This window comes from Terrabacter sp. NPDC080008, from assembly GCF_040702505.1.
Classification (GTDB): domain Bacteria; phylum Actinomycetota; class Actinomycetes; order Actinomycetales; family Dermatophilaceae; genus Terrabacter.
In genome coordinates this window covers 285,912-341,450 of record NZ_JBFBLC010000003.1, presented here as the reverse complement: position 1 = coordinate 341,450, position 55,539 = coordinate 285,912, and the positions used below count along the sequence as shown (strand labels likewise).

The window sequence follows — 55,539 nt, the reverse complement described above, 5'->3', positions numbered from 1 at the left end:
CCTCCCGCACGCGCCCGGCACCCGACTGGCACGTCGTCGTCCCCGTCAAGGAGACGGCGCACGGCAAGTCCCGCCTCGCGCGCGCGGTCGGTTCGGACCGTGCCCACCTCAGCGCCGCTATCGCGACGGACACGCTGACGGCCGTCGTCGAGGCGGTGGGCGCCGAACGCCTCGTGCTCGTCACGGGCGACGCGGGCCTGCGCTCGAGCTGGAGCGGCCGGGGGGTGCGCGTGGTGCCCGACCCCGGGAGCGGCCTCAACGACGCCGTGAGCGTGGGTATGCGGCATGCCGGCACGGGTGCCCCGGTGGCGGCCCTGCTCGGCGACCTTCCCGCCCTCGACGCCCCCTCCCTGCGCAGCGCGCTGGAGGTCGCTGCCGGGCTCGACCAGTCCTTCGTGCCCGACGCCGACGGCACGGGAACGGTGCTGCGCTGCGGCCGGGACTTCGAGCCGCGCTTCGGTGCCGACAGCGCCGCGCGGCACGAGGCCGACGGAGCGGTGCGTCTCGAGCTGCCGCTCCCGCGCCTGCGCACCGACGTCGACGACGCCCGCAGCCTCTCCCGGGCGCGACGGGTCGGTCTCGGGCCTGCGACGCGAGCGGTGCTGGAGCACCGGGCGTCTGGTTGGATCAAGAGCATGCAGGCGACGGTGCACCGCTTCGACCCCGAGACGCACACGGGCAGCGTGCTGCGCGACGACGGGGTGGAGCTGAGCTTCGAGGCGCCTGCCTTCGACGGCAGCGGGCTGCGCCTGCTGCGCGTGGGCCAGCGGCTCACCGTCGACGTCGTGGACGACCTCGTCGTGGCGCTGCGGATCGTGGGCATCGGCCCGGGACAGACCATCGGCTGAGCCGATCCGACACAGGGCTGGGCCCGGCCGTCGCCGGCCGGGCCCACCTCCGTGAAGCTCTGATCGTGTCGTCCTGATCGAGTGGTCTCGAGCTCGTCGCGCGAGGTCCGCCGTCCCCTGGGTGGAGGGTGTGCGGGTCAGCGGGTCGCGCTCTTGCTCGCCGTCTTCCGTGCCGTCGTCTTCTTGCCGGCCGTGCCCGTGGCCGTCTTGGCGGCGGACTTCGAGGCCGGTGCCGCCTTCGCCGTGGTGGTCCGCTTGGTGGCGGTCCTGCTCGGCGCCGTGGCGGCGGCCTTGGTCGCGGTCCGGCCCGCGGACTTGGTTGCCGCGGTCTTCGTGGTGGCGGCCTTCGTCGTGGCCCTTCCGGCCGTCTTGGTCGCGCTCTTGCTGGTGGCCCTGCTCGTGGCCTTGGTCGCGGCCTTGCTCGTGCCGGCGCGCTTGGCCGGAGCGGCCTGGGTGGCGGTCGTGCGGGCGGCGGCGCTCCTGCCCGTGGACCGCGTTGCCGGAGCGGTCTTGGACGCAGCGCTCTTCGTGGCGGCCGTCTTCGACGCAGCCGTCTTGCCCGCGCCCCGGGCGCTACCGGTCTTGGCCGTGGTGGCCTTGGCGGCGCCGCGCGTGGCACTCTTCGTCGCCGTCTTGGCGGCCCCCGTCCGGCCTGCCGCAGAGCTGCCGGCGGAAGCGCGCGAGGCGGCCGACTCGGTCTTGGACAGCTTCTTGGCCCCGGACACGATCTCCTTGAAGTTCGTGCCGGAGCGGAACTTCGGGACCCGGGTCTTCTTGATCCTGACGGTGTCCCCCGTCTTGGGGTTGCGGCCCGTGCGTGCGGCGCGGTCGGCCCTCTCGAAGGTGCCGAAACCGGTGATGCCCACCTTCCCGCCCTTGGCGACCTCGCGGATGACGACGTCGAGGAAGGCCTCCAGTGCGTCGGAGGCGACCTTCTTGCTGCCCAGCCTGGTCTCGAGCGCGTCGATCAGTTCTGCCTTGTTCACGTCTACCCCTCCAGAGGACTGTCGGCGTCAGGCGACCCGACGGTGTGGGTCCGGAACCCGTCCGGCTACCTCCTGACGGTAGGCCGACTCGCCGGGCGCGTCCATCACCGTTTTCCGGGTCTTTCGTTGTGTCGCAACGTGTTTGAGCAGCCCGCGACCCCCTCCGGAGGGCGCCACCGGCCCGCGGCGCGATACCCGGGACGCGGACACGAAAGAGCGGATCCCATTGCCTGGCAACGAGATCCGCTCTTCAGCACGCTGGTGCGCGACCGCGCCCGCGCCGAGTCAGGCCGGCGTGGTCACCGGCTTGTGGCGGGGCCGGCGCCCCTCGAAATCGGTGACGAGGTCCTCGTGTCGGAGGGTCAGGCCGATGTCGTCGAGCCCCTCGAGCAGGCGCCACCGGGTGTAGTCGTCGATCTCGAAGGGGGCCACGATCTCACCGGCACGGACGGTGCGACCCACGAGGTCGACCGTGACCTCGGCGCCGGGGGTGTTCTCGAGGTGCTTCCAGATCAGCTCGACGTCGTCCTGGGCGACGATCGCCGTGAGCAGGCCCTGCTTGCCGCTGTTGCCCCGGAAGATGTCGGCGAAGCGCGAGCTGATGACGACCCGGAAGCCATAGTCCATCAGGGCCCAGACGGCATGCTCGCGGCTCGACCCCGTGCCGAAGTCCGGGCCGGCGACGAGCACCGAGCCGTGCGCGTACACGGGGTTGTTGAGGACGAACGACTCGTCCTTGCGCCAGGCGGCGAAGAGGCCGTCCTCGAAGCCGGTCCGAGTCACGCGCTTGAGGTACTCGGCCGGGATGATCTGGTCGGTGTCGACGTTGCTGCGGCGCAGCGGCACGCCGACGCCGGTGTGCGTCTCGAACTTCTCCATGGCTCAGGCCTCTCCGGTGGTGGCGGACGCGAGCTCGCCCGGCAGGTGCGCGGCGTCGAGGTCGGCCGGGCTGGACAGCGTGCCGCGGACGGCCGTCGCGGCGGCCACGAGCGGGCTGACGAGGTGGGTGCGCCCGCCCTTGCCCTGGCGGCCCTCGAAGTTGCGGTTGGAGGTCGACGCGCTGCGCTCGCCGGGGGCGAGGGTGTCGGGGTTCATCCCGAGGCACATCGAGCAACCGGGCAGGCGCCACTCGGCACCGGCGGCGGTGAACACCTTGTCGAGCCCCTCGGCCTCGGCCTGCAGGCGCACCCTCGCCGATCCGGGCACGACGAGCATGCGCACACCGTCGGCGACCCGGTGGCCCTGCACGACCGCGGCGGCAGCGCGCAGGTCCTCGATGCGGCCGTTGGTGCACGAGCCGACGAAGACGGTGTCCACCTTGATGTCGCGCAGCGGGGTGCCGGGCTCCAGACCCATGTACGCGAGGGCGTTGGCGGCAGCGAGACGCTCGCTCTCGTCGGCGAACTCGTCGGGGTCGGGCACCGACGCCGAGAGGGGCAGGCCCTGTCCGGGGTTGGTGCCCCACGTGACGAAGGGCGTCAGCGAGGAGGCGTCGATGTCGACCTCGGCGTCGAAGACCGCGTCGTCGTCGGTGCGCAGCGCCGTCCACTCGGCGACGGCGGCGTCCCAGTCCTCGCCCTGTGGGGCGTGCGGCCGACCCCGGAGGTAGTCGAAGGTGGTCTGGTCGGGGGCGATCATGCCGGCGCGGGCCCCGGCCTCGATCGACATGTTGCACACCGTCATCCGGGCCTCCATCGAGAGGGCCTCGATGGCCTCGCCGCGATACTCGATGACGTAGCCCTGGCCACCGCCCGTGCCGATCTTGGCGATGACGGCCAGGACGATGTCCTTGGCCGTGACCCCGTCGGCCAGCGTGCCGCGCACGTTGACGGCCAAGGTGCGGAAGGGCTTCAGCGGCAGGGTCTGGGTGGCGAGCACGTGCTCGACCTCGGAGGTGCCGATGCCGAACGCCAGGGCCCCGAAGGCACCGTGGGTCGAGGTGTGGCTGTCGCCGCAGACGACGGTCATACCGGGCTGCGTGAGGCCCAGCTGCGGGCCGACGACATGGACGATTCCCTGCTCGGCGTCGCCCATCGGATAGAGGCGCACGCCGAACTCCTCGCAGTTGCGGCGCAGTGTCTCGACCTGGATCTTGGAGACGGGGTCGGTGATCGGCCCCGGCGTGGTCGGGACGTTGTGGTCCTCGGTCGCGAGGGTGAGATCGGGCCGGCGCACGGGGCGAGCGGCGAGCCGGAGCCCGTCGAAGGCCTGCGGGCTCGTCACCTCGTGGAGGAGGTGGAGGTCGATGTAGAGCAGGTCCGGCTCCCCCTCGGCGCGGCGGACGACGTGTGCGTCCCAGACCTTCTCGGCCAGTGTCCCTGCCATGACGTTCCTCTGACTTCCCTCCGCGGCGGCGTTTCCCTGTCTCGAGCCGTGCACCATCGAGGACCCGGTGGCGACATCGCTCTTCCGTCAGCGTGGACCCTTTGTGGCCCAGGCGGCTTGACGTCTCAGACACTGAGACGTCAATATCAGTGCATGGACAATTCTTCTGGGGTCGGGGTTCTCGACAAGGCCGCCACGGTGCTCGGCGCCCTCGAGGCCGGACCGGCCACGCTCGCGCAGCTCGTCGGGGCGACCGGCCTCGCCCGCCCGACCGCCCACCGCCTCGCGGTGGCGCTCGAGCACCACCGTCTCGTGTCGCGCGACATGCAGGGGCGCTTCGTGCTCGGCCCCCGTCTCGGCGAGCTCGCCTCGGCCGCAGGCGAGGACCGCCTGCTCGCGGCCGCCGGCCCGGTGCTGGGTGCGCTGCGCGACCACACCAACGAGAGCGCCCAGCTCTTCCGGCGCCAGGGCGACCAGCGCATCTGCGTCGCCGCGGCCGAGCGCCCCGTCGGCCTGCGCGACTCCATCCCCGTCGGCGCGACCCTGTCGATGCTCGCCGGCTCCGCCGCGCAGGTCCTGCTCGCCTGGGAGGAGCCGGACCGTCTCCACCGCGGCCTGCAGGGCGCCTCGTTCACCGCCACCGCCCTGTCCGGCGTGCGTCGCCGCGGCTGGGCCCAAAGCGTCGCCGAGCGCGAGGCCGGCGTCGCCTCCGTCTCGGCGCCCGTCCGCGGTCCGTCCGGTCGGGTCGTCGCCGCCGTGTCCATCTCCGGACCGATCGAGCGCCTCTCGCGCCAGCCCGGCCGGCTGCACGCCGCGACGGTCGTCGCGGGCGCCAACAAGCTCACCGAGGTCCTGCGCCGCCACCACGCCATGCAGCAGCAGCAACAGCAGCAGCAGAACGCCTGAGGGCCGGGTCAGGCCTGGTGGCGGGCCAGGGCCTCGAAGTTCTCGTAGAGCGCAGGCTCTGAGAGCTTCTTCCGGAGCTTCAGCGCTGCCGGCCCCACTCGCGACCACAGCCCCGAGACCCACAGCCAGTCGAGCACCAGCGCGGTGTCGAGGAGTCCGTTCTTGGTGAGGGTGCCGATGGTCTCCCCCCAGGTCAGGACCCGGGTGACCAGCGGGTCCTCGACCGAGGCTGCCTCCGGGTCGAAGTCGTCGGCCCACACTGCGTGTTGGGCCTCCTCGAGCCCCATCGCGGATCCCCACTGCGCCAGCTGGACAAGCAGAACACCGTCTTCACGACTCGCCACAAGGTCCTCCTCGACACGAACACGACCCCTGCATCGACGGTACGCGCCGGCTCACCGTCGCGCAGCGCTTCGACGGCGAGGGTCTCCGCACCGGGAGACCCAACGGGCGGGCCGGCCCTCAGCCGACCTCGTCGGTCTCGCGGCTCTCGGCGACCCGGTGCGGCACCCGGAGCAGGCGGATCCCCGTGACGAGCACGAGCCCACCCACCAGGTTGCCGAAGACCGACCAGCCGAGCGCACCCAGCCAGTCGAGGTAGCCGTAGTCCGCGCGGCCGGTGAGGAGTCCGGCGAACATCAGGATCGAGTCGAGCACCGAGTGGAAGAGCTGGGCGCCGACCAGCACGAACGACATCAGCACCGCGGGCACCACCTGCACCCCGAGGCTCTCGGTCGCGTGCTGCATCCGCGTCAGGAGCGTGATCACCGCGCCGGCCAGCACGGCGAGGAAGAACGAGCGCCACGAGACGCCGAGGTGCGCATAGTGCGAGCCCGCCTTGACGGCCGCCTCGTGCACGTCGGGGAGCGCCACCACGATCATCCCCGCCATCGCGAAGCCGCCGACGAGGTTGGCCGCCAGCGTCACGGCCCACAGGCGGACGAGCTGCACGACGGTCCCCGACCTGGCGACCACCGAGATGACGGGCACGAGGAAGTTCTCGGTGAACAGCTCGCTCTTGGCCAGCAGCAGGGCCACGAAGCCGATCGTGAACGCCATCGAGGCGAGCAGGGAGCTGCCCGTCCTGGCCTCCACGACGAGGTAGATCAACACCCCCACCGCGACGTCCACTCCGCCGAGCAGCCCGGTCGACAGCAGGGGCAGCAGCGGCCGGTCCAACCGCTGGTGACCCTCGGTGACGAGGCGCTCGTACGCCTCCTCCACCTCCGGCTCGGATCGGGAGCCCTTGGGCGCGGCGACGTCACGGAATCCTCCGGACGGCCGGCTCATCGACGGTGACCGGGGCGGGATGCGAGCGGGCTCATGACGGCACGCTATCCGCCCGGGCGGGCATGGACGGCCGGGGCGATCGCACAACGGATCGGTCACGATCGGCCGACCGCGCCGTGCTCGGACAACCTTTGCGCCCCTCGTCGCGTCACCCTCATTGCAGTGCACCGACGCACGGCACGTCTCGTCTCAGACAAGGGGTCACGATGCAGGCAGCCACCACACCGCTTCCCACGGCAGGCGGCCGCCGCCGTGCCCTGCTCCTCGGGGCACTCCTGAGCAGCTCGGTCGCCCTCGTCGCCACGACGAGCGCCTGCGGCCCCGAGCAGGCTTCGGGCGTCGCAGCCACCCGGGTGGGCCAGACGGCGAGCACCGCACCGGCCCCGTCGACCCCGTCGACCACGGTCACCACCGCCGCTCCCAGCGCGCTCCCGACGGAGGCGGCGCCCGAGGCGAGCCCGACCCCCTCGCCGAGCACACCGCATACGCCCCCCTCGACGACAGCGACGCCGACGGCCGTCCCCGCGACGTCCCAGTCGCCCACTCCGACCGCGACGGCGACGCCGCCGAAGCCCGCGCCGGTCGTGCTGCTGCGGGCCGGTGACGCCGGACCCAAGGTGCGCGCGCTGCAGGCGCGGCTGCGCCAGATCGGCTGGTTCTCGGGCGACGTCGCCGACCGCTACGGCTCGCTGACCACCACGGCCGTCAGCGGCTTCCAGGCCAAGCGCGGCCTCGAGGCCACCGGCACGCTCGACGAGGTCACCTGGGCCCGGCTCGTCTCGATGACGCACGCCCCCACCGCCGACGAGCTGGCCAACGTCAAGCCGAAGCCGGTCGAGACCAAGCCGCAGAACGGCGCCTGGGACGTCGACCCGCGTTGCTTCAAGGGCCGCGTCATGTGCGTCAGCAAGACGACCCGGATGCTGACGTGGGTCGTCGACGGGGTGCCGCAGTACGGCTTCGACGTGCGGTTCGGCAGCGACGAGCTACCCACCAGGGAGGGCGTCTTCCCGGTCTACAAGAAGCAGGTCGACGTCATCTCGAACCTCTACCACACGCCCATGCCGTACTCGATGTTCTTCTCCGGCGGCCAAGCCGTGCACTACTCGTCGAACTTCGCGCGGCTCGGCTACGCCGGTGCCTCCCACGGCTGCATCAACGTGCGCGACAAGGCGCTGCTGGTCCGGCTCTACGACGAGGTGCGCATCGGCGACAAGGTCGTCGTCCACTGGTGAGCGGGCCTCCCGGCACCCGGACGTAGGCTGACGGGGTTCACTCCCCCGAGCGAAGGAGTCGGTGTGCTCAAGGTTGGTTGGAAGGCGTCCGCGGAGCAGTTCGGTCCGCGCGACCTCGTCACGTATGCCGCTCAGGCCGAGGAGCTCGGGCTCGACTCCGTCTTCATCTCGGACCACTTCCAGCCGTGGCGCCACCAGGAGGGGCACGCCCCCTTCGCGATGAGCTGGCTGGCGGCCGTGGGCGAGCGCACCGAGCGCATCCAGCTCGGCACGTCGGTCATGACGCCCACCTTCCGCTACAACCCCGCGGTCGTGGCCCAGGCCTTCGGCACGCTGGGTGCCCTCAACCCCGGACGCATCGTCCTCGGCATCGGCACGGGCGAGGCCCTCAACGAGGTGGCCGTCGGCGCGTCGGGATCCCCGTGGCCGGAGTTCAAGGAGCGGTTCGCGCGGCTGCGCGAGGCCGTGACCCTGATGCGCAGACTGTGGACCGAGGAGCGCGTCGACTTCGAGGGCGACTACTACCGCACCCACGCCGCCACCGTCTACGACCGCCCCGACCAGCCGATCCCCGTCTACGTCGCGGCCGGCGGGCCGCTCGTCGCGCGGTATGCCGGCCGGTCGGGTGACGGGTTCATCTGCACCTCCGGGAAGGGCCGGGAGCTCTACGAGGACAAGCTGCTCCCCGCCGTCGACGAGGGGCTCGAGAAGTCGGGCCGCACCCGAGACGACATCGACCGCATGATCGAGATCAAGCTGTCCTACGACCGCGACCCCGGGCAGGCGCTGCACAACGTCCGGTTCTGGGCTCCCCTGTCGCTGACCGCCGAGCAGAAGCACGGCGTCGACGACCCGGTCGAGATGGAGCGCCTCGCCGACGAGCTGACCGACGAGGAGATCGCCAAGCGGTGGATCGTCACGAGCGACCCCGCCGAGGCCGTGGACGCGGTGCGGCAGTACGTCGACTGGGGGTTCGACCACGTCGTGTTCCACGCCCCGGGCCACGACCAGGGCCGCTTCCTCGAGCAGTTCAGCGCAGACGTCCTCCCAGGCCTGCGCGAGCTCGGCTGAGCCACGCCGGATCCCGCGAGAGCGGTCCGCACGCCTGCGCCGGCCACTAGCATCCTGCCTGTTGGGCGGGGGTCCACCACCGAGAGGTAGGGGGGCGGGTGGCGACGTCGACGGGGACCGGAACGGCACAGACGGCGCAGGCACGCGCGGACACGGGGCGGCGGAGGCCCACGGTGCCGGGCCTCCGCAGGCTGTCCCGGCCGGCTCGGCTGGCCCGAAGAGTCCCCTTCACGCTGGCCGTCGTCGGGGTCATGGTCGTGCTCGCTCTCGCGACCGGCTCCCTGTGGTCGCCGCTGGGTGAGCGTGACCTCCTGCAGGTCGTCGGCTACGGCCTCCCGGCGCTGCAGGCCGGGCGCTGGTGGACACCCCTGTCCGGCGCGTTCTTCGCCATGGTGCCGGCGCAGTACCTGCCCGTCGCCGGTGGGGCGCTGCTGCTCGTCGGCTGGTCGGAGCTGCGCCTGGGCACGCGACGGGTCGCGGGAGCCGCGATCGCCGGTCACCTCGTGGCCGTGTTGGGGGCTGCGGCAGTGGTGTTGGGCCTGTCCCGGACCTCGTGGGACTGGGCCGCCCGCACGGCCGGCACTCTCGACGTCGGTTTCAGCGGCGGGGCCCTCGCCGCGCTGGCCGCCGCGAGCGTCACGCTCCGGCCGCCGTGGCGGGCGCGGGTGCGGCTCACGCTGGTCCTGTATGCGGTCGTGTCCCTGCTGTACGTCGGCCTGCTGTGGGACCTGGAGCACCTCCTCGCCGTCGCCACCGGTCTCGCGGCAGGACCGTTCCTCGTGGGTCGCCGGCCGCGGGTGTCCCGACCTGCCTTCACCCGGCACGAGTGGCGCGTCCTCGCCTCGACGCTGTTCGTCGTGCTGGCCGCCGTCCGCGTGGTGCTCTACTTCCTCCCGTCGGACGGGCCGCTCGGTGCCACGACGAGCGACGCCGACGCCTCGAGCGTGCTGGTCGGTGCGGCGCTGTCGCTGGCGCTGGCCTGGGGCCTGAAGAGCGGCTCCCGCAGGGCGTGGCAGCTCGCGGTCGCCCTCGCGGTCGTGGCGGTGGTCTCCGACCTCGTGCTGCTCGGCCTGCAGGTCCTGGCCCCCGAGCGTGTCGGCCCTCGCGGCGACCTGTCCTCGTCTGTCCCGCAGCTCGCCGTCGACGCCCTGCTGTGGCTGGTCCAGCTCACCGTGCTCGTCGTCGGCCGGTCCGCCTTCCGGGCCCGGTCCGGCGCCCACGGCCGGGCCGGTGCCACGGACGCCCACGACCACGACGTCGTGACGACCCTGCTGCGCACCCACGGCGGCACCACCCTGTCGTGGATGGGGATGTGGCCGGACAACCGGTGGTTCATCCTCCACGGCCCGGACGGTGCCCCCACCGGCTATGTCGCGTTCCAGCTGCACCGTGGAACGGCGATCGCGCTCGGCGATCCGGTGGCCGCGGACCCGGCGACGAGGGCGGCGGTGCTCCAGGCGTTCGTCGACGACCAGGAGGGCGCGGGCCACCAGGTCTGCTGCTTCTCCGTCACCCGGGAGGTCGCCGACTGGGGGCGCGCCCACGGGTGGCGCGACGTCGTCGTGGCGGAGGAGGCGGTCATCGACCTGGCCGGGCTCGAGTTCACGGGGCGGTCGTGGCAGAGCGTGCGCACGGCCCTCAACCGCGCCGAGAAGGAGCGGGTGGCCTACCTCGAGGGACGGCTCGCCGAGCTGCCGAGGAGTCTCGTCTCGCAGGTGCGGGCCATCTCGGAGCTCTGGGTCGCCGACAAGGCGCTGCCGGAGATGGGCTTCACCCTGGGCGGTGTGGACGAGGCCCTGGACCCCGCCACCCGGGTCGGGCTCGCTGTCGACGCCTCGGGGACGGTGCAGGGCGTGACGTCCTGGCTGCCGGTCTACTCGGCCGGTGGCGTCGTGCGCGGGTGGACCCTCGACCTCATGCGCCGGCTGCCCGACGGCTTCCGTCCCGTCACGGAGTTCCTCATCGCCAGCGCCTGCCTGTCGTTCCGGGAGCAGGGCGCCGAGGTGGTGTCGCTGTCCGGTGCGCCGCTCGCCCACGCCGGGAGCGGAAGCATCGACCAGGCCACCCTCGAGCGGCTCCTCGACCGGCTCGGCACGGCGATGGAGCCGCTCTACGGCTTCCGCTCCCTGGAGATCTTCAAGCAGAAGTTCCGCCCCCGGCACGAGCCGGTCCACCTCGTGTTCGGCGACGAGGCGGCGCTCCCCCGCATCGGCCTGGCGCTCACCGCCGCCTACCTCCCCGGCGCCTCGGTGCGCGAGCTGGCGCGCGCGACCCTGCGCACGCGTACGTCCGCGGGTCAGTCACCTCGGTAGGGGCGCTTCTCGAGCACCGAGGCGAGCGCGGCCGTCCTGGCGGCGTCCCACCCCGGCGGGTTCGTCACGCCGACCCACGACTCGAGGTTGGCGGTCACGGTGTAGAGGTGGCCGTATCCCCAGGGGATGCTGCCGGCCCCGGGCAGGTCGAGGAGCACCTGCCACATGGTCACGAGCGGGAACCACCCCATCCGCGGCGAGACGTCCGGCCCGCGCTGCCCGTTGGCCAGCCACTCCGGTGAGGAGAAGGCGAGGGTCGGTGAGAAGAAGACGATGGGGTCGCTCGCGTGCTGCAGGTAGACCACGCGCGTCGGCCCCCACGGCGCCGAGCCACGGTCGAGGCCGTTCTCCTCTGCGGTGAAGCGCACCGTGCGCCCCTGCTCGTAGACGGGCAGGTATGCCGGACTGCCCGGCTCGCGCTGCGCCGTGATCCGGGCGTGCAGCTCGTTGACGAACGTCGGGCCGACCATGAGAGCACCGTTGATCGGCTCGTTGATGATGTTGAGCGAGCTGAGGATGCTCTCGACGCCCAGGGAGCCGAGCGAGAGGCCGTAGAGGTAGAGCCGGGGCCGGCCGCCCGCCGGCAGCGTCGACCAGTACTGGTGGATGGTGTCGAAGACGACCCGGGAGGTCTCGCGCACCGCGTCCTGGTCGGCGAGCAGCGAGATCCACGAGGGCAGGTAGGAGTACTGCACCCCCGCGATCGCCGTGTCGCCGTTCCAGAGGAACTCGAGCGGGTCGGTCCCGTTCTGGTCGAGGAAGCCGGTGCCGGTCGTGGTCGCGACGACGAGGACCTTGCGGTGGAAGGCGCCGGTGCGCCTGAGCTCGTCGAGCACGAGGTCGGCGCGCTTCTGCACGGTGTCGGCCGACTTCAGGCCGACGTAGACACGGATCGGCTCCTTGGCCCCGCCGCCGTTGACCGCATCGAGCTCGGCGACGGTGGGGCCGCCGCCGACGAAGTAGCGGCCCTGCCGGCCCAGCAGCCCCCACGGCGACAGCGACTGCGGGGAGCCGGACCGCTCGGGGCGAAGCGGCCGGTGCATGTCGGCGGCGACGAGGCTGTCGCGGGGCGCGAAGATGTCGTTGGCGACCCGGAAGAAGCCGTTGACCAGCACGCCCGTCAGCAGCGACCACAGCAGTGCCAGGAGCAGGGCGAGGCCCACGACGACGGCGATCCGTCGCGGGAGCAGCCGCCCGAGCCAGCGGAACACCGTGTCGAAGAGCAGGCGCAGGCTGCGGGCCACGATGAGGATGAGCACCGCGAGCGCCGCGGTCACGACGATGATCACGGGCCAGACGCTCGGAGAGGCCGGCCGCATGCCGTAGAGCGTGCGGATCTCGTTCTGCCACCCGACCTGGCGCCAGCCGGTGAACACGGCCGCCCACAGCCCCAGCCCGACGAACACGGCCACGAGGATGCGGTGGGCGCGCCCGGGAATCGACGGGATGCCGAGGTAGTGCCAGACGGCCTGGGCCGCGGCGCCGAGGCCGTAGCCGATCATCACGGTGACACCCGAGACGATGCCCTGGACCAGCGGCGCCCGCGGCAGCAGGGACGGCAGCAGCGACAGGGCGAAGAACCACGCGGCGACCGTGAGTCCGACACCCGAGAAGGTGCTGTCCAGGACGCGGCGGGGCGAGCCGAGTCCGACGTGCCAGGACGGACGGCGGCGGCTCACCGCCACGGCGGCGCCTGGTGCCGTCATGCCGACTGCTCCTCGGTCACGTCACCCCTGACGAGCGCCAGCATAGGCCGCGACCGGTGGCACCGACCCCGGGATGCACGAAGACCCCGGTCCAGGTGGACCGGGGTCTTCAGCTGCTCCTGCGAGCATCACGTAGCCCCGACGGGATTCGAACCCGCGCTACCGCCTTGAGAGGGCGGCGTGCTAGGCCGCTACACAACGGGGCCGTGAGCGGTGCCGAGCGGACTCGGCACGAGAAGAAACCTTACCGTGAAGGCGGGATTTCTCCGAATCGGACCACGTTGCCGTGGACCAGAGCTGGGGTACCAGGACTCGAACCTAGAATGACGGAACCAGAAACCGTAGTGTTGCCAATTACACCATACCCCAAGGGGTTTCACTCCCGGCGGCGCCTTGCGGCCCCTACGGGGTGAACCGAATGGGAATACTACCGGTCCCCGCTCGGTGGCCCAAATCGGCCATCGAGCGCCGCCGTGACCTCGCGCAGGCTGCGCACCGAGGCCACCTGCTCGGGCGTCCCGCGCCCCTCGCGGTCGAGCCAGACGGCGCGCAACCCCGCCGCCTGCGCCCCGAGGACGTCCCAGGCGAGGCTGTCGCCGATGCACACGACCCTGTGCGGCTCACCGTCGAGCAGTCGGCACGCCTCGAGGTAGACGCGCGGGTCGGGCTTGCCGAAGCCGAGGGTGTCGGTCGTCACGACGACGTCGAAGCGGTCGGCCAGCCCCAGGGCCTCGAGCTTGACCGTGGTGGGTGCCTGCGCCGAGTTCGTGAGCAGGCCGACGGGCAGGCCGTGCCGCTCGGCTGCGGACAGCAGCTCGGGGACGTCCGGGAAGAGTCGCTGGGCGGCGCGGAAGGCCGGCGCATACGCCTCCTCGTACGCCACGTGGCCGCCGTCCGGGACGTCGAGGCCGAAGGCCGTGGCGACCTCCTCGAGCCGCGCTGCCCTCATGTGGTCGAACGGGACGTCCCCGGCGGCGTAGCGGGGGAACCAGCGCTGCGGGTCGTCGTAGTAGCGCTGCGCCATGGCCTCGTGCTCCGCCTCCCGGTGCGGCCAGAGGGTCGCTGCGGCACGGGTGCCCGCCGTCACCATCGCACCCCGCGTGTCGACGATCGTGTCGTCGACGTCCAGGAGCAGGGCGCGGGTCTCGGCGAGGAGATCGTGCAGGGACAAGGGGCTCACTCCCGGGTGTCGAGGCCGAAGAAGGGCAGCGCCGGTTCGACGCCGGTGACGGTGGTGCCCTGCGCCCGCCCGGAGTGCACCCACGCCGCGCGTTCGAGGCGGACGTGCTGGAGCGGCTCCCCGGAGTGCTCGAGCACCGATCGGTGGCTCTCGCGGTAGCCCAGCGCCCGCGAGACGCCGAGGGACGCGGCGTTGTCGACCACCGCCGAGCTGATGGCCGCCCGGGCACCGAGCGGGCCGAACGCGAGGGCGAGCACCGCGGCGCGCATCTGCGTGCCGAGGCCCCGGCCGCGGGCGGCGGACACGAGCCACGAGGAGGAGTCGACGGTCCGGTCCGCCCGCCAGTCGGGCCCTTCGAGCCACTGGACGCCGAGGACGTCGTCCGAGCGGGCGCTCCGGACGACGAAGGGCAGCGCCCAGTCGTCGGGCGACCACATGCCGAGGGCGCGCCAGTAGGCCTGCGCCACGACGGCGCGCCGGTTGGCGCGCGCGTCGAGGCCGGCATACGTCGTGGCGTGCGGGTTGAGCTGGAGGTCGTCGGGCACGAGCGTGACCAGGGTGGGCAGGTCGCCCTCGGTCATGACGCGCAGGTCGAGGTCACCCGTGCGCAGCCGTATGCCGTGCAGCGGCCAGAACGCGCCCCCCAACCCGGCGGCCCTCAGAGCGAGTCGCGCAGCGAGCCCAGGCGGGCCAGCGTCGAGGTCTTGCCGAGGATCTCCATCGACTCGAACAGCGGCGGTGAGATGCGCGCCCCGGAGACGGCCGTGCGCAGCGGGCCGAAGGCGAAGCGCGGCTTGATGCCGAGTCCCTCGACGATCGCGGTGCGCAGCGACTCCTCGATGCGGGCGGCGTTCCAGTCACTGTCGCTGCCGAGGAGGCCGGTGCCCTGGTCGTCGATGTCGCCGAGGACCTTCAGGGCGGCGTCGAGCACGGCCGGCGCATCGTCCTTGAGCTGGGCGCGGGCGTCGTCGTCGATGACGAGCTCGTCGTCCGCGACGAAGAAGGGGCGCACGAGCGCCGGCGCCTCGGTCAGGAGCGCGATGCGCGTCTGGATGAGCTCGGCGATCGCCTTGAGCCGCGCCAGCTCCCCCAGCGACTGCGTCTCGCCGAGCACTCCGGCGTCGACGAGGTAGGGCAGCAGCCGGCCGGCGAAGTCCCCGAGGTCGAGAGAGCGGATGTAGACGCCGTTGAGCCAGTCGAGCTTCTTGAGGTCGAAGATCGGGCCGATCGGGTTGACCTTGGCCCAGTCGAACGTGGCGCTGAAGTCCTCGAAGGTGAAGACCTCGACGTCGGCGCCCTCGGCGTCCTGCTGCGGCGGGTAGGCCAGCAGGGCGAGGAAGTTCACGAGCGCCTCGGGCAGGTAGCCCTGCTCGCGGAACCACGTGAGGCGCGCGGCGGGGTTCTTGCGCTTGGAGATCTTCGACTTGTCGGTGTTGCGCAGCAGCGGCATGTGCGCGAACTTCGGCGGGGTGAGGCCGAGCCAGCGGTAGAGCAGGATGTGCTTCGGCGTCGAGCTGATCCACTCCTCGCCGCGGACGACGTGCGTGATGCCCATGAGGTGGTCGTCGACGACGACCGCCAGGTGGTAGGTCGGGAAGCCGTCGGCCTTGAGGATGACCTGGTCGTCGGGGCGCGGCGCCGAGACCTTGCCGCGGATGACGTCGTCGAAGACGAGCGGCACGTCCTCGGGGATGAGCATCCGCACCACGGGCGTCTCGGTGAAGCCGGGCAGCGCGGCCCGCTCCTCACGGGTCTTGCCGACGCACAGGCGGTCGTAGCCCGTCGGCTGCTTGGTCTTCTGCTGCACCTCGCGCATCTGGTCGAGACGCTCGCGCGAGCACCAGCAGTAGTAGGCGTGGCCGGACTCGATGAGCCGCTCGACGTACGGGCGGTAGGTGTCGAGCCGCTCGGACTGCCGGTAGGGCGCGAAGGGGCCGCCGATGTCGGGGCCCTCGTCCCAGTGCAGGCCGAGCCACGCGAGGGTGTCGTAGAGCTGGGCCTCGGAGTCCTCGCGGAAGCGGACGCGGTCGGTGTCCTCGACGCGCAGGACGAACTGGCCGCCCTGCTGCCGCGTGAAGGCGAGGTTGAACAGCGACATGTAGGCGGTACCGACGTGCGGGTCGCCGGTCGGCGAGGGGGCCACGCGGGTGCGGACCGGGCCGGAGCCGTCGGAGGTGGAGACCCGCTGCGCCGCCTCGGTGCGGACCTCGACCTGCGTGGGGTCGAGTGCGTCGGAGACGGGGGTGCTGGCGGGGGAAGACGGCATACCGGTGCTGCTGCTGTTGTCGCTCATGGTGCGACCAGCCTAGTGGGAGCCCCGGCGGGCGGTCCCCGCCGGGCGGGACGCGACGGCGCCGCCCGGCCGATGCCGGGCGACGCCGTCGCTGCGCCCCTGGGGCGCTGGGTGGGTCAGCGCTGCACGGCGCCGGGAGGTCCCTCGATGTCGTCGTGCTTCGCGTCGTAGGTCGCGTCCGCGTCGGGCCCCTGGTCAGGCGCACCGGGACGGGCGTGGCGGCCGACGTAGCCCTCGTCCTGGGGCTGCTCGGCGGCTTCGGCGGCGTTCGTGTCGTCGTTGCTCATGGCCTCGACCCTAGCGGCGCAGCGGGTCAGCGCCGGACGAAGGTGTTGGTGAGCGAGCCGATGCCGGCGATGTCGACGGTGACCTGCTGGCCCGCCTCGACGAGGCCGACGCCGGCGGGCGTGCCGGTCAGGATGACGTCGCCGGGCAGCAGCGTGAAGGCGGCCGACGCGTACTCGATCACGGAGGCGATGCCGTGGATCATGTCGGCGGTCGTGCCGTCCTGCCGCACGTCGCCGTCGAGGGTGGTGACGATCTTGAGGTCCGACGGGTCGAGCTCGGTCTCGACCCAGGGACCGAGCGGGCAGCTGGTGTCGAAGCCCTTGGCGCGCGCCCACTGGCCGTCGCTCCGCTGCCAGTCGCGGGCAGTGACGTCGTTGGCGATCGTGTAGCCGTAGATGCACTCGGCGGCGTTCTCGGCCTTGACGCCCTTGGTGATCGTCTTGATGACGACGGCGAGCTCGCCTTCGAAGGAGATCTCGCTGCTGCCGGCAGGCAGCACCACCGGGTCGAAGGGCCCGACGACGGCCGTGTTCGGCTTGAAGAAGAGCATCGGCTCGGTCGGGGCCTCGCCGCCCATCTCCTTGGCGTGGTCGGCGTAGTTCTTGCCGACGGCCACGATCTTCGAGCGCGGGATCACCGGCGCCAGCAGGCGCACGTCCTCCAGCATGACGGGCGGCTGCCCGCTGGGCTGGAGCCCGACGTAGAGGGGGTCTCCGGCGAGCGGCGTGATGACCTCGCCGCCGGGGTCGCCCTGGACGATGCCGTATGCCGGGTCGTCCCCGGTCGTGTACCTCGCGATGCGCACGGGCCCCACCCTACGACCGGCCGCCGTTCGGGGTGTGTCGAGGTCCGCGGGTCAGAACGTGCGGCGCAGGCGCAGACCCAGCGGTCGGCCGTCGGGGTCGTAGACGAGGCGGTAGAGCGGGTCGGCCCACAGCCGGGTGAGCCGGCTCTGGTCGGGCCGGTCGAGCGGGCGCAGCTGGCCGGCCGGGCGGGGTGAACCGGCGGGGGCACGGTGCCAGCCGGCCAGCGCGGCGGCACTGTCGGCATACGCGTCGAAGTGGTCCTCGAGCGCGAGATCGCCCTCGACGCCGAGGTGCTCGCGGGCGAGCTCCTGCCGCAGGTCGCGGGCGAGCCCCGGGTGGGCGACGGCCGCGGACAGCTCCGAGTCGTGGGTCCACGAGCGCCGGTTGAAGTTGTCGGAGCCGACGGTGACCCACTCGTCGTCGACGACGCAGACCTTGGCGTGGACGTAGACCGGTGTGCCAGCCGCGTTCTCGACGCCGTAGACACCGACGCGCCCGGGCGCGGCGGCGTGCAGACGGTCCAGCAGGCGCGCGCGGCTGACCAGGTTGGGGGCGTAGCTCATGGCGCCGTCCTGGTCCGGCTGGTGCGGGAGCACCGCGACGAGTCGCAGGTCGGGCGACCGGCGCAGGGCGGCTGCGAGGAGCGCACCGACCTCCTCGGACCAGAGGTACTGGTCCTCGAGGTAGATCAGCCGCTCCGCCCTCGAGAAGGCCTTGGCGTACGCGCGGGCGACGCTGCGCTCCCCGCGCGGCGCGAAGGGGTAGCCGCCCAGGCGGTGGCCGTAGGTGCGCAGCACCTGGACGGGGTGCGGGCCGGTGGGTGCGGGGTCCGGCTGCTGCGGCGGCAACGGGCGGCGCGACTGGCCGTCACCTCGGAGCCGGTCCATGGTCCATCGGATCGGTGACCGGCTCAGGGCCTGCGGGTCCTCCCACCGCTCGCGGAAGACGGCCTCGACGTCGCCCACGACCGGGCCGGTGAGGGCGAGCTGGACGTCGTGCCAGGGCGGCCGGGGACCGTAGACCTTCGCCATGGTCTGCGGCTGCGGGTCACCGGCGTGGGTGGCGTCGTCACGGCGGCTGTGGCACAGGTCGATCCCGCCGAGGAAGGCGATGTCCTCCTCGGGCCGGCCGGGGTGGCGCAGCACGACGAACTTCTGGTGGTGCGAGCCGCCGAGGCGCACCCGCATGTCGAGGACGCACTCTCCCCCGGCGGCGTTGATGTCCTCGCCGAGGTGACGGTTCTCGTCGGCCGAGAAGGCGAGCCTGTCCCAGTGGGAGCGCCAGATGAGACCGCGCACGTCGACGCCACGACGGGCCGCCTCGGCGAAGAGCCCGGCGACCTCGCTGCCCGCCTCGCCGGTCAGCCGCTCGTCGGGATCGCCCCGCCAGTCGACGAAGAGCAGCAGGTCGCCCGGCTGCATCCGCGAGACCCGCTCGGTGAGTGCGCTGAAGTAGGCCTTGCCGTGGACCAGCGGCGTGACGAGGTTGCCCTCGGTCCAGGCGCGCCCGTCGGGGTGGCGGCTGTCGAGGCGCGTCGAGGGGTTGCCCCGCTCGTGGGCGGTGAGGTACCACTCGGCGGGGCGCACAGGAGCGAGCGTATGCCGTGGGCCGGGGCTGCGGCAGTCTCCCGCGTCCGGGTCGGGTCGGCCACTGGCGCGCCGGCTGTTGCCGGGGCGGCCGTCGGCTCGCCTACCCTCGTCGGGTGCACGTGATGAGTCAGGACGAGTGGCGGGAGCGGACGGCAGCGCACGAGTCGCGGGTCGACGCCGTCACTGCCGCGCACCTGGCGCGGCGACGTGACCACCGCAAGCACCCCGTCGAGGACTTCCTCTTCACGTACTACTCCTTCAAGCCGGCTCAGCTGCGCCGCTGGCACCCGGGCGCCGGGGCGGCTCTCGCCGGTGCCCATGAGGCCCCGCAGGCCGCCTGGCGGTTCTACGCCGCCGAGCGCGACCGGGTGGCCGTCGACGTGGACGCGTTCGTGGCCGCGCGTGGCGACACGCTGCGGTTCGTGCGCGAGCTGCTCGTGCGCACCGCCGGGCGACCCGCCCGGTTCGGCTGCTTCGGCCTGCACGAGTGGGCGATGGTCTACCGGCTCGACCCCTCGGACGTGCGGCACTCCGGGTGGCCGCTGCGGCTGGGAGCGTCCGGCACCGACGCGGTCGTCGAGAGCCACCAGGTGGCGTGCTCGCACTTCGACGCCTACCGCTTCTTCACACCCGAGGCGGCGCCGCGGAACGCCCTGAGGCCGACGCGGGAGAGCCAGCCCGACCTCGAGCAGCCCGGCTGCCTGCATGCCGGAATGGACCTCTACAAGTGGGCCCACAAACTGGTGCCCGTCGTGCCGAGCGACCTCGTCATGGACTGCTTCGAGCTCGCCCGGGACATCCGGTCGCTCGACATGCGAGCCGCACCCTACGACCTGCGCGAGCTCGGCTACGAGCCGGTGCGGATCGAGACGCCGGAAGGCAAGGCGCAGTACGCCGCCGAGCAGCGCGGCTTCTCCGAGCGCGGCCAGCTGCTGCGCGCCCGGCTCGTCGAGGCCATCGACCGCGCCGACTCCCTGGCCTCCCCGACCCCCGCCTGACGCCGCCGGACGCGACCCGCCCCCGGTCGCAGCGGTTCGCCTCCACAAGGCGCCAGATGCGCCCTTGTCGAGACATCTTGGGGCTCCGAGCCACGACAACCGACCACGTGGTCGATATCCGAGGCGGTCGCGGCGAGGCGGTCAGTGAGACCGCTCGATCCCTCTGATGACGACGGCCAGGCCAACCTCGAACGCCTTCGCCTCGCTCGCCGGGTCGGGCGGCGGCAGGTCAGGGTCGCCCAACGCCGCCAGGCCACGGTTCTGCTGACCCCCGATGGACCCGAGGACGTGGTGCACCACGAGGGCGGCCACCTCGTCGCGCTCGGAGGCCGGCGCCCCCGCGTCGTGGACCAGGCGGGCGACGTCCCGCAACGCTCGAGTCGCACCGGGGTCGACGGCATACGCCATCCCGACGACGTCGGCCGCGTCGGGCACCTGCACGAGGGCGTCGCGCACCGCGACGCACAGGCCCGCGAGCGCCTCCGCCGGCGGGTGCCCCTGGGGCGCCGGCGGGATCTCCGACAGCAACGCGTCGGCCACCTCGACGAGGAGCTCCTGCTTGTTGGCCACGTGCCAGTAGAGCGCGCCCGGGGCCACTCCGAGCTCCCGGGCGAGCCGCCGCATCGTCAGGTCGCCCAGACCGTAGCGGCGCAGCAGCCCCACAGCGGTGGCCACCACCTCGTCCCGGCTGAGTGCCATGCGCTGCCCCTGACCCCTGCGGCCCTCGGTGGACCTCGTGTTGACAGCCGAGCGTAGCGGCTCGGCATACTGAACACCGTTCAGTTGAACACCGTTCAACCCCTCGCGCAAGGAGATCGCATGACGAGCCGGTTCGACGACCTCGCCGACACGGTGCTCGCCGGCACTCCGGTCACCGAGGAGCACGCCCTCGACGTCCTGCGCGCGAGCGACGACGAGCTGCTGGACGTCGTCGCCGCGGCAGCACGCCTGCGGCGCAAGCACTTCGGCAACACCGTCAAGGTCAACTACCTCGTCAACCTCAAGTCCGGGCTGTGCCCCGAGGACTGCCACTACTGCTCGCAGCGACTCGGGTCGCAGGCCGACATCCTCAAGTACACCTGGCTCAAGCCGGACGAGGCCGTCGAGCAGGCGGCCGCAGGCCTCCGCGGTGGCGCGACCCGCATCTGCATGGTCTCGAGCGGTCGCGGACCCACCGACCGCGACGTCGAGCGCGTCGCGGGCATGGTCGGCGCACTCAAGGCCGAGCACCCGGGCGTGGAGGTGTGCGCGTGCCTGGGCCTGCTCAAGGACGGCCAGGCGCAACGCCTGCGAGCCGCTGGTGTCGACGCCTACAACCACAACGTCAACACCGCCCAGTCGCACCACGACCAGATCGTCACCAGCCACGCCTACGCCGACCGTGTCGAGACGGTGACCCGGGCGAAGGCGGCTGGCCTCTCCCCCTGCTCGGGCCTCATCGCCGGCCTCGGCGAGAGCGACGAGCAGCTCGTCGAGGCGCTCCTGGCGCTGCGCGACCTCGGCTCCGACTCCATCCCGGTCAACTTCCTCATGCCCTTCGACGGCACGCCCCTCGAGGGCACGTGGGAGCTGACCCCAGGGCGGTGCCTGCGGATCCTCGCGATGGCCCGCTTCGTCTGTCCCGACAAGGAGATCCGCGTCGCCGGAGGCCGGGAGATGCACCTTCGGTCGCTGCAGGGACTGGCCCTGCACGTCGCCAACTCGATCTTCCTCGGCGACTACCTCACCTCCGAGGGACAGGCCGCCGAAGCCGACCTCGAGCTCATCCGCGACCACGGCTTCGTCGTCCTCGGCGCGACGCCGTCCGCCGAGACGGGACCGGCCACCGCGTCGGGCCACGACCCGGCCAAGCGCCGGCGAGGCGCGGGCACGGACGTCCCGGCCAATGCCTGACCCGGCCGGCTCACCCCTCGCCGCTCGCGACGGCGGGCTCGTCTGGCACCCCTACGCCCCACTGGACGGCCCCCTGCCGTATGCCGTCGAGGGCGCCGCAGGTGTCCGCCTGACCCTCACGGCCCCGGACGGGGAGCGACTCGAGGCCGTGGACGCGATGGCGTCGTGGTGGTGCGCCGTCCACGGCTACCGCAACCCGGTCCTCGACGCGGCCGCCCACGAGCAGCTGGACCGCTTCAGCCACGTCATGTTCGGTGGGCTGACCCACGAGCCGGCGGTGCGCCTCGCCGAGCGGCTCACGGCCATCGCACCCGGGCCGATGGCGCACGTCTTCTTCGCCGACTCCGGCTCGGTGTCGGTCGAGGTGGCCCTGAAGCTGTGCCTCCAGTACCAGGCGGCGCGTGGACGACCGCGACGACAGCGCTTCCTCACGGTGCGTGGCGGCTACCACGGCGACACCTTCGCCGCCATGAGCGTGTGCGACCCCGTGGACGGGATGCACTCCGCCTTCCCCGGCGCCCTGGCCCGCCAGGTGTTTGCACCCAGGCCGCCGGCCGCGCGCCTGGTCGCGACGCCGATCGGCGAGAACCGCTGGGAGTGCGACGAGCTCGCGCTGCAGGCGTGGGAGGCGGAGGTGCGGTCGCTCGCCGACGCGCACACCGACGAGCTCGCGGCCGTCGTCGTCGAGCCGGTCCTCCAGGGCGCCGGCGGCATGCACGTCTACCACCCGCGCTGCCTGCAGGTGCTCCGCGAGGTCGCCGACGACCACGGCCTGCTGCTCGTCGTCGACGAGATCGCCACCGGGTTCGGCCGCACCGGCCGCCTCTTCGCCTCGGAGTGGGCCGAGGTGTCACCCGACGTGGTGTGCGTCGGCAAGGCGCTGACCGGCGGCTACCTCTCGCTGGCGGCGGTGCTCGCGACCCGACGCGTCGGCGAGGCGATCACGCGTTCCGAGTTCCGCGCACTGCTCCACGGACCGACCTTCATGGCCAACCCGCTCGCCTGCGCCGTCGCGAACGCCTCGGTCGAGCTGGTCGAGAGCAGCTGGAAGGACGACGTGGGCCGCGTCGCGCGCGTCCTGACCGAGCACCTGTCACCCGCCGCCCGGCTGAGAAGCGTCGCCGACGTGCGCACGCTCGGCGCCGTCGGAGTCGTGCAGCTCACCTCTCCCGTCGACGTCGCCCGCGTCACCGCGGCGGCGCTGCGACGCGGGGTCTGGGTGCGCCCGTTCCGCGACCTCGTCTACACCATGCCGCCCTACGCCTGCAGCGACGACGACGTGCGCCTCGTCGCGCAGGGCATCGTCGGCGCCGTCGCGGAGGTGCACGGATGAGCGGCTGGGACCGGTGGCTGGAGCAGCGGGACGAGCGGCGCAGGAGCGACGGGATCGACCGCCTCGACGCGATTCTGCGCCAGGGCGGCCCCGAGTCGGAGTCCCGGGATCCGGTCGACCTCGCCTCCAACGACTACCTCGGCCTGTCGCGCGACCCGCGCGTCGTGGCCGCCGCCCACGAGGCGCTCGCCCGCTACGGCGCGTCGGCGACGGCCAGCCGGCTCGTCACCGGGACGCTGCCGGTCCACCGGGACCTCGAGGGAGCCCTGTGCCGGCTCACCGGCCGGCCCGCCGCCCTCGCCTTCTCGACGGGGTATGCCGCGAACCTCGGCGTGCTGACCGCTCTCAGTGGCCGCGGCGCCGAGATCCTCCTCGACGCGCACGTCCACGCGTCGCTGCACGACGCGGCCCGCATGTCGCGCGTGCCCTACGAGACGTTCCCCCACAACGACGCGGCCGCGCTCGACCGGGAGCTCGCACGGCGAGCCGGCAGCCGGGTGCTCGTGGCGGTCGAGTCGATCTACTCGGTGCTCGGTGACGCCGCACCGCTGCCCGACCTGCTCGAGGTGTGTCACCGTCACGGCGCCCTGCTCGTCGTCGACGAGGCGCACGGCATCGGTGTCGCCGGCCGAGGTCGCGGCCTGGTGCACGAGCTGGGCCTCGCCGGCGCCCACGACCTCGTCGTCACGCTGACGCTCTCCAAGTCCCTGGGCTCGCAGGGAGGTGCGGTCGTCGGGTCCACGGCCGTGCGCCACCACCTCGTCAACACCGCCCGGAGCTTCATCTTCGACACCGGCCTCGCGCCCGCCTCCGCCGCCGCTGCCCGGGCGGCGGCCGAGGTCGTGCTGGACGAGCCGTCGCTCGCCGAAGCGGTGAGGGCCAACGCGCGCACCATCGCCGCCGTGTGCGGCATCGAGCAGGCCGCCGGCGCCGTCCAGTCCATCGCGATGCCCTCGCCCGAGGCCGCCTTCGCCGCGTCGCTCGACCTGCGCGCCGAGGGCATCCTCGTGGGCTGCTTCCGACCACCCAGCGTGCCCGACGGGGTCTCGCGGCTGCGCGTCACTGCGCGCGCCGACCTCCCGGGCGCTGTGCTGCGCCAGGCTGCGCAGCTGGTGGCCCGCCGTGCCGGTGCGCTCGACCCGACCCGGACGGCAGCCACCACCGCGGGGTCACGGGCGGGGGACGCTCCCTCCTCCGCCCGTGGCCTCGTGTCGGTCGTGGCCGGCGAGGACGCGCGCCCTCCCACCGCCTCGGCCCCGACCTCGGCCTCGGCCTCGGACCTGAGCCTCCTCGATGACTGAGGCACCCCTGCCCCGGATCGTCGTCGTCACGGGCACCGACACCGACGTGGGCAAGACGGTGGTCACGGCTGCGGTCGTGGCAGCGGCGCAGGCCACGGGACTGCGCGTGACGGCATACAAACCAACACAGACGGGCGTGGCACCCGGCGAGCCGGGCGACATGGCCGAGGTGGAGCGGCTCACCGGCGCCACGACGTCGGAAGGAGTGCGGCTGCGAGCGCCGATGGCGCCCCGGCCGGCGGCAGGGCTCGAGGGTGCGACGCTGCCGACGCTCGCCGAGCACGTCGGTGCGGTCACCGGCCTGGCGGCGCGGACGGACCTCGTCGTCGTCGAGGGCGCCGGCGGGCTGCTCGTGGAGCTCACCGAGGCCGCGGAGACCCTTGCCGACCTAACGGCGTGCCTGCCCGACGCAGGCGTCCTGATCGTGGCGCGCAGCGCTCTCGGCACGCTCAACCACACGATGCTGACACGGGAGGCCCTGGCACACAGGGGGATCCCCCAGCTCGGGGTGGTCATCGGCGCCTGGCCGGACGAGCCCGGCATCATCGAGACGACGAACCGCGACTACATCGCCGGGCTGCCCGAGGGGCTGCTCGGCGCCATCCCCCTGGGCGCGCCTCGGTCGAGCGCCGACGCCTTCCGGGCGAGCGCCCCGACCTGGCTGCCCGGGATGGCCACCCGACTGGCTCAGCGCCGCGGCACACCCTGACGGAGCAGACCGTGGACGATGCCGTCGGTGAGCGCCCGCCACGAGGCGGCGAGGATCGAGCCCGCGACCCCGATGGTGTCCCATGACGTCTCGCCGTCCGAGGTCTCGATGAGCACCCGGGTCACTGCATCGGTGCCGTGCGAGGCGTCCAGGATGCGCACCTTGAAGTCGATGAGCTCGATCTTCTCGATCTCGGGGTAGGCCCGGGTGAGGGCCTCGCGCAGCGCGTGGTCGAGGGCGTTGACCGGGCCGTTGCCCTCGCCGGTGGCGATGAGGCGGGCACCGCCGGCCCGCAGCTTGACGGTGGCCTCGGAGGTGGCGTCCCCCTCCCCCGACGAGTCGGTGATGACCCGCCACGACTCCACCTCGAAGTAGTCGGTGCAGCCGGGGTCGAGCGCCTCGCGCAGCATCAGCTCGACCGTCGCGTCGGCCGCGTCGAAGGTCCAGCCGCGCAGCTCGAGCGCCTTCACCTCGGCGAGCACCGACGCCACGATGTCGGGGCGGTCCGACACGTCGAGACCCGCTTCGCGGGCCTTGAGCTCGATGCTGGCGCGTCCGGCCATGTCGGAGACCAGCGTGCGCATGCCGTTGCCGACGAGCGCCGGGTCGAGGTGCTGGTAGAGGTCGGGGTCGACCTTCAGGGCGCTCGCGTGCAGCCCGGCCTTGTGCGCGAAGGCGCTGGCCCCGACGTAGGGCTGGCGGCTGTAGGCCGGGACGTTGGTGACCTCGCTGATGGCGTGCGCGATGTGCGTGGCCCGCTGCAGGGACGTGGGGTCCATCGCCTCGAGGCCCAGCTTGAGCTGCAGGTTGGCCGCCACGGTGATGAGGTCGGCGTTGCCGGTGCGCTCGCCGTAGCCGTTGACGGTGCCCTGCACGTGGGTGGCACCGGCACGCACCGCGGCGACGGAGTTGGCTGCGGCGCAACCGGTGTCGTTGTGGCAGTGCGCCCCGATACGGGCACCGGTCGAGGCGATGACGTCGGCGACGACCTCCTCGACCTGGTGCGGCAGCATGCCGCCGTTCGTGTCGCAGAGCACCACGACCTCGGCGCCGGCCTCGTGCGCGGTGCGCACCACCGACAGGGCGTAGTCGCGGTCGAGGCGCCAGCCGTCGAAGAAGTGCTCGCAGTCCACGAAGACCCGGCGTCCGGCCGCGACGAGGTGGCTGACCGTGTCGCGCACCATCTCGAGGTTCTCCTCGAGCGTCGTGCGCAGGGCCCGCTCGACGTGCCCGGTGTGCGACTTGGCCACGAGGCAGACGGTGGAGGCCCCCGAGTCGAGCAGGGCGCGTACGAGGGGGTCCTGGGCCGCCGAGCCACCGGCGCGCCGGGTGGCGCCGAAGGCCGCGAGCGTCGCGTGCCGCAGCTGCAGCTCGGTCTGCGCGCGCTCGAAGAACTCGGTGTCCTTCGGGTTCGCGCCCGGCCAGCCACCCTCGATGAAGTCGACCCCGAGATCGTCGAGCAGCGCGGCGATGGCGAGCTTGTCCGACACCGACAGGTTGAGACCCTCCTGCTGGGCGCCGTCGCGCAGGGTGGTGTCGTAGACGTGCAGCGCTTCCATGACCTTCATTGTCCTCGATCTCGGGGATGCGGCCGACCGCCGTCAGGGGCGGTCGGCGCGGGTTGTGGTCTCGCGTCCCGGTCTCTTCTCTTGTGGCGGCGGCCGGGGTGGTGGCCTTCGCGCGTCTCCCTCGGGGGTGTCTCGGGAAACAAAAAGACCCCCCAGGGTTGGGAGGTCTGCGCGACGAGGGGTGCTCGTCGCGCTATTCGATAATGAGGGTGCCGGTGGGCACGGGTCGCTTCATCACCCGCTCACCGTAGGGGTCAGCGACGGCGCGCGGCACCCCGGGTCCGGATGGTGGGACCGCTGTCTCAGGAGCATCCCGGCGTTCGGCTCACCCGGCGACCCCGCACGCGGGCGGCCGCGACGAGGGCCTGGAACAGCCGGGGGTCGGTGCCGACCTCCGGGTGCCACTGCACCGCTAGGCGGAAGAAGGCAGCCGGGTCCTCCATCGCCTCGAGCGTGCCGTCGTCGGCCCACGCGGAGGCCCCGTAGCCCGGATGCGTCAGCACCGACTGGTGGTGGTAGCTCGGCACCTCCACCTGCTCACCCAGCAGGTCGGCCAGCCGGGAGCCCGGCACCGTCCGCACCGCGTGGCTGCCGTAGGTCGCGGGGCCCGGCGAGTGCTCGTCGTGCCCGACGCGGTCCGGCACGTGCTGCTCGAGCAGCCCGCCGGCTGCCACGGCCATCACCTGCATGCCCCGGCAGATGCCGAGCACCGGCAGGTCGCTCTCCGCGGTGGCGCGGGCGAGCGCCAGCTCGGTGGAGTCCCGGTCGGGGCGGGAGGCCTGCACGGAGGCGTGGCGCTCATCGGCGTACAGCTCCGGGGCGACGTCCACGCCTCCCGCCAGGATGATGCCGTCGAGGCGGTCGAGGATCGCCTGGGCGGTGTCCTCGTCCGCGTCCTCCCGCGGCGGGATGACCACCGCGATGCCTCCGGCGTCCTCGACCTGGCGCACGTAGCGGTGCGGCACCAGGGCGCCGGGCACGTCGACCCAGTGACCCCAGGACGCGCGCTCGACGTAGGCGGTGATGCCGATGACGGGACGACCCATGCCGCCCTCCTACCCGATCCGCACCCTCAGAGCGGGGTGACGTAGGCGCCGGAGATGCCGCCGTCGACGAGGAACGTGGACGCGGTGATGAAGCTCGACTCGTCGGAGGCGAGGAAGAGCACCGCGTTGGCCATCTCCTCGGGCTCGCCGAACCGGCCCATCGGCACGTGGACGAGCCGGCGCGCGGCCCGCTCCTCGTCCTTGGCGAAGAGCTCCTGCAGCAGGGGGGTGTTGACCGGTCCCGGGCACAGGGCGTTGACGCGGACGCCCTGGCGGGCGAACTGCACGCCGAGCTCCCGGCTCATCGACAGCACGCCGCCCTTGCTGGCGCTGTAGGAGATCTGCGAGGTCGCCGCGCCCATGACGGCCACGAAGGACGCCGTGTTGATGATGGAGCCCTTGCCCTGCTCGAGCATGTGGGGCAGCGCGGCCTTGCAGCACAGGTAGACGGACGTGAGGTTGACCTCCTGCACCTTGCGCCAGGCGTCGAGGTCGGTGTCGAGGATCGAGTCGTCCTCGGGCGGGCTGATGCCGGCGTTGTTGAAGGCGATGTCGACCGACCCGTAGGTCTCCTTGGCCGTGCGGAAGAGCGCGTCGACGTCCTCCTTGCTCACGACGTCGACGCGCACGAAGGTGCCGCCCACCTCGTCGGCGATCCGCGGACCGTTCGCCTCGTCGAGGTCGCCGATGACGACCTTGGCGCCCTCCTCGGCGAACCGCCGCACGGTCGCCAGGCCGATGCCGGAGCACCCGCCCGTGATGACCGCGACCTTGCCGTCGAGCCTGCCTGCCATGTGGATCTCCTTCTAGCCCAGTGGTTCTTGGTGGTGGGTGCGTGGTGAGCGTCAGTCGGTGGAGATGAAGACGTTCTTGACCTCGGTGAAGGCCTCGAGCGCGTCGGGCCCCAGCTCCCGCCCGATCCCGCTCTGCTTGAAGCCACCGAAAGGGGTCGAGTAGCGCACGCTGCTGTGCGAGTTGACCGAGAGGTTGCCCGCCTCGACGCCGCGGGCCACGCGCAGCCCGCGGGCGATGTCGCGCGTCCAGATCGACCCCGAGAGGCCGTATGCCGTGTCGTTGGCCTTGGCGACCGCGTCGGCCTCGTCGTCGAACGGCATCACGGCGACGACGGGACCGAAGACCTCCTCCTGCCACACGCGGTCGCTCGTCGAGCGTGGCAGGACGACGGTCGGCGGGTACCAGTAGCCGGCGCCGTCGGGGGCGTCACCCCGGAAGGCCACCTCGACCTGACCCCCGGCCCCCTCGACGTAGGAGCGGACCCGGTCGCGCTGGCCGGCGCTGATGAGCGGTCCCATCTCCGCCGACTCGTCGCTCGGGTCGGTGACGACGACGCCGCGCACCGCGGTCTCGAAGTGCTCCATGAACGAGTCGAAGACGCTGCGTTCCACGAGGATGCGGCTGCGGGCGCAGCAGTCCTGGCCGGCGTTGTCGAAGACACCGTAGGGCGCCCGCGCCGCAGCCAGCTCGACGTCGGCGTCGGCGAAGACGAGATTGGCGCTCTTGCCGCCGAGCTCGAGGGTGACCCGCTTGACCTGGTCGGCGGCTCCTCGCATGATCCGCTGCCCGACCGCGGTGGAGCCGGTGAAGCAGACCTTGCGCACGTCGGGGTGCGTGACGAACCGGTCCCCCACGACGTCGCCGCGACCCGGCACGACCGTGAGCACGCCCTCGGGGATCCCCGCCTCGAGCGCGAGCTCACCCAGTCGCATGGCCGTCAGCGGCGTCAGCTCGGCCGGCTTGAGCACGACCGTGTTGCCGGCCGCGAGCGCCGGCGCGAATCCCCAGCCGGCGATCGGCATCGGGAAGTTCCACGGCACGATGATCCCGACGACCCCGAGGGGCTCGCGGAAGGTGACGTCGATGCCGCCGGCGACCGGGATCTGGCGCCCGAAGTTCCGCTCCGGGGCTGCCGAGTAGTAGGCGAGGACGTCGCGGACGTTGCCGGCCTCCCACCGGGCGTTGCCGATGGTGTGGCCGGCGTTGTCCACCTCGAGCCGGGCCAGCTCCTCCTGGTGCTCGCCGACGAGGTCGGAGAAGCGGCGTAGGAGCAGCCCGCGGTCGGCGGGACTCACGTCGCGCCAGGCCGGCGCTGCCGTAGAGGCGCGGGCGATCGCGGCGTCCGCCTGCTCGAGCGAGGCCAGCTCGACCGAGCGGACGACCTCCTCGGTCGCCGGGTTGAGGACGTCGTGGGTGTGGCTGGTGGTGGTCACAGTCGCTCGAATCCTCTCCTGCGCTCCCAGTCGGTGACGGCGGCGTTGAAGGCCGTGATCTCGACGTCGGCGGCGTTGACGTAGTGGTCGACGACCTCGTCGCCGAAGGCGGCGCGGGCGACGCACGAGGCTGCCAGCAGGTCGCGGGCCTCCTGCAGCGTCGAGGGCACGCGCGGCTTGTCGCAGGTGTACGCGTTGCCCTGCAGGGCCGGCTCCAGGGGCAGCTCGTTCTCGATGCCGTGCAGGCCCCCGGCCAGCATCGCGGCCACGGCGAGGTACGGGTTGAGGTCACCGCCGCCGACACGGTTCTCCACGCGCAGCGCCGACCCGTGTCCGACGACCCGCAGCGCGCAGGTGCGGTTGTCGCGGCCCCACGCCACGGTGGTCGGTGCGAAGCTGGCCGAGGCGAAACGCTTGTAGGAGTTGATGTTCGGCGCGTAGAAGTAGGTCAGCTCGCGCTGTGTCGCCAGGATGCCGGCGAGGAAGTGGTCGAAGAGGACGCTGTGCCCGTTCTCGCGCGAGTCGTCGGCGAAGACCGTCTCGCCGCCCAGCCCGCGCAGCGAGAGGTGGATGTGGCAGGAGCTGCCCTCACGCTGGTCGAACTTGGCCATGAAGGTGATCGACTGGCCGTGGTGGGCGGCGATCTCCTTGGCGGCGTTGCGGTAGACGACGTGGTTGTCGCAGGTGCGCACTGCCGTATCGAACAGGAAGCCGATCTCGTGCTGGCCGAGGTTGCACTCCCCCTTGGCGCTCTCGACGACGGCCCCCGCGGCATACATCTCGTTGCGGATCTCACGCAGCAGCGGCTCGACGCGGTCGCCCCCGAGGATCGAGTAGTCGACGTTGTAGCGGTTGGCGGGCGTCAGGCCGGTGTAGCCCGCGTCCCAGGCCTGCTCGTAGGACTCCTGGAACACCATGAACTCGAGCTCCGTGCCGCAGTGGGCCGCCATCCCGAGGGCCGCGGCGCGTTCCACCTGCTTCTTGAGCACCGAGCGCGGGGACTGCACCACCGGGCCGCTGCCGTCGAGCCAGGTGAGGTCGCACTGGACGGTGGCCGAGTGACGGCTGCCGGGGGTGCGCCGCAGGGTCGACAGGTCGAGGTCGAAGGACATGTCGCCGTAGCCGCGCTCCCACGAGGAGATCGCGTAGCCGTCGACGGTGTTCATGTCGACGTCGACGGCGAGCAGGTAGTTGCAGCCCTCCGTGCCGTCCTCGAGCACGTGGTCGAGGAAGTAGTGGCCGTGCAGGCGCTTGCCCTGCAGGCGCCCCTGCATGTCGGTGAACGCGACGACCACCGTGTCGATGTCGCCCGACTCGATCTCGGCACGGAGCCGCTCGAGGGTGAGGGTCGGTGCTGGTGCCATGTGCACGTGTCCTATCCGAGAAGTCCGCGCAGCAGCGCGGAGGTGGCGTCGCAGTGCTCCTCCATGGCGGCCCGGGCGCGTGCCGGGTCGCCGTGCAGGATCGCCGCGACGACGTCATGGTGCTGGGCGTTCGAGTGCTCGATGTTGCGGGTCAGGACGGGGATCGCCGTCAGCATGTCGTGCAGCGCCGACTGGGCGCGCGTGACGGCGTCGACGAGCATCGGCGAGCCGGAGAGGGTGGCCACGGCCAGGTGCAGCCGCGAGTCGGCCACGCGGTGGGCCGGTGCGTCCACCGCCTCGTCGACCTCACGCAGGCTCTCGGCCAGCCACGCCCGCTGGTCGCCCGAGAGCGGCCGGGAGGCGGCGAACCAGGCGGCGCCCGGCTCGACGACGCGGCGGAAGGCGAGCGCGTCGTCCATGGCGGCGCCGCTGCGCACGGGGGCGTCCTTGGGGTCCCAAGCGGCAGCGCGCACGGTCCCGCCGTAGGTGACCCAGGTGCCGCCGCCCCGTCCCCGCCGCGTCGTCACCATGCCCGACTCGCGAAGCGCCGCGATCGCATCGCGCAGGGTGTTGCGGCCGATGCCGAGCCGTTCGGCCAGCTCCCGTTCCGGCGGCAGCTGCTCGCCGTCGGGGAAGACACCGAGGCGGATCGCGCGCGCCAGCTGCTCGACGGCGTGCTCGAAGGCGTTGCCGGACGCCGGGCGCAGCACCGCGTCCGGCAACGCCGTCAGGCCCAGTGGCTGCGGGGGCCGGGCTCCCCTCTCGGGCACCATGTCAGCCGAAGATCTCCGTGGCCGGCCTGGTGTCGTGGCCCGCAGGGACGTCGCGCATGAAGTGCCTGCGCCCGCCGGCGAACCACGCGACGGTCGAGAAGACGAGCACGACGCCGACGGCGATCGGGGCGTAGTTGAAGGTGTCGACGGTGATGGGGTTCGCGGGCGGCAGCATGAAGAGCACGACGATGAACGCGACCCAGGCCACCGAGACCCAGCCGATCGGGGCGCTCCACCGGCCGAGGTTCCACCGCCCCGGACGGAAGTCGGGGTTGGTGCGGCGCAGGAAGACCGGGACGACGTAGGCGATGTAGAGCCCGATGACCGCGATCGAGGTGACCGCGAGGTAGGCGGTGGTCGACACGAGCGCGGGCGTGGTGAGCACGACCGAGCACACGACGCAGAGCCAGATGGAGTTGGTCGGCGTGCCGGTGCGCGGGTTGACCTGGGCCCACCAGCGCGAGCCGGGGAGCGCGTTGTCACGGGAGAACGCATACGACATGCGGGAGTTCGCGGTGACGGACGCCATCCCGCAGAAGAACTGGGCGACGGCGCAGATGAAGAGCAGGAAGATTCCTAGCGAGCGGCCCGCCGCGTCGATGAAGATCTGCGCGGGCGGCAGCCCGATGTCGGTCCCGAGCGCCGTGTCGTAGTTCTGGATCGCCGCGGTGACGGCCACGAGCAGGACCCAGCCGGCGAGGATCGAGACCCAGACGCTGCGGACGATGCCCTTCGGCGCCTCGGTCGAGGCGTTCTTCGTCTCCTCGGCGACGTGCGCCGACGCGTCGAAGCCGGTGTAGGTGTACTGCGCCATGAGCAGGCCCAGCAGGAACGCGTAGAACGGTGCGCCCCAGCCGGTGCGGTTCTCGAAGTGGGTGAAGGTCCACGACAGGTCCTGGTGCCTGTCCGGCACGACGACGAGGACTCCGACGATGACGGCGACGCCGACGAGGTGCCACCAGGCGCTGACGTTGGAGAGCAGCTTGACGAGATTGACGCCGAAGGTGTTGAGCAGGCCGTGCAGGACGATGATCACGAGGAAGGCCACGAACGTCGTGCCCGCCGTGACCTGCAGGTCGAACACGAGGCTGAGCAGTGCCATCCACGTGACGGCGGCGCCGTAGTCGATGGCGGCGGTGACGGCGACCTCGCCGAGGAAGTTGAACCAGCCGACGTACCAGGCCCACACGCGCTTGTTGCGCCGGGCGAGGCGCCCGGCCCAGAAGTAGAGGCCACCGGCGGTCGGGTAGACCGAGCAGACCTCCGCCATCGCCATGGCGACGCAGAGGACGAAGGCACCGACGAGCGGCCAGCCGATCGAGATGGCAACCGGCCCGCCGGCGTTCATGGCGATGGCGTAGCTGGTGATGCAGCCGGCGAGGATCGAGATGATCGAGAACGACACGGCGAAGTTGGAGAACCCCGACATGCCGCGGTGCAGCTCCTGCTTGTAGCCGAGCGACGCGAGCAAGCCCTCGTCGTCGTCGGAGGACAGGCCGGGGCCGGGAGCCACCGGCTGGTGCGCGGTCCCTCTGCGGTCGAGGGGCGGGTCAGCGGGAGGGGACGGAGGAACGCTCACAGCACTACCTCGCAAACATCAGGCAGCGGACCTTTGCCCGCCGCGTCAATGTGATGCGTGGCATCAAATACCCGCGTGTCCGGCGGCGTCAATGGTTCTGGTTCAAACCTTTAGTCGCTGATGTGCCTCAGCAGTGCCTCGAGGACCTGGGCCACCCCGTCCTCGTCGTTGGCGGGGCACTCCCGGTCCGCGGCCCGTCGGACGTCGCGGTGCCCGCTCGCCACGGCCCAGCCCGTGCCCGCCCAGGACAGCATGGGCAGGTCGTTGGGCATGTCGCCGAACGCCCACACCTCGCTCGCAGGCACTCCCAGCCGCTCGGCCCAGCGCGCCAGCCCCGCAGCCTTCGTCACTCCGGGAGCGTTGATCTCGGCCAGCCCGTGGGCACCGGAGAAGTGCAGGTGCCCGCGGTCGCCGAGCACCCCCTCGACGGTCGCGAGGAACTCCTCGACGGGTTCCCCGGGAGCGAGCGCGAGCAGCTTCCCGACCGGCTCGCTGCCCAGCTCGTGCCACGAGCCGCGGAGGAGCCGGTCGGCGCCGCGGTCCCGGTGCGGTTCGGGGTAGTCCTCGGTGACGAACGGGCCCGTCGCGCACTCGGCGGCGAAGGTGAGCGACGGCAGGGCCCGGCGCAGGTCCGCCACGAGCTCCTCGACGACGCCCGGCTCGAAGCAGTGCGTCTCGACCAGGCGGCGCGTCGCCACCTCGTAGACGAAGGCGCCGTTGCCGCAGATCGCAGTCCCCCGGGGTCCGACGACGTGCTCGAGGTCGTGCAGCCAGCGGGGCGGCCGTGCCGTGACGAGCACCGTCTCGATGCCCGCCTCGCCGGCCGCGGTCCAGGCATCGACCGTGCGCCGCGAGATCGAGCCGTCGCTGCGCAGCAGGGTCCCGTCGAGGTCGGAGGCGACCAGACGTGGTCGCGGGCCGACGTCCACGGGAGTCGCGCTCGTCAGACCAGCCGGGTCAGCCAGCCGTGCGTGTCCTCCGCACGGCCGTACTGGATGTCGAGCAGCCGCTTGCGGATGGCCTCGGCGTAGCGGTCCTCGTGCCCGTCGCGGCGGTGGTCGACGGAGCCGCCGTCCCAGCGCAGCTCGCCGACCGGAGTGACCACGGCAGCCGTGCCGCAGGCGAAGATCTCGACGATGTCGCCGTTGGCAGCCCCCTGCTTCCACTCCTCGATGGGGATGCGTCGCTCCTCGGGCTCGAGGCCCTCCTCCTTGGCGATCTCGAGGATCGAGCTGCGCGTGACGCCCTCGAGGATCGTGCCCGTCAGCTCGGGCGTGATGATGCGCCCGTCCCTCGTCACGAGGAAGAGGTTCATGCCGCCCAGCTCCTCGATGTAGGTGTGCGTCGAGGAGTCGAGAAAGACGGCCTGGTCGCAGCCGTGCTCGATGCCCTCGAGCTGCCCGGCGAGCGAGCTGGCGTAGTTGCCACCGCACTTGGCGGCGCCGGTGCCGCCCTCCCCCGCCCGCGCGTAGTCGGTGGAGATCCAGAGCGTGACGGGCTTGAGGCCGCCGGAGAAGTAGGCGCCGGCCGGGGACGCGATGACCGAGTAGGTCACCTCCTGGGCGGGGCGCACGCCGAGGAAGGCCTCGGAGGCGAACATGAACGGGCGAAGGTAGAGGCTCTTCTCACCCGCGTCACCGGCCGGCACCCAGTCCTGGTCGACGGCCACGAGCTGGCGCAGGGACTCGACGAAGTCCTCCTCGGGCAGCACGGGCAGCGCGAGGCGGCGGGCCGAGCGGGCGAAGCGGGCGGCGTTGGCCTCGGGGCGGAAGGTCCAGATGGAGCCGTCCGCGTGGCGGTAGGCCTTCATCCCCTCGAAGATCTCCTGCGCGTAGTGCAGGACGGCAGCGGCCGGGTCGAGCCGGAACGGGCCGTACGGCTTGACCTGCGCGTCGCCCCAGCCGCCGTCGGCGGTCCACGTGGCGACGACCATGTGGTCGGTGAAGGTCTTGCCGAAGCCGGGGTTCTCGAGGATCTCGGCGATGCGCTCGGGTGGCGTGAGGTCGTCGCGGCGGGTGACCTCGAAGGACAGCTGGGTCATGACAAACCTCCAGAGCGAAAATCAGCGGTGATCCGGTGTCAGGCTATCGCCCACATGGTGAGACGACGTAGCCGGGCGCCGTTCGGGTGCCCGCCGGTCGACGGCAGGGAACCCAACGCATACGCACCCCTCGTCGTCGGGCGGCGCACCCGCGTGCGTATGCCGTGTCGCGCGGTCTCAGAGGCGCGCCGCGACCGCGTCGCCGACGGCCGTCGTGCTGCGCGCGGCGTCACCGCGCTCGGCCAGGTCGGCCGCGACTGCGGCGTCGACCCGCTCCGCCTCGGCGTCGAGGCCGAGGTGGGCCAGCAGCATGCCGACCGAGAGGATGGCGGCGGTCGGGTCGGCCTTGGACTGGCCCGCGATGTCGGGGGCGGACCCGTGCACCGGCTCGAACATGCTCGGCGTCGTGCGGGCCGGGTTGATGTTGCCGGAGGCCGCGAGCCCGATGCCGCCGGCGATGGCCGCGGCGATGTCGGTGATGATGTCACCGAAGAGGTTGTCGGTGACGATGACGTCGAAGCGTCCGGGGTCGGTGGCCAGGAAGATCGTGGCGGCGTCGACGTGCTGGTAGGCGGTCTCGACGTCGGGGAACTCGGCCCCGACCTCCTCGACGGTGCGGCGCCACAGGTGGCCGGCATACGTCAGCACGTTGTGCTTGTGCACCAGCGTGAGGTGCTTGCGCGGACGGGCCTGCGCGCGGGCGAAGGCGTCGCGAACCACGCGCTCGACGCCGTAGCGGGTGTTGACACTGACCTCGGTCGCGATCTCGGCCGGCGTCCCGACCCGCAGCGCACCACCGTTGCCGGCGTAGGGCCCCTCGGTGCCCTCGCGGACCACCACGAAGTCGATGCCGTCCGGGGCGACCCGGGCGACGTCGAGCGGGCTCGCGACGCCCGGGAAGAGCTTGGCCGGCCGCAGGTTCACGTAGTGGTCGAGGGCGAAGCGCAGGGGCAGCAGCACGCCACGCTCGAGGACGCCGCTCGGGACGCTCGGGTCACCGATGGCGCCGAGCAGGATCGCGTCGTGCCTGCGCAGCTCCTCCAGGACCGAGTCGGGCAACGTCTCACCGGTCTCGTGCCAGCGGCGTGCGCCGAGGTCGTAGTCCGTCGTGGCGAACTTCGGGCCGCCCTCCCCGGTCACCGCGTCGAGGACCTTCAGGCCCTCGGCGACCACCTCCGGACCGATGCCGTCGCCCCCGATCACGGCGATCGAGTAGGCGTCCTTCAGCTGCGTCTCTGCCATGCCGTCAGCCTAGGACCCGTCTTGTGATGTGGGATGCGCGTCTCATTAAATGGAAAGGTGAAGGACCCCCGCAGGATGCGGGGGTCCTTCACCGAAGTGGCTGTCGTGCCTGCCGGACTCAGTGCTCGGCGTGGCCCTGGTCGCGCAGGTCCATCGACTCCTGCAGTGCCTGACGGGCGGCCTTCGCGTCTTCGCTCATGGGGATCACGTCTTTCGATCGAGGGTCGTTCGTTGTGGTCTCAGGTGGCTCCAGCCCGGGTGGGCGAACCTGTCAGCACGAGGGGTACGCGGGATCTCCGCGGCGAGGTGCTGACTACCTGGACTCGCCGCGGCGGGGAATGAGTACGACCTGCCGCGTCATGCGTTTCACGGTACGCCCGGCTACCCGCGGGTACAGGGGGTTTCCGCATCGTGAGACGCCGTGTCCACCAAAAGGACACCGCTCCCGCGGAGCGCCCACGTGCATGGCGGCGCGCCACGGCATCCCCCGACGCAGCCTCCACGACTCGTAGGCTCGGAGCGTGAGCGCCGACCACGTCGAAGATCCTGCCGATCCCCCGACCGGCCCCGTGCACCCGGTGCACCGCCGACCCGGGCACACCGGCCATGCCACGCCCGGGGTGCCGTTCGACGAGCAGCCCCGCTGGATCGCCATCACCCCGGCGAATGCGCGCCGCGTCACGGCGACCGTCATCGGCGGGCTGGTCCTGCTCGGGGTCGCCACCTGGGTCTTCGACGCCATGGGCAGCTTCCTGTTCCTGCTGCTGCTCGCCTGGCTGCTGTCGATCGCCCTCGAGCCGGTCGTGCTCTGGCTGAGCAGGCACGGGGTCAAGCGCGGCCTCGCCACGGGCCTGGCGATGCTGGCGATGGTCATCCTCTTCGCCGCCCTCGTCGAGATGTTCGGTCAGGTCTTCGTCTCGCAGCTCTCCGAGCTGGGCACGCAGCTGCCGACCGCGATCACCTCCGCCATCAACTGGGTCAACTCCACCTTCCACACCTCCTTCGACCTGTCACAGATCCAGAACGCTCTCGTGCTGACTCCCGAGAAGGTGGGCGAGCTCGCCGGGAAGTACGGCGGCGGCATCATCGGCATCTTCGGCTCCGTGCTGGCCTTCCTCTTCGACGCCCTGACGATCCTCGTCTTCACCTACTACTTCTCCGCCGACAGCCCCAAGCTGCGCCAGACCATCGGCTCGTGGCTGCCCCAGCGCTACCAGCGCGTGTTCATCACGGTGTGGACGATCTCGGTCGAGAAGACCGGCGGCTACGTCGTCTCCAAGGTCGTGCTGGCCACGCTGTCGTCGGTGTCGCACGCGGCCTTCTTCTGGTTCATCGACGTGCCGTTCTGGCTGCCCCTCGGTGTCTTCGCCGGCATCGTCGGCCAGTTCATCCCCACGATCGGCACCTACATCGGCGTGGCCCTGCCCGCGCTCTTCGCGCTGCTCGACAAGCCCGTCAACGCCCTGTGGATCGCCGTCTTCGCCACCGTGTACCAGCAGGTCGAGAACTACGTCTTCACGCCCCGGATCAGCCGCCGCACCATGGACGTCCACCCGGCGGTGGCCCTCGGCTCCGTCATCGCCGGCGCCGCCCTCTTCGGACCGATCGGGGCCCTCATCGGCATCCCCATCGCCGCCGTCGCCCTCGCGATCATCGACACCTTCAGCAAGCGCCACGAGCTCGTGCCCGAGCTGGCCGACCTCGAGGCTCCCGAAGCCCAGGAGGCCATGGCCACGACGGCCGAGCACCTCGCCGAGCGGAACGACGAGCAAACCGACGGGGAGGCCCCGGAAGAGCCGCCGGCCGAGGAGAGTCGTCCCGAGAAGCGACGCGCGGGGCCGCGGGCGACCGGTTGAGCCAGGTCCTCGCAGACTGCACCAGGCAGCGTGTGCGCCGCCCTCAGTCCCGGAGGTCGACGACCGCGAGGCTCTTGGCGTCGATCGCCTCCGAGAGCCGGACGGCGAGCGCCGCCGGGACGGCGCTGTCCAGGTTCAGCACGCCGACGGCGCGGTCCTCGTGGCGCGAGACCTGCATGGCACCGATGTTGACGCCGGCATCGCCCAGGAGGCGGCCGACGGCTCCGACGACCCCGGGGCGGTCGGAGTACTCGAGGAAGAGCATGTGCTCGGTCAGCGGCACGTCGAGGTCGTGGTCGCCGATCCCGACCAGCTTCTCGACCGCGCGTCGCCCGGTCACGGCGCCGGAGACCGACACGAGCGTGCCGTCGGGGAGGCTGCCGCGCAGGGTCGTGACGGAGCGGAAGTCCCCCGAGTCGGGGTCGGTGACGAGTCGGACGACGCATCCGCGCTGCTCGGCGAGCACCGGCGCGTTGACGTAGGTGACGGGGTCCTCGACGACGTCGGTGAACAGGCCCTTGAGGGCGGCGAGCCTCCACACGCTGACGTCGTGCGTGGTGACCTCGCCGCGCACCTCGACGTCGAGCAGGGCCGGGACCGTGCCGGCCAGGGCGGTGAAGACCCGGCCGAGCTTCTCGACGAGGGGGATGCCCGGACGGACCTCCTCGGCGATGAAGCCGCTCGCGACGTTGACGGCGTCGGGCACCAGGTCGCCGCCGATGGCCTGCCGCACCGACCGCGCGACCGCGATGCCGGCCTTCTCCTGCGCCTCGTCGGTCGAGGCGCCGAGGTGGGGGGTGACGACGACGGACTCGAAGGTGAAGAGGGGCGAGTCGGTGGTCGGCTCCCTGGTGAAGACGTCGATGGCGGCGCCGGCGACGCGCCCCGCGGCCAGGGCCCGGGCCAGGGCGGCCTCGTCGACGATCCCGCCGCGGGCGGTGTTGACGATGCGGACCGACGGCTTGACCTTCGACAGGGCCTCCTCGTCGATGAGTCCGAGGGTCTCCGGCGTCTTGGGCACGTGGACGGTGATGAAGTCCGACTGGGCGAGCAGGTCGTCGAGGCTCACGAGGCGGACCCCGAGCTGCGCGGCCCTGGCGGGGGACGCATACGGGTCGCAGGCGACGATCGTGACACCGAAGCCCTTGAGGCGCTCGGCGACGAGGGCGCCGATGCGGCCCAGGCCCACGATGCCCACCGTCTTGCCGAGCAGCTCGACGCCGGAGTAGCGACTGCGGTGCCACGACCCCGCCTTGAGGCCCGCGTTGGCCGGAACGATGTTGCGGGCCGCGGCCAGGAGCAGTCCGACTGAGAGCTCCGCGGCCGAGACGATGTTGGCGGTCGGGGCGTTGACGACCATGACGCCGGCCCGGGTCGCCGCCTGCACGTCGACGTTGTCGAGGCCGACGCCGGCGCGCGCGATGACCTGCAGGCGGGGCGCGGCAGCGATCGCCTCCGCGTCCAGCTTGGTGGCCGAGCGGATCAGCACGGCGTCGACGTCCGCCAGGGCGTGGAGCAGGGCGCCGCGGTCGGCTCCGTCGACGGTGCGGACCTCGAAGTCGGGCCCGAGCGCGTCGACCGTGGCCGGCGACAGCTCTTCGGCGATGAGGACGACGGGCTTGCTCACTGCGTTTCCTTCCGGACGGGTGCCGGCCGCACGCACGTCGGGCGCCGGCCGTCTGGGACACCGCGCTGTGCCGCCCCGCGAGTCTAGGGGCTGGCCCTGCACGAGGCACCCGTGCGCGAGCACGGTCACGCACCGGGTGCAGGGGCTCCTTTCACGGACTGGCCTGCGGTCGTTGCGCCGACCGGGCGCAGGGGCGAGTCTGTGGCCATGCGCATCGTGGTGACCGGTGGAAGCGGCGACCTGGGCTCGCGTGTCGTGCGCGAGCTCCGGTCCCAGGGGCACGACGCCGTCCCGGCCAGCCGCCGGACCGGGCTCGACCTCACGACGGGCACGGGGCTCGAGGCCGCACTCGCCGGGGCCGAGGCCGTGGTGCACTGCGCCGACGACCCGTCGCAGAAGGACACCGTCACGGTCTACGGGACGAGGCGTCTCGCCGACGCCGCCGCGGCCCGGGGCGTGCACCTGGTGCACATCTCCATCGTCGGCATCGACGACTTCCCGATGGCCTACTACCGCCGCAAGCTGCGCGCCGAGCAGGGCATAGCGGACGCCGGTGGGCCGGCCACCGTCCTGCGCGCGACCCAGTTCCACTCTCTCGCGGCGTACTTCGCGAGGACTCTGACGAAGGGCCCGCTGGCCTTCACCGTCGGCGACATGGCGCTCCAGCCCGTCGACACCGACGCCGTGGCCACGCGGCTGGCCGAGCTGGCAACGGGACCGCGGCCCACGGCATACGCACGCGCCCGGGACCTCGCGGGTCCCGAGGTGCTGCCCCTGGCGGACCTGGCGCGGCTCGTGCGCGCGCACCGGGGAGCCTCGGCGCCGCGGGTCGTGCGCCTGCCGCCGGTGGGGCGGCTGCTGCACGCCTTCTCGGAGAGCCGCACCGTCCCCGCGCCGGGCACCGCCGACGTCGCCGGCCGGACCTTCGCCGCGTGGCTCTCGAGCCAGCCGCCGCGGCTCACCGGCCGCTGAACGCAACGACCGCACACGCCAGCGGCCGGCGCCCCCACGAACGGGGCACCGGCCGCTGCGGCGTCGGTCCGGCTCAGCGCGCGGCAGAGCCCTCGGTGTAGTCGGAGTCGGTCTGCTTGACCCACGCCATGAGCTTGCGCAGCTCGCGGCCCGTCGCCTCGATGGGGTGCTGGGCGCCCTTCTCACGGAGCTGCTTGAACTCCGGAGCGCCGGCGTCCTGGTCGTCGATGAAGCGCTTGGCGAAGGTGCCGTCCTGGATGTCGCCGAGGACCGCCTTCATGTTCTCCTTGACGTGCGGGTCGATGACTCGCGGGCCGGAGACGTAGTCGCCGTACTCGGCCGTGTCGGAGACCGACCAGCGCTGCTTGGCGATGCCGCCCTCGATCATGAGGTCGACGATGAGCTTGAGCTCGTGCAGGCACTCGAAGTAGGCGACCTCGGGCTGGTAGCCGGCCTCGACGAGCGTCTCGAAGCCGTACATGACGAGCTGGCTGGCGCCGCCGCACAGGACGGCCTGCTCGCCGAAGAGGTCGGTCTCGGTCTCCTCGGTGAACGTCGTCTTGATGCCGCCGGCGCGAAGGCCGCCGATCGCCTTGCCGTACGCCTTGGCCAGCTCCCAGGCCGTGCCGGACGCGTCCTGCTCGACGGCGAGGAGCACGGGCACCCCACGACCGTCGACGAACTCGCGACGGACGATGTGGCCGGGGCCCTTGGGGGCGACCATGAGGACGTCGGCGTCGGGCTCGGGCTTGATGTAGCCGTAGCGGATGTTGAAGCCGTGCCCGAAGAGGAGCGCGGCGCCGTCCTTGAGGTTCGGCTGGATGTCGTTCGCGTAGACCGTCCGCTGCACCTGGTCCGGCGTGAGGATGACGACGAGGTCGGCCTCCTTGACGGCGTCGGCGACCGACGTGACGCTCAGGCCCTCCGCCTCGGCCTTGGCCCGGCTCTTGCTGCCCTCGGCGAGCCCGACGCGGACGTCGACGCCGGAGTCGCGCAGGTTGAGCGCGTGGGCGTGCCCCTGGCTGCCGTAGCCGATGACGGCGACCTTCTTGCCCTGGATGATCGACAGGTCGGCGTCGTCGTCGTAGAACATCTCGGCCATGGTGGCCTTCTCCTTCGGTTGCGGTGTGCGGTTGGTCTGTGCGGGTGCGGCACCCGAGGTCGTATGCCGTGTGGCCGGGCCGGACGGCATACCCCCTCTGGTGGACGCGGGGTGGGTCAGGCGCTGCGCAGGCTGCGGTCGGTGATCGAGCGGGAGCCGCGGCCGAGGGCGACCATGCCCGACTGGACGAGCTCGCGGATGCCGAACGGCTCGAGGACGTCGAGCAGCGCGCGCAGCTTCTCGGAGGTGCCGGTGGCCTCGATGACGACGGCATCGGTCGTGACGTCGACGACCTTGGCCTTGAAGAGCGAGATGGTGTCCACCACCTGGCTGCGCGTGGCCGGGTCGGCGCGGACCTTGACGAGCAGGATCTCGCGCTGCACCGAGGCGTGCGCGTCGAGCTCGACGACCTTGAGCACCTCGATGAGCTTGTTGAGCTGCTTGGTCACCTGCTCGAGGGCCGCGCCCTCGACCTCGACGACGACGGTGATGCGCGAGATGTCGGCGAGCTCGGTGGGGCCCACCGCGAGCGAGTCGATGTTGAAGCCCCGTCGCGAGAAGAGCGCCGCGACGCGGGTCAGGACGCCGGGCTTGTCCTCGACGAGCACCGACAGGGTGTGCTTGCTCATGCTCAGTCCTCCCGCTCCCAGACCGGCGCCTCGTGGCGTGCGGCCTGGATCATGTCGTTGCTGACGCCCGCCGGCACCATCGGCCACACCATCGCGTCACGGTGGACGATGAAGTCGATGACGACCGGGCGGTCGTTGGTCTCGAGGGCCAGCTTGATGGCCGCGTCGACCTCCTTGGGCGTCTCGGCGCGCAGGCCCAGGCAGCCGTAGGCGTCGGCGAGCTTGACGAAGTCCGGCACGCGCTGCTCGAGCGGCTGCAGGTTGGTGTTGGAGTAGCGCTCGTCGTAGAAAAGCGTCTGCCACTGACGGACCATGCCGAGCGAGCTGTTGTTGATGACGGCGACCTTGATCGGGATGTTGTTGATGACGCAGGTCGCGAGCTCCTGGTTGGTCATCTGGAAGCAGCCGTCACCGTCGATCGCCCAGACGTTGCGCTCCGGCTCGGCGACCTTGGCGCCCATGGCTGCCGGGACGGAGTAGCCCATCGTCCCGAGGCCGCCGGAGTTGAGCCACGCGTTGGGACGTTCGTACTGCACGAACTGCGCCGCCCACATCTGGTGCTGGCCGACGCCCGCCACGTAGGTCGCGTCGGGTCCGGAGAGCGCGCCGATGCGCTCGATGACGTACTGCGGCGAGAGGGTGCCGTCCTCGCTGTCGGTGTAGCCGAGCGGGAAGGTGCGCTTCCACTCGGCCACCCGCTCGCGCCAGGCGTCGTAGTCCCACGTGCCCTCGGCGTCACCGTCGGCCTCGGCGCGGTCGAGCGCCACCTGCTCGATGAGGTCCTTGATGACCTCGCCCACGTCACCGACGATCGGCACGTCGGCGATGCGGTTCTTGGAGATCTCGGCCGGGTCGATGTCGGCGTGGATCACCTTGGCGTCCGGGGCGAACGTCGACAGCTGCCCGGTGACGCGGTCGTCGAAGCGGGCGCCGAGGGCGATGATGAGGTCCGACTTCTGCAGGCCCGTGACTGCGGCGACCGTGCCGTGCATGCCGGGCATGCCGAGGTTGAGCGGCTCGCTGTCGGGCACGGTGCCGCGGGCCATCAAGGTGGTGACGACGGGGATGCCGGTCAGCTCGACGAGTCGCCGCAGCGCCTCGCTCGCCTTGGCGCGGACGACGCCGCCGCCGACGTAGAGAACGGGCCGCTTCGCCGCCGCCATGAGCCGCGAGGCCTCGCGGATCTGCTTGCCGTGCGGGCGCGTGACCGGACGATAGCCGGGCAGGTCGATCGGCGGGGGCCAGCTGAAGGTCGTCGTCGCCTGCAGGGCGTCCTTGCTGATGTCGACGAGCACCGGGCCGGGGCGCCCGGTGCTGGCGACGTGGAACGCCTCGGCGATCGCCTGCGGGATCTTGGCCGGGTCGGTGACGAGGTAGTTGTGCTTGGTGATCGGCATCGTGATGCCGCGGATGTCGGCCTCCTGGAAGGCGTCCGTGCCGATGGCGCCGCTGGCCACCTGTCCGGTGATGGCCACCACGGGCACCGAGTCCATGTGGGCGTCGGCGAGCGGGGTCACGAGGTTCGTCGCGCCGGGCCCGGAGGTCGCCATGCAGACGCCCACCTTGCCGGTCGCCGAGGCGTAGCCCTCGGCGGCGTGGCCGGCGCCCTGCTCGTGGCGCACGAGGATGTGGCGGACCTTCTTGGAGTCGAGCATCGGGTCGTAGGCCGGCAGGATCGCACCACCCGGGATGCCGAAGACGGTGTCGCAGCCGATGGCCTCCAGGGAGAGTACGAGCGACTGCGCCCCCGTGACCTCGCGCGCCGGGGTGACGGCGACCGCCGGCCGTGCCGGCTTGTCCACTGCAGGTCGGGGACGGGCCAGGGAGGCCACATCGGCGGGCGAGGGTGCCTGCTTCGTCGTGTCGCTCATGCTCTCTTCCTTGTCTCGAGCACGTGGTCGTCGTGCTGTCCGGACCGAATCCACCCACAAAAAAACCCTTCGGTCCCGTGGGGGACGGAAGGGAGCGCGCTGACCGTTCGAACTGGTCGGCGCGCTAGGGAAGTACGAGGATTCGGGCCACGTGACAACCGTGCTACCAACCCCTTGCAGTGTCAATCGACCATCTCGGCCGTCTCATCATGTGGCACGGCCATCTCACTTTCTGTCGCGCCCTGGCTCGGGCGCCGAAAGTCGGTTGTCCGTCCGACACGGCCTCGGGACACTGCCGACATGACTGCGACCGCGCCCCCCTCCTCGACCCCGGCTCCGGTGGCGCTCGAGCTGCCCGACGGCATCGGCAGCCTGGCGACCGGACCTCTCACGCCGGCCGACGCGGCGGCGGTCGCGGCTCTCATCGCCAGGTGCGAGCAGCACGACGTCGGGACCGTCCTCATCGAGGAGGCCGACATCGTCGGCGACTGGCAGCGACCGGCCTTCGACGTGGCCACGCACTCGGTCGGCGTGCTCGACGAGGACCGGCTGATCGCATACGCAGAGGTCTACAAGGGTCGCTGGGCCGACGCCTCGGTCGACCCCGCCTACCGCGGACGCGGTCTCGGAACCGCGCTGTCCGCCTGGACCCGCCGGGTCGCCGCCCGCGACGGCTCCACCCTCGTGGGGCAGCCCGTCCCCGGGGACTCGTCGGGCGAGCGGCTGCTCCGCGGTCTCGGCTACCGGGCACTGTGGACCTCGTGGGTCCTCGAGATGCCGGCCGGGACGGCGATCACGGCCCAACCGATCCCGGACGGGTACGCCGTCCGCCAGCCGCGTGACGACGCGGACCTCCGCGCCGCGTGGGTCGTCAACGAGGACGCCTTCCTGGAGTGGTCCGAGCGCGAACGCGCGACCTTCGAGGAGTGGGCGGCGACCGTGTCGCGGCGCCCGGGCTTCGAGCCCTGGCAGCTGCGCCTCATGGTCGACCGCGAAGACCGGGTCGTCGGCATGGCCTTCGTGATCGTCTCGGACGGCTGCGCCTACGTCGACAAGCTGGCCGTCCGTCGCGACGAACGCAACCGGGGGCTGGCCCGGGCCCTGCTCGTCGACGCCTTCGAGGTCGGGCGGGCGCACGGCGGGGAGCGCTCGGAGCTGTCCACCGACTCGCGCACCGGCGCCCTCGGCCTCTACGAGAAGGTGGGCATGCAGGTGACCTCCGTCTGGCGGCACTGGGCCGCTGAGGTGACACCCGCCCCGTGACGCCCGCCGGCGCTCAGTCCGCGCCCAGCACCGGGTTCGTGGGCGACGCGGCCAGGTCGCCGGGCGCCAGGCCCGGGAGCCAGCTCGCGAGGTCGTTGGCCTGGGCCGGGTTGGCCGGCTCGAGCACCGGCAGGCCGTCGGCGAACCAGATCACCGTCATCACCTCGCGCATCTGCCGGGAGGTGTTGCCGAGCGCCTTGTGCACGGTCCACCCGGAGTGGAACGACGCGTCGCCGGCACGCATGGACACGGGCTCGTCGACGAGCAGACCACGCGCCGGCAGCAGCCGGTCGAAGTGCTCCTCGGAGGCGTCCGAGATCCCGATGTCGCTCAAAGGCCCGTCGACGTGGCTGCCGGTGGCGAAGGCGAGGCCGCCGTGGTCCGGGGTGATGTCCACGAGCGGCATCCACATCGTCAGGCACCGGGAGCCGTCGAGCGGCCAGTACATCGCGTCCTGGTGCCACGGCGTGTAGCCGCCGCCGGGCTCCTTGAAGAGCGCCTGGTCGTGGTAGAGCCGCACCCTCGGGACCCCGAGCAGGTGCGCAGCGACGCCGGCGAAGCGGGAGCCCATCACGAAGCGGGCGACGTCGGGGTCGTGCCGCCAGAGGTTCATCACCTGCAGGAACGCCATGCCGTAGCTGTCGCGCTCGGCCAGCGGTCGTGACTCCGTGCTGAGCCGCTCGACCGCCGCAGCGATCCTGGGCCGGAAGGCTGCCACCTCCCGCGCGCTCGCCACCTGGGTCAGGCGCACGAACCCGTCGGTGCGGTAGGACTCCACCTGTGCATCGGTGAGGGGGTACTCCGCGGTGAGCTCGGGCAGCGTTTCGGTGGACATCGGCGGGTCAGCCTCCGTGGATCGTGAACGACGGGAGTCGTCGTCGGTCGCCCCAGACCACCAGAACACGTCACCATGCACACCGGACGCCGTGGTCGCAGGGGAACGATCTGGTTGGATCGCGTCATGGGCAGGGCACCCGGACCGGGCCACGCAGCCGTCGATGGGGCGTCGGTGCCGCGGCTGGGCCAGGTGCTCGTCGCCGGCCGCATCCACGGCGGCAGCGGCCTCCCCGCCGGGACGACGCGCCGGCACCCGACGTGGGGCCTGACCTTCGTCGCGGCCGGCACCGGCCGCTACCGGGACGCCTCGCACGACGAGCCGATGGGTCCCGGAACGCTCGTGCTCGTCCACCCCGGGCACCCGCACTGGTACGGCGCGGACCGGGGAGGCTGGGACGAGCTGTTCGTGGTCTTCGACGGCCCCGTCTTCGAGCTGGCCCGACGACGGGGAGCCCTCTCCCCCGAGCGTCCGCTGGTCCACGGGCTCCCGGTCACGCGCTGGAGCCACCGCCTGGCCCGCTTCGTCGAGGGCGGACGCCCTGCCACCGTCGAGGGTCGCGACGGAGAAGCCGTGGCCCTGCTCTCGACCCTGCTCGAGGCGATCGAGTACGCCGTGACGCCCCGCCGTCCCCGGCCCGCCGACGAGATGGGCTGGCTCGACCACTCGCTGGTCCGCCTCGGCTCGGACCTCGGTGAGACGCTGGACCTGCGCGCCGTGGCCGCCGAGGTGGGCATGGCCTACGAGACGTGGCGGCGCCGGTTCCGCGCCGAGACCGGGGTGAGCCCCTACGCGCTCCGGGCCGCGCGACGCCTGGAGGCCGCGACCGAGCTGCTCGCGCACACCGGGCTCGGCGTGCGCGACATCGCGGCCGCCACCGGCTTCAGCGACGAACGACACCTGATCCGCCGGTTCCGCGAGCGCACTGGAGCCACGCCCAGCGCCTTCCGCGACGGCGGCGGCTGAGCCCGGCACACGGCATACGACCCCGAGGGCGTATGCCGTGTGCCTCGGTGGCGCTCGTGGCGCTCGTGGCGCTCAGCCGCAGACCGCTCCGCCGCTGGCGCTGCCGACGAGCTTGCGGTACTTGGCCAGGACGCCGCTGGTGTACTTCGGCTCCGGGTGGGTGACGCCCTCGGCCCGGCGCCGCGACATCTCCTCGTCGTCGACGAGGAGGTCGAGCGAGCCGTTCGCGACGTCGAGGCGGATCACGTCACCGTCGCGCACGAACGCGATCGGCCCCTCGTCGACGGCCTCGGGCGCGACGTGGCCGACGCAGAGTCCGGTCGTGCCGCCGGAGAAGCGGCCGTCGGTCAGCAGCAGGACGTCCTTGCCGAGCCCGGCGCCCTTGATGGCGCCGGTGACGGCGAGCATCTCGCGCATGCCGGGACCGCCCTTGGGGCCCTCGTAGCGGATGACGACGACGTCGTTCTTCTTCAGCGACCCGTCCTCGACGGCGTCCATGGCGGCGCGCTCGCCGTCGAAGACGCGGGCGGTGCCCTCGAAGACCGACTCGTCGAAGCCGGCGGACTTCACGACGGCACCTTCCGGGGCGAGCGAGCCCTTGAGGATCGTCAGGCCGCCCGTGCTGTGGATCGGCGTCGCCATCTCGCGGATGACCCGGCCGTCGATGTGCGGCGGGTTCAGCTCCTCGAGGTTCTCGGCCATCGTCTTCCCGGTCACGGTGAGGCAGTCGCCGTCGAGCAGGCCCGCTTCCAGCAGCGTCTTCATGACGACGGGGATGCCGCCGATGTGGTCGATGTCCTTCATGACGAAGCTGCCGAAGGGCTTGACGTCGGCCAGGTGCGGCACCTTGGCGCCGATGCGGCGGAAGTCGTCGATGGTGAGGTCGACGTCCGCCTCGTGGGCGATGGCGAGCAGGTGGAGCACGGCGTTGGTCGAGCCGCCGAAGGCCATGACGACGGCGATGGCGTTCTCGAAGGCCGGCTTCGTCATGATGTCGCGCGCGGTGATGCCGCGGCGGAGCAGCTCGACGACGGCCTCGCCCGACTTGCGGGCGTACATGTCGCGGCGCCGGTCCGTGGCCGGCGGCGCCGCCGACCCGGGGATGGACATGCCGATCGCCTCGGCGACGGCGGCCATCGTGTTGGCGGTGTAGAAGCCGCCACAGGCGCCCTCGCCAGGACAGATGGCCCGCTCGATCGCGTCGACGTCCTCGCGAGACATCAGGCCGGCGTTGCACGCACCGACCGCCTCGAAGGCGTCGATGATCGTGACCTCCTTCTCCGTGCCGTCACTCAGCTTGGCGACGCCGGGCAGGATGGTGCCGGCGTAGAGGAACACCGAGGCGAGGTCGAGGCGCGCGGCCGCCATGAGCATGCCCGGCAGCGACTTGTCGCAGCCGGCCAGCAGCACCGAGCCGTCGAGGCGCTCGGCGTTCATGACGGTCTCGACGGAGTCGGCGATGATCTCGCGCGAGACGAGCGAGAAGTGCATTCCCTCGTGCCCCATCGAGATGCCGTCGGACACGGAGATGGTGCCGAACTCGAGCGGGTAGCCGCCGCCGGCGTGCACGCCGTCCTTGACGGCCTTGGCGAGCCGGTCGAGCGAGAGGTTGCAGGGGGTGATCTCGTTCCACGAGCTGGCCACGCCGATCTGCGGCTTGGCGAAGTCGTCGTCGCCGAGACCGACCGCCCGGAGCATCCCCCGCGCGGCGGTCTTCTCCAGACCGTCGGTGACGTCGCGGCTGCGGGGCTTGATGTCAGGCGTCTGCGTCATGGCTCAGAGCATAGGACCGCGTGTCCGCGGGCTGGACACCGCATCTCACGAGGTGGTCGACAGGCGGTGGACGGGGCCACCGTCAGTCCTCCTGGGCGCGGCTGACGTGGAAGCGGGCCAGCTCGCAGGTGCCCAGGTCGATGTCGGCCCACTCCCCCGCGTAGCGCAGCACCGCGAGCCCGCTCGTGACGAAGCCGCGGCTCAGGGCCTCGTGCGCCTCGCGCGAGCCCTCCCCGTCGGCCAGCAGGCTGGTCAGCTGGGCCATGGTCGGGTTGTGCCCGACGACGAGGACCGTCGTGGTGTCGCCCCCGTCCTCACGCACCGTCTCGAGGGTCTGCTCGGAGCCACCGAGGTAGACGCTGCGCCGGAACTCCACGAACTCGGTGTGCGCCCCGCCGCGGCAGGCCTCCTCCCAGGTCTGCCGGGTGCGCTCGGCCGTCGAGCAGATGACCAGGTCGGGCACGAGCCCCTCGTCGTGGAGCCACTTGCCTGCCGCGCGGGCGTCCCGGCGGCCGCGCGGGGCGAGCTCGCGGTCGTGGTCCGGCTTGCCGCGTCCCTCCTCGGCCTTGGCGTGCCGCATGAGGACGAGGGTCTTCTCCTTGGACGCGCTGCTCATGGTCCGAGCATGCTCTGCCACCGCCCGCTTGTCAGCAGCAGGTCAGAGGCTCAGCTCCGGCTTGATGCGCTTCGCCGTCCACATCCGCGACCGGCGAGCCGCCACCGTGGACAGCGCGAGGGCACCGAGGAGGTATGCCGTCAGGACCCCGAGGGAGCCCATGACCGGCCCGAGGTCGGCACCGTAGAGCAGCCGCCGCAGCCCGTCGACGGCGTAGCTCATGGGAGCGACGTGGTGGATCGCCTGCAGCGGCCCGGGCAGGGTCTGCCACGGGAAGGTGCCTCCCGCGCTGACGAGCTGCACGACCATGAAGACGAGGCCGAGGAACTTGCCCACCGCACCGAACCGGGCGGCGAGCGCGTGCAGGATCGCCACGAAGGTCATCGAGGTGAAGCACAGGAAGAGGAAGGCGAGCACCGGGTGCGCGATCCGGATGTCGACGCCACGGCCGACGACGAGCACCAGGGCCGCCACCTGCACCAGCCCGACGAGGGCGGGCGCGAGCCAGCCTCCGAGGGCGGTGCGGATGGACCGCTGGCTCGTCGCGAGCGCGCGGGTCGACAGCGGCCGGACGAAGAGGAAGAGCACGTAGGCGCCGATCCACAGCGCGAGGCTCATGAAGAGCGGGGCCAGGCCCGCGCCGTACGAGCCGGCCGACGACAGCGAGTCGGTGGACACACCCACGGGATTGCCGATCGTCTGGGCCATGGCCTTGCGCTGGGCGTCGCTCGGGTCGGGCACGGAGTCGCGACCCTTGACCAGGCCGGTGTGGAGGTCGCCGGCGCCCTTGGTGAGCGAGTCGAGGCCCGAGACGAGGGACGACGCGCCCTTGGCCAGGGAGTCACCGCCACCGGCCGCCTTGTCGGCACCGCTGGACAGCTGCGAGGCGCCGCCCTGCAGCGTCTGCAGGCCGCCGGCCAGCGTGCCGGCACCGTCGCGCAGCCGGACGGCCCCGGAGTGCGCCGAGGCGATGCCGTCGGTCAGGGCGGGCGTCGCGTCGGCGAGGGTGCGCGCGCCGGCGGCCACCTGGTCGGCCCCCTTCGAGAGGCGGGTCAGGTCGCTCGAGGCCGACTGGATCGTCGTGTCGGCGCGGTTGACGTAGCCGTCGATGGTGTCGAGGCGTGACTCGACGACGGCGAGCTGGGCGTCGGTGAGGCCCTGCGCCTTGAGGGCCGAGATGAAGGAGGCCCGCTCCGACCCGACCCGCTGCTTGAGGTCCGTCGAGGCTGCAGCCGCCTTCGCCCCGTAGCCGGCGACCGTGCGGTTGCCCGCCGCGACCTGCTCGGCGCCGGCGGCGAGCTTGGCCGTCTGCCCGGGCAGGCCCGCGGTGCGCGACTGGAGGGTGCCGAGGCCGGTGGCGAGCTGGGCGGCGCCGGACCGGAGGTCGCGAGCGCCCGCAGCCGCCCGGCCGATGCCGGCATCGAGCCGCTGCGCCCCTGCGGCGAGGTCGTGCAGGCCGCCGGCGAGGCTCGAGGTGCCGTCCGCCAGCCGGTGCGCACCGTCGTCGGCCTTGGTGGCGCCGGCACGGAGCTGCTCCGAGCCGTCGGCGGCCTTGACGAGCTGGTCGTGCACCTGGCTGAACCCGAGGAGCAGCTTGCTCGCCGCCGTCTCGCTCACCTGGCTCGCGACCGAGGCCGTGACCTGCTTGATCACCTGGCTGCCGATCATCGAGGTCATGTAGTTGTTCGCGTCGTTCGTCTCGAGCACGAGGGAGGCCTGCCGAGGCTTGAACTCCGCCGTGGAGGCCAGGTCTGCCGAGAAGGTGCGCGGGAGGATGACGGCGAAGGAGTAGGTGCCGTCGTCGACGCCGCGCATCGCCTCGGCGTGCGAGACCCTGTGCCAGTCGAAGGACTTGGACTCGACGAGGTGGTCGGCCACCCCGTCGCCGACCTGGAGCTTCTCCCCCGTGCTGAGGGTCGTGCCCGTGTCGTCGCTGACGACGGCGGCGGGCACCTGCGGGAAGGCGCCGTAGGGGTCGTGGTTGGCGTAGAGGTAGAGGCCGCCGTAGAGCGTCGGGATGAGCACGAGCGCGGCGAGGGCCAGGCGCGCGAGCCGCGAGCTGGTGAGGCGTCGCAGTTCGGCGACGGCGAGACGGACGGGGTTCATGCGAGGAGCTCCTTCGCGGCCGGGACCCGGAGGGCCACGAGCGCCGCGGTGCTGGCAGCAGTGGTGAGGACGATGACGGCGAGACCCGTCGCGGCGAGGCGTTGGCACGTCTCCAGCCACGGCTCCGGGTCGCCGCCGTGGCGCTCCGGACCGGCGAGGACGAGGACCCGGACCCGCGGGTGCAGGGCGCCGAGCTCGAGCAGCAGACTGGTGCGCGTCCCGGCGGGCAGGTGACCCCACGGCCTGGTGGCCGACCCGGCGAGGTCGCGCTCGCCGAGGAAGGCTGCGACGGCGGCGCGCGAGGCGGGCTGCTCGGCGAGGGCGAGCTCCTCCTGCACGACGGCGCGCAGGGAGATGGACTCCTCGGGTGCGGTGACGTCCGCGACGTCGACGAGCCGGGTCAGTCGTTGCAGCTCGGCCACCTCGGTCGCGCCGTCGGGCGCGTCGTCGGTCGCGCCCTCGTGGGCCACGTGGCCGCCCAGCAGCTGCACCCGTCCGCCGATGGCGAGCGCCAGGGCGACCTGCGGGATGCCGGGATCGGTTGCCACGAACGTCACCTCGGCAGCGCGTGCCGTGAAGCTGACTCCCTCGACGAAGGGCTCGTGCGTGCCGGCGACACTGACGTCGTCGACGACGACGCTCCAGGTGTCGGGCGAGCCGCCGGGGGTCTCATCGGGAACAGTCACGATACGAGTATGCATCCGATACACACCTGTATTCAATTCGAGGGCGTATCGTTGCCGTATGCCGTCCAGCCGAGTCCCCGTGTCCGCGCCGCCCCGCGTCACCGCGCGCCGTCAGGCCACGCGGGACCGCGTGCTGGAGGCGGCCAGCGAGGTCTTCGCCGAGCGCGGGTTCCACGGCGCCACGGTCGAGGACATCTGCGAGCGCGCCGGCTTCACCCGCGGCGCGTTCTACTCCAACTTCAGCTCCAAGGACGACCTCGTCGTCGAGCTGTCCCGCCGCCACTCCGAGGCCCTCGTGGAGCGGATCCGCCGTGCCGGCAAGCGGGCCCACCCTGGTGCCGACGAGCTGCTCCGGGACGTGTTCGCCGCTCTCGCCGACGAGCCGCGCAGCCAGGAGCGGTGGCTCGTGCTGACCAGCGAGTTCACCCTGCACGCCATCCGCGACGCGGGGGCCCGACGCGCGTGGGCAGCCCAGCAGCGCCGCGTGCGCGACGAGCTGGTGGCGGTCGTCGACGAGGCCGTGGCCCGTCAGGGCCTTGCCCTGCCGATCCCCACCGAGGTGTTCGTCCGGGCCGCCATCGCGCTGACCCAGGGGTCGGTGTCACAGCGGCTCATCGAGCCCCGGTCGATCGGAGTCGGCGAGCTCGAGCGCACGGTGCTGCCCATCCTGCTCGGGCTCGGGGGCACATAGAGCGTTCTTCCACCCGGCACGGCTGCGCCCGTCAGCCTCCCGAGACGGCGTTGATGATGTGGACGCGAGCCCCGGCGGGCACCGGTGCACCGACGCCGTCGCCGCGGGTGGCGTCCTCGCCGTTGACGAAGACCTTGACGTGGCGTCGGATCTGGCCCCGCTCGTCACGGACCTTGCCGTCGAGGATGCGGTGCCCCGAGAAGGCCCGGTCGAGCAGCTCGGCGACGGTCTGCGACTCCGCGGGCGACTCCACCTCGATCTCGGAGAGGCCGCCGACGAGGTCACGCAGCATGCCCGGCAGGATGACGCGGACGGGAGCGGACGGCATACGCGAAGACCTTGTCTCTCAGGCCAGCTCGGCAGCGCGCACGACGAGGACGTCGGGCAGCTGCGTGGCGATGCGGGTGAAGGTCTCTCCCTCGTCGGCCGACGCGAAGACGTCGCCGTTGCGGGTGCCGAGGTAGACGCCCACGGGGTCGGCGCCGTCGAGCGAGGCCGCGTCGCGCAGCACGCACGTGAAGCTCTCGGACGGCAGGCCCTGCGCCTGCGTGCGCCAGTGCGCACCACCGTCGTCGGAGCGCTGCACCTGAAGCTGCGCGCCCGGCGGGATGCGCTCGCCGTCGTCCTGCACGGGGATGTTCCAGACGACCCCGGGTCGGCGGGGGTGGGCGAGGATCGCGAAGCCGAAGTCGGTCGGCAGCCCGTCGGCGATCGACTCCCACGTGCTCCCGTTGTCGTCGGAGCGGTAGACGCCCTTGTGGTTCTGGGCGTAGAGCGCGCCGTCGGCCTCCGAGCGGGCCACCTTGTGGACGCACTGGCCGTACTCGGGGTACTCGTCGTCGGGCATGAAGTAGGCCCGGATGCCGGGGTTGCTCGGCGTCCAGCTCTGGCCGCCGTCGCCGGAGCGGTAGACGCCGCCGGCGCTCATGGCGACGAGGAGGTTCTCGGGGTGCCCCGGCTCGGGGACGACCGTGTGCACGGCGCCGCCGCCGAAGCCGGGTTCCCAGTGGGGCCGGTGCGGGTGCTCCCACAGGCCGCGCACGAGCTCGTAGCTGTCGCCGCGGTCGGTGCTGCGGAAGAGGGCGTGCGGCTCGACGCCGGCCCACACGACGTCGGCGTCGTTGGGGTCGGGCGTCAGCTGCCAGACGCGCTCGAGTGCGGTGTCGGTGTCGGTGGGGAAGGACAGCGCACGCTCGGCGCTCTCGCTCCAGGTGCGGCCCCCGTCGGTGGAGACCTGGACGGTCGGGCCCCAGTGCCACGACTTGACGCCGGCGAGCACGGTCGAGCGGCCCTCGCGGGTGTCGACCGCCACCGAGGCGACCTCGCTCATGAGGAAGTGCGGGCCCTCGAGGGTCCAGTCCTGCCGGTCGGTGCTGCGGGCGATCCACAGACCCTTGCGGGTGCCGATCGCGACGATGGTCTCGGTCATGTTGACAGTGTCCACTACCGCGTGGGGTGCGACAAGGGTCCGGCGACGACGTTGTCGACGGATTCTCCGGCGAGCATGGCCCGGACCTGCCGACGCACCAGGGCCATGGCCCGGGGGCGCATCGCGTCGGTCGCTCCCCCGACGTGCGGGGTGATGACCACGCCCGGCGTCGACCAGAGCGGGTGGTCGGGCGGCAGGGGCTCGGGG

Annotated in this window: 51 protein-coding genes and 2 tRNA genes (2 of these 53 running past the window's edge); 15 read left to right on the top strand and 38 right to left on the bottom strand. The window is 72.2% G+C overall.

The annotated features are described in order from the left end of the window. Positions 1-848: the 3' portion of a 2-phospho-L-lactate guanylyltransferase gene (gene cofC / locus AB0316_RS11760; RefSeq protein WP_366273196.1), read on the top strand. The gene continues 10 nt to the left of window position 1, outside the view; only the last 848 of its 858 coding nucleotides appear in the window; the start codon falls outside the window, past its left edge; the stop codon is at positions 846-848. Positions 849-985: 137 nt separating this feature from the next. On the opposite strand, the gene AB0316_RS11755 is transcribed toward cofC, so the two are convergent. The 3 genes from AB0316_RS11755 to leuC form a co-directional block, all read right to left on the bottom strand. Next, positions 986-1,834, bottom strand: coding sequence for an HU family DNA-binding protein (locus AB0316_RS11755; protein WP_366273195.1), 849 nt, complete (start codon positions 1,832-1,834; stop codon positions 986-988). A gap of 285 nt (positions 1,835-2,119) precedes the next feature. Continuing rightward, positions 2,120-2,713 (bottom strand): 3-isopropylmalate dehydratase small subunit, encoded by a 594-nt coding sequence (gene leuD, locus AB0316_RS11750; protein ID WP_366273194.1) that lies wholly within the window; start codon positions 2,711-2,713, stop codon positions 2,120-2,122. Positions 2,714-2,716: 3 nt separating this feature from the next. Continuing rightward, the gene (leuC, locus tag AB0316_RS11745; protein ID WP_366273193.1) at positions 2,717-4,159 is read right to left on the bottom strand and encodes a 3-isopropylmalate dehydratase large subunit; all 1,443 of its coding nucleotides are present in this window, start codon (positions 4,157-4,159) and stop codon (positions 2,717-2,719) included. Between the two features lie 153 nt (positions 4,160-4,312). On the opposite strand from leuC, the gene AB0316_RS11740 reads away from it, so the two are divergent. Beyond that, the gene (locus tag AB0316_RS11740; protein ID WP_366273192.1) at positions 4,313-5,065 is read left to right on the top strand and encodes an IclR family transcriptional regulator; all 753 of its coding nucleotides are present in this window, start codon (positions 4,313-4,315) and stop codon (positions 5,063-5,065) included. 8 nt (positions 5,066-5,073) lie between these two features. Here the strand turns inward: AB0316_RS11740 and AB0316_RS11735 are convergent, their stop codons facing one another. Together AB0316_RS11735 and AB0316_RS11730 are read right to left on the bottom strand one after the other, a co-directional pair. Then, positions 5,074-5,409, bottom strand: coding sequence for a hypothetical protein (locus AB0316_RS11735; protein WP_366273191.1), 336 nt, complete (start codon positions 5,407-5,409; stop codon positions 5,074-5,076). Between the two features lie 118 nt (positions 5,410-5,527). Further along, a complete protein-coding gene (locus AB0316_RS11730; protein WP_366273190.1) occupies positions 5,528-6,355 on the bottom strand; it encodes a formate/nitrite transporter family protein in 828 nt (275 codons plus the stop codon). A 206-nt stretch (positions 6,356-6,561) separates the two neighbouring features. Between AB0316_RS11730 and AB0316_RS11725 the strand changes: the two genes are divergently transcribed. The 3 genes from AB0316_RS11725 (at position 6,562) to AB0316_RS11715 (ending at position 10,973) form a co-directional block, all read left to right on the top strand. Next, positions 6,562-7,590 carry a L,D-transpeptidase family protein gene (locus tag AB0316_RS11725; RefSeq protein WP_366273189.1) on the top strand — a complete coding sequence of 343 codons (1,029 nt, stop codon included), beginning with the start codon at positions 6,562-6,564 and terminating at the stop codon, positions 7,588-7,590. Positions 7,591-7,653: 63 nt separating this feature from the next. Then, complete coding sequence (fgd, locus tag AB0316_RS11720) at positions 7,654-8,661, top strand: glucose-6-phosphate dehydrogenase (coenzyme-F420) (protein ID WP_366273188.1); 1,008 nt, start codon at positions 7,654-7,656, stop codon at positions 8,659-8,661. A 173-nt stretch (positions 8,662-8,834) separates the two neighbouring features. Further along, positions 8,835-10,973, top strand: coding sequence for a DUF2156 domain-containing protein (locus tag AB0316_RS11715; RefSeq protein ID WP_366273187.1), 2,139 nt, complete (start codon positions 8,835-8,837; stop codon positions 10,971-10,973). Here the strand turns inward: AB0316_RS11715 and AB0316_RS11710 are convergent. The 9 genes from AB0316_RS11710 to AB0316_RS11670 all read right to left on the bottom strand — a co-directional run bounded on the left by AB0316_RS11710 (position 10,958) and on the right by AB0316_RS11670 (position 18,832). Continuing rightward, positions 10,958-12,679: an alpha/beta-hydrolase family protein gene (locus AB0316_RS11710; RefSeq protein ID WP_366273186.1), complete on the bottom strand. Its 1,722-nt coding sequence runs from the start codon at positions 12,677-12,679 to the stop codon at positions 10,958-10,960. The genes AB0316_RS11715 and AB0316_RS11710 overlap by 16 nt on opposite strands. A gap of 133 nt (positions 12,680-12,812) precedes the next feature. Next, positions 12,813-12,885 (bottom strand) — tRNA-Glu (locus AB0316_RS11705). Positions 12,886-12,976: 91 nt separating this feature from the next. Beyond that, positions 12,977-13,048: transfer RNA gene (locus AB0316_RS11700), tRNA-Gln, on the bottom strand. A 58-nt stretch (positions 13,049-13,106) separates the two neighbouring features. Then, on the bottom strand, positions 13,107-13,859 hold the full coding sequence (locus AB0316_RS11695) for an HAD family hydrolase (protein WP_366273185.1): 753 nt from the start codon (positions 13,857-13,859) through the stop codon (positions 13,107-13,109). Further along, positions 13,856-14,506 (bottom strand): GNAT family protein, encoded by a 651-nt coding sequence (locus AB0316_RS11690; RefSeq protein ID WP_366273184.1) that lies wholly within the window; start codon positions 14,504-14,506, stop codon positions 13,856-13,858. The genes AB0316_RS11695 and AB0316_RS11690 overlap by 4 nt, the downstream gene beginning before the upstream one ends. A gap of 11 nt (positions 14,507-14,517) precedes the next feature. Then, positions 14,518-16,152, bottom strand: coding sequence for a glutamate--tRNA ligase (gltX, locus tag AB0316_RS11685; protein WP_366273183.1), 1,635 nt, complete (start codon positions 16,150-16,152; stop codon positions 14,518-14,520). A 116-nt stretch (positions 16,153-16,268) separates the two neighbouring features. Then, a complete protein-coding gene (locus AB0316_RS11680) occupies positions 16,269-16,439 on the bottom strand; it encodes a hypothetical protein (protein WP_366273182.1) in 171 nt (56 codons plus the stop codon). A gap of 26 nt (positions 16,440-16,465) precedes the next feature. Further along, on the bottom strand, positions 16,466-17,245 hold the full coding sequence (locus tag AB0316_RS11675) for a fumarylacetoacetate hydrolase family protein (RefSeq protein WP_366273181.1): 780 nt from the start codon (positions 17,243-17,245) through the stop codon (positions 16,466-16,468). Positions 17,246-17,296: 51 nt separating this feature from the next. Then, positions 17,297-18,832, bottom strand: coding sequence for a phospholipase D family protein (locus AB0316_RS11670; RefSeq protein WP_366273180.1), 1,536 nt, complete (start codon positions 18,830-18,832; stop codon positions 17,297-17,299). A 116-nt stretch (positions 18,833-18,948) separates the two neighbouring features. Between AB0316_RS11670 and AB0316_RS11665 the strand changes: the two genes are divergently transcribed. Continuing rightward, the gene (locus AB0316_RS11665; protein WP_366273179.1) at positions 18,949-19,833 is read left to right on the top strand and encodes a 3-methyladenine DNA glycosylase; all 885 of its coding nucleotides are present in this window, start codon (positions 18,949-18,951) and stop codon (positions 19,831-19,833) included. 141 nt (positions 19,834-19,974) lie between these two features. Here the strand turns inward: AB0316_RS11665 and AB0316_RS11660 are convergent, their stop codons facing one another. Next, positions 19,975-20,532, bottom strand: a complete 558-nt coding sequence (locus AB0316_RS11660) for a TetR family transcriptional regulator (protein WP_366273178.1) — start codon at positions 20,530-20,532, stop codon at positions 19,975-19,977. Positions 20,533-20,652: 120 nt separating this feature from the next. Here AB0316_RS11660 and bioB point away from each other — a divergent pair, with 120 nt between their 5' ends. From bioB to bioD, 4 genes are read left to right on the top strand one after another with little or no spacing between them, the layout of a single operon-like run. Then, a complete protein-coding gene (gene bioB / locus AB0316_RS11655; protein ID WP_366273177.1) occupies positions 20,653-21,726 on the top strand; it encodes a biotin synthase BioB in 1,074 nt (357 codons plus the stop codon). Continuing rightward, positions 21,719-23,059, top strand: coding sequence for an adenosylmethionine--8-amino-7-oxononanoate transaminase (locus AB0316_RS11650; protein WP_366273176.1), 1,341 nt, complete (start codon positions 21,719-21,721; stop codon positions 23,057-23,059). The genes bioB and AB0316_RS11650 overlap by 8 nt, the downstream gene beginning before the upstream one ends. Continuing rightward, positions 23,056-24,360 carry an 8-amino-7-oxononanoate synthase gene (locus tag AB0316_RS11645; protein ID WP_366273175.1) on the top strand — a complete coding sequence of 435 codons (1,305 nt, stop codon included), beginning with the start codon at positions 23,056-23,058 and terminating at the stop codon, positions 24,358-24,360. The genes AB0316_RS11650 and AB0316_RS11645 overlap by 4 nt, the downstream gene beginning before the upstream one ends. After that, entirely contained in the window at positions 24,353-25,069 is a 717-nt protein-coding gene (gene bioD, locus AB0316_RS11640; RefSeq protein WP_366273174.1) for a dethiobiotin synthase, read from the top strand. The genes AB0316_RS11645 and bioD overlap by 8 nt, the downstream gene beginning before the upstream one ends. On the opposite strand, the gene cimA is transcribed toward bioD, so the two are convergent. From cimA to AB0316_RS11585, 11 genes are all read right to left on the bottom strand, one after another. Continuing rightward, the gene (gene cimA / locus AB0316_RS11635; RefSeq protein WP_366273173.1) at positions 25,048-26,628 is read right to left on the bottom strand and encodes a citramalate synthase; all 1,581 of its coding nucleotides are present in this window, start codon (positions 26,626-26,628) and stop codon (positions 25,048-25,050) included. The two genes, bioD and cimA, sit on opposite strands and share 22 nt — an antisense overlap. Before the next feature lie 311 nt (positions 26,629-26,939). Then, positions 26,940-27,683, bottom strand: a complete 744-nt coding sequence (locus tag AB0316_RS11630) for a gamma-glutamyl-gamma-aminobutyrate hydrolase family protein (protein ID WP_366273172.1) — start codon at positions 27,681-27,683, stop codon at positions 26,940-26,942. Positions 27,684-27,709: 26 nt separating this feature from the next. Further along, on the bottom strand, positions 27,710-28,477 hold the full coding sequence (locus AB0316_RS11625) for a 3-oxoacyl-ACP reductase (protein ID WP_366273171.1): 768 nt from the start codon (positions 28,475-28,477) through the stop codon (positions 27,710-27,712). Between the two features lie 51 nt (positions 28,478-28,528). Next, a complete protein-coding gene (locus AB0316_RS11620) occupies positions 28,529-29,911 on the bottom strand; it encodes an aldehyde dehydrogenase family protein (protein WP_366273170.1) in 1,383 nt (460 codons plus the stop codon). Beyond that, positions 29,908-31,275 (bottom strand): glutamine synthetase family protein, encoded by a 1,368-nt coding sequence (locus tag AB0316_RS11615; protein WP_366273169.1) that lies wholly within the window; start codon positions 31,273-31,275, stop codon positions 29,908-29,910. Before AB0316_RS11615 ends, AB0316_RS11620 begins: the two co-directional genes overlap by 4 nt. A gap of 11 nt (positions 31,276-31,286) precedes the next feature. After that, on the bottom strand, positions 31,287-32,045 hold the full coding sequence (locus AB0316_RS11610) for an FCD domain-containing protein (protein ID WP_366273168.1): 759 nt from the start codon (positions 32,043-32,045) through the stop codon (positions 31,287-31,289). Between the two features lie 4 nt (positions 32,046-32,049). Next, positions 32,050-33,627: an amino acid permease gene (locus tag AB0316_RS11605; protein ID WP_366273167.1), complete on the bottom strand. Its 1,578-nt coding sequence runs from the start codon at positions 33,625-33,627 to the stop codon at positions 32,050-32,052. 110 nt (positions 33,628-33,737) lie between these two features. Further along, the gene (locus AB0316_RS11600; RefSeq protein WP_366273166.1) at positions 33,738-34,556 is read right to left on the bottom strand and encodes an HAD-IIB family hydrolase; all 819 of its coding nucleotides are present in this window, start codon (positions 34,554-34,556) and stop codon (positions 33,738-33,740) included. A 14-nt stretch (positions 34,557-34,570) separates the two neighbouring features. After that, positions 34,571-35,668: a branched-chain amino acid aminotransferase gene (locus tag AB0316_RS11595; protein WP_366273165.1), complete on the bottom strand. Its 1,098-nt coding sequence runs from the start codon at positions 35,666-35,668 to the stop codon at positions 34,571-34,573. A gap of 177 nt (positions 35,669-35,845) precedes the next feature. Further along, positions 35,846-36,910 (bottom strand): 3-isopropylmalate dehydrogenase, encoded by a 1,065-nt coding sequence (locus AB0316_RS11590; protein ID WP_366273164.1) that lies wholly within the window; start codon positions 36,908-36,910, stop codon positions 35,846-35,848. 118 nt (positions 36,911-37,028) lie between these two features. Next, complete coding sequence (locus AB0316_RS11585) at positions 37,029-37,109, bottom strand: 3-isopropylmalate dehydrogenase (protein ID WP_366273345.1); 81 nt, start codon at positions 37,107-37,109, stop codon at positions 37,029-37,031. A 322-nt stretch (positions 37,110-37,431) separates the two neighbouring features. Between AB0316_RS11585 and AB0316_RS11580 the strand changes: the two genes are divergently transcribed. Further along, the gene (locus AB0316_RS11580) at positions 37,432-38,766 is read left to right on the top strand and encodes an AI-2E family transporter (protein ID WP_366273163.1); all 1,335 of its coding nucleotides are present in this window, start codon (positions 37,432-37,434) and stop codon (positions 38,764-38,766) included. Positions 38,767-38,809: 43 nt separating this feature from the next. On the opposite strand, the gene serA is transcribed toward AB0316_RS11580, so the two are convergent. Further along, positions 38,810-40,393, bottom strand: a complete 1,584-nt coding sequence (gene serA, locus AB0316_RS11575; protein WP_366273162.1) for a phosphoglycerate dehydrogenase — start codon at positions 40,391-40,393, stop codon at positions 38,810-38,812. 207 nt (positions 40,394-40,600) lie between these two features. On the opposite strand from serA, the gene AB0316_RS11570 reads away from it, so the two are divergent. Further along, positions 40,601-41,365 (top strand): SDR family oxidoreductase, encoded by a 765-nt coding sequence (locus AB0316_RS11570; RefSeq protein WP_366273161.1) that lies wholly within the window; start codon positions 40,601-40,603, stop codon positions 41,363-41,365. 73 nt (positions 41,366-41,438) lie between these two features. Here AB0316_RS11570 and ilvC read toward each other — a convergent pair whose 3' ends face one another. The 3 genes from ilvC to AB0316_RS11555 form a co-directional block, all read right to left on the bottom strand. Further along, entirely contained in the window at positions 41,439-42,467 is a 1,029-nt protein-coding gene (gene ilvC, locus AB0316_RS11565) for a ketol-acid reductoisomerase (RefSeq protein WP_366273160.1), read from the bottom strand. Between the two features lie 116 nt (positions 42,468-42,583). Continuing rightward, entirely contained in the window at positions 42,584-43,096 is a 513-nt protein-coding gene (gene ilvN, locus AB0316_RS11560; protein ID WP_366273159.1) for an acetolactate synthase small subunit, read from the bottom strand. Between the two features lie 2 nt (positions 43,097-43,098). Then, complete coding sequence (locus AB0316_RS11555; RefSeq protein ID WP_366273158.1) at positions 43,099-44,967, bottom strand: acetolactate synthase large subunit; 1,869 nt, start codon at positions 44,965-44,967, stop codon at positions 43,099-43,101. 300 nt (positions 44,968-45,267) lie between these two features. On the opposite strand from AB0316_RS11555, the gene AB0316_RS11550 reads away from it, so the two are divergent. Continuing rightward, complete coding sequence (locus tag AB0316_RS11550) at positions 45,268-46,230, top strand: GNAT family N-acetyltransferase (protein WP_366273157.1); 963 nt, start codon at positions 45,268-45,270, stop codon at positions 46,228-46,230. A gap of 13 nt (positions 46,231-46,243) precedes the next feature. Here the strand turns inward: AB0316_RS11550 and AB0316_RS11545 are convergent, their stop codons facing one another. Then, on the bottom strand, positions 46,244-47,065 hold the full coding sequence (locus AB0316_RS11545; RefSeq protein WP_366273156.1) for a phytanoyl-CoA dioxygenase family protein: 822 nt from the start codon (positions 47,063-47,065) through the stop codon (positions 46,244-46,246). Between the two features lie 126 nt (positions 47,066-47,191). On the opposite strand from AB0316_RS11545, the gene AB0316_RS11540 reads away from it, so the two are divergent. Further along, complete coding sequence (locus tag AB0316_RS11540; protein WP_366273155.1) at positions 47,192-48,031, top strand: AraC family transcriptional regulator; 840 nt, start codon at positions 47,192-47,194, stop codon at positions 48,029-48,031. A 72-nt stretch (positions 48,032-48,103) separates the two neighbouring features. Here the strand turns inward: AB0316_RS11540 and ilvD are convergent, their stop codons facing one another. The 4 genes from ilvD to AB0316_RS11520 all read right to left on the bottom strand — a co-directional run bounded on the left by ilvD (position 48,104) and on the right by AB0316_RS11520 (position 53,212). Further along, on the bottom strand, positions 48,104-49,804 hold the full coding sequence (gene ilvD, locus AB0316_RS11535; RefSeq protein WP_366273154.1) for a dihydroxy-acid dehydratase: 1,701 nt from the start codon (positions 49,802-49,804) through the stop codon (positions 48,104-48,106). 82 nt (positions 49,805-49,886) lie between these two features. Then, positions 49,887-50,420 (bottom strand): histidine phosphatase family protein, encoded by a 534-nt coding sequence (locus tag AB0316_RS11530; protein ID WP_366273153.1) that lies wholly within the window; start codon positions 50,418-50,420, stop codon positions 49,887-49,889. Positions 50,421-50,462: 42 nt separating this feature from the next. Next, positions 50,463-52,526 carry a YhgE/Pip domain-containing protein gene (locus AB0316_RS11525; RefSeq protein ID WP_366273152.1) on the bottom strand — a complete coding sequence of 688 codons (2,064 nt, stop codon included), beginning with the start codon at positions 52,524-52,526 and terminating at the stop codon, positions 50,463-50,465. After that, positions 52,523-53,212: a hypothetical protein gene (locus tag AB0316_RS11520; RefSeq protein ID WP_366273151.1), complete on the bottom strand. Its 690-nt coding sequence runs from the start codon at positions 53,210-53,212 to the stop codon at positions 52,523-52,525. The genes AB0316_RS11525 and AB0316_RS11520 overlap by 4 nt, the downstream gene beginning before the upstream one ends. Before the next feature lie 58 nt (positions 53,213-53,270). On the opposite strand from AB0316_RS11520, the gene AB0316_RS11515 reads away from it, so the two are divergent. Further along, entirely contained in the window at positions 53,271-53,903 is a 633-nt protein-coding gene (locus AB0316_RS11515; RefSeq protein ID WP_366273150.1) for a TetR/AcrR family transcriptional regulator, read from the top strand. A 31-nt stretch (positions 53,904-53,934) separates the two neighbouring features. Here AB0316_RS11515 and AB0316_RS11510 read toward each other — a convergent pair whose 3' ends face one another. The 3 genes in view from AB0316_RS11510 to AB0316_RS11500 are tightly spaced (at most 18 nt apart) and all read right to left on the bottom strand, a layout consistent with a single transcriptional unit that may run on beyond the window. After that, the gene (locus AB0316_RS11510; RefSeq protein ID WP_366273149.1) at positions 53,935-54,231 is read right to left on the bottom strand and encodes a MoaD/ThiS family protein; all 297 of its coding nucleotides are present in this window, start codon (positions 54,229-54,231) and stop codon (positions 53,935-53,937) included. An 18-nt stretch (positions 54,232-54,249) separates the two neighbouring features. Beyond that, positions 54,250-55,332 carry a sialidase family protein gene (locus tag AB0316_RS11505; RefSeq protein ID WP_366273148.1) on the bottom strand — a complete coding sequence of 361 codons (1,083 nt, stop codon included), beginning with the start codon at positions 55,330-55,332 and terminating at the stop codon, positions 54,250-54,252. A gap of 14 nt (positions 55,333-55,346) precedes the next feature. Beyond that, positions 55,347-55,539 carry the final stretch of a 2-hydroxyacid dehydrogenase gene (locus AB0316_RS11500; RefSeq protein ID WP_366273147.1) on the bottom strand. It continues 764 nt past the right edge of the window, so the window shows 193 of its 957 coding nt (coding positions 765-957); its start codon lies beyond the right edge, outside the window — the gene reads right to left on this strand; its stop codon occupies positions 55,347-55,349.

What these genes read in the sequence shown, in the direction of transcription:
- leuD (WP_366273194.1), bottom strand. Translation starts at nt 2,713, where the DNA reads ATGGAGAAGTTCGAGACGCACACCGGCGTCGGCGTGCCGCTGCGCCGC.
- leuC (WP_366273193.1), bottom strand. Translation starts at nt 4,159, where the DNA reads ATGGCAGGGACACTGGCCGAGAAGGTCTGGGACGCACACGTCGTCCGC.
- AB0316_RS11740 (WP_366273192.1), top strand. Translation starts at nt 4,313, where the DNA reads ATGGACAATTCTTCTGGGGTCGGGGTTCTCGACAAGGCCGCCACGGTG.
- AB0316_RS11730 (WP_366273190.1), bottom strand. Translation starts at nt 6,355, where the DNA reads ATGAGCCGGCCGTCCGGAGGATTCCGTGACGTCGCCGCGCCCAAGGGC.
- AB0316_RS11725 (WP_366273189.1), top strand. Translation starts at nt 6,562, where the DNA reads ATGCAGGCAGCCACCACACCGCTTCCCACGGCAGGCGGCCGCCGCCGT.
- AB0316_RS11710 (WP_366273186.1), bottom strand. Translation starts at nt 12,679, where the DNA reads ATGACGGCACCAGGCGCCGCCGTGGCGGTGAGCCGCCGCCGTCCGTCC.
- gltX (WP_366273183.1), bottom strand. Translation starts at nt 16,152, where the DNA reads ATGAGCGACAACAGCAGCAGCACCGGTATGCCGTCTTCCCCCGCCAGC.
- AB0316_RS11680 (WP_366273182.1), bottom strand. Translation starts at nt 16,439, where the DNA reads ATGAGCAACGACGACACGAACGCCGCCGAAGCCGCCGAGCAGCCCCAG.
- AB0316_RS11660 (WP_366273178.1), bottom strand. Translation starts at nt 20,532, where the DNA reads ATGGCACTCAGCCGGGACGAGGTGGTGGCCACCGCTGTGGGGCTGCTG.
- bioB (WP_366273177.1), top strand. Translation starts at nt 20,653, where the DNA reads ATGACGAGCCGGTTCGACGACCTCGCCGACACGGTGCTCGCCGGCACT.
- AB0316_RS11650 (WP_366273176.1), top strand. Translation starts at nt 21,719, where the DNA reads ATGCCTGACCCGGCCGGCTCACCCCTCGCCGCTCGCGACGGCGGGCTC.
- AB0316_RS11645 (WP_366273175.1), top strand. Translation starts at nt 23,056, where the DNA reads ATGAGCGGCTGGGACCGGTGGCTGGAGCAGCGGGACGAGCGGCGCAGG.
- bioD (WP_366273174.1), top strand. Translation starts at nt 24,353, where the DNA reads ATGACTGAGGCACCCCTGCCCCGGATCGTCGTCGTCACGGGCACCGAC.
- cimA (WP_366273173.1), bottom strand. Translation starts at nt 26,628, where the DNA reads ATGGAAGCGCTGCACGTCTACGACACCACCCTGCGCGACGGCGCCCAG.
- AB0316_RS11630 (WP_366273172.1), bottom strand. Translation starts at nt 27,683, where the DNA reads ATGGGTCGTCCCGTCATCGGCATCACCGCCTACGTCGAGCGCGCGTCC.
- AB0316_RS11625 (WP_366273171.1), bottom strand. Translation starts at nt 28,477, where the DNA reads ATGGCAGGCAGGCTCGACGGCAAGGTCGCGGTCATCACGGGCGGGTGC.
- AB0316_RS11615 (WP_366273169.1), bottom strand. Translation starts at nt 31,275, where the DNA reads ATGGCACCAGCACCGACCCTCACCCTCGAGCGGCTCCGTGCCGAGATC.
- AB0316_RS11595 (WP_366273165.1), bottom strand. Translation starts at nt 35,668, where the DNA reads ATGACCCAGCTGTCCTTCGAGGTCACCCGCCGCGACGACCTCACGCCA.
- AB0316_RS11590 (WP_366273164.1), bottom strand. Translation starts at nt 36,910, where the DNA reads ATGGCAGAGACGCAGCTGAAGGACGCCTACTCGATCGCCGTGATCGGG.
- AB0316_RS11585 (WP_366273345.1), bottom strand. Translation starts at nt 37,109, where the DNA reads ATGAGCGAAGACGCGAAGGCCGCCCGTCAGGCACTGCAGGAGTCGATG.
- AB0316_RS11570 (WP_366273161.1), top strand. Translation starts at nt 40,601, where the DNA reads ATGCGCATCGTGGTGACCGGTGGAAGCGGCGACCTGGGCTCGCGTGTC.
- ilvC (WP_366273160.1), bottom strand. Translation starts at nt 42,467, where the DNA reads ATGGCCGAGATGTTCTACGACGACGACGCCGACCTGTCGATCATCCAG.
- ilvN (WP_366273159.1), bottom strand. Translation starts at nt 43,096, where the DNA reads ATGAGCAAGCACACCCTGTCGGTGCTCGTCGAGGACAAGCCCGGCGTC.
- AB0316_RS11555 (WP_366273158.1), bottom strand. Translation starts at nt 44,967, where the DNA reads ATGAGCGACACGACGAAGCAGGCACCCTCGCCCGCCGATGTGGCCTCC.
- AB0316_RS11550 (WP_366273157.1), top strand. Translation starts at nt 45,268, where the DNA reads ATGACTGCGACCGCGCCCCCCTCCTCGACCCCGGCTCCGGTGGCGCTC.
- AB0316_RS11545 (WP_366273156.1), bottom strand. Translation starts at nt 47,065, where the DNA reads ATGTCCACCGAAACGCTGCCCGAGCTCACCGCGGAGTACCCCCTCACC.
- AB0316_RS11540 (WP_366273155.1), top strand. Translation starts at nt 47,192, where the DNA reads ATGGGCAGGGCACCCGGACCGGGCCACGCAGCCGTCGATGGGGCGTCG.
- ilvD (WP_366273154.1), bottom strand. Translation starts at nt 49,804, where the DNA reads ATGACGCAGACGCCTGACATCAAGCCCCGCAGCCGCGACGTCACCGAC.
- AB0316_RS11530 (WP_366273153.1), bottom strand. Translation starts at nt 50,420, where the DNA reads ATGAGCAGCGCGTCCAAGGAGAAGACCCTCGTCCTCATGCGGCACGCC.
- AB0316_RS11525 (WP_366273152.1), bottom strand. Translation starts at nt 52,526, where the DNA reads ATGAACCCCGTCCGTCTCGCCGTCGCCGAACTGCGACGCCTCACCAGC.
- AB0316_RS11515 (WP_366273150.1), top strand. Translation starts at nt 53,271, where the DNA reads ATGCCGTCCAGCCGAGTCCCCGTGTCCGCGCCGCCCCGCGTCACCGCG.
- AB0316_RS11510 (WP_366273149.1), bottom strand. Translation starts at nt 54,231, where the DNA reads ATGCCGTCCGCTCCCGTCCGCGTCATCCTGCCGGGCATGCTGCGTGAC.
- AB0316_RS11505 (WP_366273148.1), bottom strand. Translation starts at nt 55,332, where the DNA reads ATGACCGAGACCATCGTCGCGATCGGCACCCGCAAGGGTCTGTGGATC.